At 40.9% G+C, this 54,166-nt stretch carries 83 protein-coding genes and 8 tRNA genes (1 of these 91 cut by a window edge); 71 read left to right on the top strand and 20 right to left on the bottom strand.

Annotation, left to right across the window (positions count from 1 at the left end; translation table 11 throughout):
* The 71 genes from FC43_RS03280 to FC43_RS02930 form a co-directional block, all read left to right on the top strand.
* A protein-coding gene (locus FC43_RS03280) for a hypothetical protein (RefSeq protein WP_056954082.1) crosses the window boundary here: on the top strand, positions 1-178 show its 3' portion. 65 nt of this gene lie to the left of the window's left edge; the window shows 178 of its 243 coding nt (coding positions 66-243); its start codon lies beyond the left edge, outside the window; its stop codon occupies positions 176-178.
* Between the two features lie 104 nt (positions 179-282).
* The gene (locus FC43_RS03275; RefSeq protein WP_056954081.1) at positions 283-528 is read left to right on the top strand and encodes a hypothetical protein; all 246 of its coding nucleotides are present in this window, start codon (positions 283-285) and stop codon (positions 526-528) included.
* Positions 529-553: 25 nt separating this feature from the next.
* Positions 554-973: a hypothetical protein gene (locus FC43_RS03270; RefSeq protein ID WP_056954079.1), complete on the top strand. Its 420-nt coding sequence runs from the start codon at positions 554-556 to the stop codon at positions 971-973.
* Between the two features lie 115 nt (positions 974-1,088).
* Positions 1,089-1,376, top strand: a complete 288-nt coding sequence (locus FC43_RS03265) for a hypothetical protein (RefSeq protein WP_056954077.1) — start codon at positions 1,089-1,091, stop codon at positions 1,374-1,376.
* A gap of 12 nt (positions 1,377-1,388) precedes the next feature.
* Positions 1,389-1,607, top strand: a complete 219-nt coding sequence (locus FC43_RS03260; RefSeq protein ID WP_056954075.1) for a hypothetical protein — start codon at positions 1,389-1,391, stop codon at positions 1,605-1,607.
* A 97-nt stretch (positions 1,608-1,704) separates the two neighbouring features.
* Positions 1,705-2,079, top strand: coding sequence for a hypothetical protein (locus FC43_RS03255; protein WP_056954073.1), 375 nt, complete (start codon positions 1,705-1,707; stop codon positions 2,077-2,079).
* Positions 2,045-2,275 carry a hypothetical protein gene (locus FC43_RS03250; protein ID WP_156648255.1) on the top strand — a complete coding sequence of 77 codons (231 nt, stop codon included), beginning with the start codon at positions 2,045-2,047 and terminating at the stop codon, positions 2,273-2,275. Before FC43_RS03255 ends, FC43_RS03250 begins: the two co-directional genes overlap by 35 nt.
* 37 nt (positions 2,276-2,312) lie before the next feature.
* On the top strand, positions 2,313-2,957 hold the full coding sequence (locus FC43_RS03245; protein WP_056954069.1) for a hypothetical protein: 645 nt from the start codon (positions 2,313-2,315) through the stop codon (positions 2,955-2,957).
* Positions 2,958-2,963: 6 nt separating this feature from the next.
* Entirely contained in the window at positions 2,964-3,284 is a 321-nt protein-coding gene (locus FC43_RS03240; protein ID WP_056954067.1) for a hypothetical protein, read from the top strand.
* A gap of 14 nt (positions 3,285-3,298) precedes the next feature.
* Entirely contained in the window at positions 3,299-3,703 is a 405-nt protein-coding gene (locus tag FC43_RS03235; RefSeq protein ID WP_056954065.1) for a hypothetical protein, read from the top strand.
* Positions 3,704-3,709: 6 nt separating this feature from the next.
* Complete coding sequence (locus FC43_RS03230) at positions 3,710-3,922, top strand: hypothetical protein (RefSeq protein WP_056954063.1); 213 nt, start codon at positions 3,710-3,712, stop codon at positions 3,920-3,922.
* A gap of 75 nt (positions 3,923-3,997) precedes the next feature.
* A complete protein-coding gene (locus tag FC43_RS03225) occupies positions 3,998-4,291 on the top strand; it encodes a hypothetical protein (RefSeq protein ID WP_056954061.1) in 294 nt (97 codons plus the stop codon).
* A 300-nt stretch (positions 4,292-4,591) separates the two neighbouring features.
* Entirely contained in the window at positions 4,592-4,840 is a 249-nt protein-coding gene (locus FC43_RS03215) for a hypothetical protein (protein WP_056954058.1), read from the top strand.
* Positions 4,841-4,880: 40 nt separating this feature from the next.
* Positions 4,881-5,189, top strand: a complete 309-nt coding sequence (locus FC43_RS03210; RefSeq protein ID WP_056954056.1) for a hypothetical protein — start codon at positions 4,881-4,883, stop codon at positions 5,187-5,189.
* A gap of 22 nt (positions 5,190-5,211) precedes the next feature.
* Positions 5,212-6,042: a hypothetical protein gene (locus FC43_RS03205; RefSeq protein WP_056954054.1), complete on the top strand. Its 831-nt coding sequence runs from the start codon at positions 5,212-5,214 to the stop codon at positions 6,040-6,042.
* Positions 6,043-6,120: 78 nt separating this feature from the next.
* The gene (locus FC43_RS03200) at positions 6,121-6,462 is read left to right on the top strand and encodes a hypothetical protein (protein WP_056954052.1); all 342 of its coding nucleotides are present in this window, start codon (positions 6,121-6,123) and stop codon (positions 6,460-6,462) included.
* Complete coding sequence (locus FC43_RS03195) at positions 6,463-6,729, top strand: type II toxin-antitoxin system YafQ family toxin (protein ID WP_056954049.1); 267 nt, start codon at positions 6,463-6,465, stop codon at positions 6,727-6,729.
* A gap of 12 nt (positions 6,730-6,741) precedes the next feature.
* The gene (locus FC43_RS03190) at positions 6,742-7,341 is read left to right on the top strand and encodes a hypothetical protein (RefSeq protein WP_056954047.1); all 600 of its coding nucleotides are present in this window, start codon (positions 6,742-6,744) and stop codon (positions 7,339-7,341) included.
* A 602-nt stretch (positions 7,342-7,943) separates the two neighbouring features.
* Positions 7,944-8,624 carry a hypothetical protein gene (locus FC43_RS03185; protein WP_056954045.1) on the top strand — a complete coding sequence of 227 codons (681 nt, stop codon included), beginning with the start codon at positions 7,944-7,946 and terminating at the stop codon, positions 8,622-8,624.
* A gap of 111 nt (positions 8,625-8,735) precedes the next feature.
* Positions 8,736-9,764, top strand: a complete 1,029-nt coding sequence (locus FC43_RS03180) for a tyrosine-type recombinase/integrase (RefSeq protein WP_056954044.1) — start codon at positions 8,736-8,738, stop codon at positions 9,762-9,764.
* A 279-nt stretch (positions 9,765-10,043) separates the two neighbouring features.
* A complete protein-coding gene (locus tag FC43_RS03175; RefSeq protein ID WP_056954042.1) occupies positions 10,044-11,288 on the top strand; it encodes a site-specific integrase in 1,245 nt (414 codons plus the stop codon).
* Between the two features lie 404 nt (positions 11,289-11,692).
* A complete protein-coding gene (locus FC43_RS11300) occupies positions 11,693-12,289 on the top strand; it encodes a hypothetical protein (protein WP_056954038.1) in 597 nt (198 codons plus the stop codon).
* Entirely contained in the window at positions 12,279-12,872 is a 594-nt protein-coding gene (locus FC43_RS03160; RefSeq protein WP_056954037.1) for a hypothetical protein, read from the top strand. The genes FC43_RS11300 and FC43_RS03160 overlap by 11 nt, the downstream gene beginning before the upstream one ends.
* Positions 12,862-14,022: a hypothetical protein gene (locus FC43_RS03155; protein ID WP_056954035.1), complete on the top strand. Its 1,161-nt coding sequence runs from the start codon at positions 12,862-12,864 to the stop codon at positions 14,020-14,022. The genes FC43_RS03160 and FC43_RS03155 overlap by 11 nt, the downstream gene beginning before the upstream one ends.
* Before the next feature lie 17 nt (positions 14,023-14,039).
* A complete protein-coding gene (locus FC43_RS03150; protein ID WP_056954034.1) occupies positions 14,040-14,987 on the top strand; it encodes an AAA family ATPase in 948 nt (315 codons plus the stop codon).
* Positions 14,988-15,144: 157 nt separating this feature from the next.
* Positions 15,145-16,344: a hypothetical protein gene (locus tag FC43_RS03145; protein ID WP_235807574.1), complete on the top strand. Its 1,200-nt coding sequence runs from the start codon at positions 15,145-15,147 to the stop codon at positions 16,342-16,344.
* A 9-nt stretch (positions 16,345-16,353) separates the two neighbouring features.
* A complete protein-coding gene (locus FC43_RS03140; RefSeq protein ID WP_056954032.1) occupies positions 16,354-16,989 on the top strand; it encodes a hypothetical protein in 636 nt (211 codons plus the stop codon).
* 54 nt (positions 16,990-17,043) lie between these two features.
* Positions 17,044-17,277, top strand: a complete 234-nt coding sequence (locus tag FC43_RS03135; RefSeq protein ID WP_156648251.1) for a hypothetical protein — start codon at positions 17,044-17,046, stop codon at positions 17,275-17,277.
* A gap of 21 nt (positions 17,278-17,298) precedes the next feature.
* A complete protein-coding gene (locus tag FC43_RS03130) occupies positions 17,299-18,777 on the top strand; it encodes a DnaB-like helicase C-terminal domain-containing protein (protein ID WP_056954028.1) in 1,479 nt (492 codons plus the stop codon).
* 10 nt (positions 18,778-18,787) lie between these two features.
* A complete protein-coding gene (locus FC43_RS03125) occupies positions 18,788-19,282 on the top strand; it encodes a hypothetical protein (RefSeq protein ID WP_056954026.1) in 495 nt (164 codons plus the stop codon).
* On the top strand, positions 19,260-19,574 hold the full coding sequence (locus tag FC43_RS03120; RefSeq protein ID WP_056954024.1) for a hypothetical protein: 315 nt from the start codon (positions 19,260-19,262) through the stop codon (positions 19,572-19,574). Before FC43_RS03125 ends, FC43_RS03120 begins: the two co-directional genes overlap by 23 nt.
* Positions 19,574-21,823, top strand: coding sequence for an AAA family ATPase (locus tag FC43_RS03115; RefSeq protein WP_056954022.1), 2,250 nt, complete (start codon positions 19,574-19,576; stop codon positions 21,821-21,823). Before FC43_RS03120 ends, FC43_RS03115 begins: the two co-directional genes overlap by 1 nt.
* Complete coding sequence (locus FC43_RS03110) at positions 21,820-22,158, top strand: hypothetical protein (protein WP_056954020.1); 339 nt, start codon at positions 21,820-21,822, stop codon at positions 22,156-22,158. Before FC43_RS03115 ends, FC43_RS03110 begins: the two co-directional genes overlap by 4 nt.
* Before the next feature lie 48 nt (positions 22,159-22,206).
* The gene (locus tag FC43_RS11020) at positions 22,207-22,380 is read left to right on the top strand and encodes a hypothetical protein (RefSeq protein ID WP_156648249.1); all 174 of its coding nucleotides are present in this window, start codon (positions 22,207-22,209) and stop codon (positions 22,378-22,380) included.
* 237 nt (positions 22,381-22,617) lie between these two features.
* On the top strand, positions 22,618-23,379 hold the full coding sequence (gene pnuC / locus FC43_RS03105; RefSeq protein ID WP_056954018.1) for a nicotinamide riboside transporter PnuC: 762 nt from the start codon (positions 22,618-22,620) through the stop codon (positions 23,377-23,379).
* A 66-nt stretch (positions 23,380-23,445) separates the two neighbouring features.
* Positions 23,446-23,751: a hypothetical protein gene (locus tag FC43_RS03100; RefSeq protein ID WP_056954017.1), complete on the top strand. Its 306-nt coding sequence runs from the start codon at positions 23,446-23,448 to the stop codon at positions 23,749-23,751.
* Between the two features lie 61 nt (positions 23,752-23,812).
* Positions 23,813-24,064, top strand: coding sequence for a hypothetical protein (locus FC43_RS03095; protein ID WP_056954015.1), 252 nt, complete (start codon positions 23,813-23,815; stop codon positions 24,062-24,064).
* A 2-nt stretch (positions 24,065-24,066) separates the two neighbouring features.
* Positions 24,067-24,309: a hypothetical protein gene (locus FC43_RS03090; protein ID WP_056954013.1), complete on the top strand. Its 243-nt coding sequence runs from the start codon at positions 24,067-24,069 to the stop codon at positions 24,307-24,309.
* Between the two features lie 15 nt (positions 24,310-24,324).
* The gene (nrdH, locus tag FC43_RS03085) at positions 24,325-24,558 is read left to right on the top strand and encodes a glutaredoxin-like protein NrdH (RefSeq protein WP_082611443.1); all 234 of its coding nucleotides are present in this window, start codon (positions 24,325-24,327) and stop codon (positions 24,556-24,558) included.
* Between the two features lie 250 nt (positions 24,559-24,808).
* A tRNA-Arg gene (locus FC43_RS03080) sits at positions 24,809-24,882 on the top strand.
* Positions 24,883-25,453: 571 nt separating this feature from the next.
* Positions 25,454-25,527 (top strand) — tRNA-Asn (locus FC43_RS03075).
* A gap of 61 nt (positions 25,528-25,588) precedes the next feature.
* Positions 25,589-25,661: transfer RNA gene (locus tag FC43_RS03070), tRNA-Lys, on the top strand.
* 671 nt (positions 25,662-26,332) lie between these two features.
* Positions 26,333-26,394 (top strand) — tRNA-OTHER (locus tag FC43_RS03065).
* Between the two features lie 102 nt (positions 26,395-26,496).
* Positions 26,497-26,567: transfer RNA gene (locus FC43_RS03060), tRNA-Gly, on the top strand.
* 198 nt (positions 26,568-26,765) lie between these two features.
* A tRNA-Leu gene (locus FC43_RS03055) sits at positions 26,766-26,848 on the top strand.
* Positions 26,849-27,070: 222 nt separating this feature from the next.
* Positions 27,071-27,144: transfer RNA gene (locus tag FC43_RS03050), tRNA-Trp, on the top strand.
* Between the two features lie 223 nt (positions 27,145-27,367).
* Positions 27,368-27,440, top strand: a tRNA-Ile gene (locus FC43_RS03045).
* Between the two features lie 27 nt (positions 27,441-27,467).
* Positions 27,468-28,115: an NUMOD4 motif-containing HNH endonuclease gene (locus tag FC43_RS03040; RefSeq protein WP_056954010.1), complete on the top strand. Its 648-nt coding sequence runs from the start codon at positions 27,468-27,470 to the stop codon at positions 28,113-28,115.
* A 204-nt stretch (positions 28,116-28,319) separates the two neighbouring features.
* Positions 28,320-28,994 carry a hypothetical protein gene (locus FC43_RS03035; protein WP_056954008.1) on the top strand — a complete coding sequence of 225 codons (675 nt, stop codon included), beginning with the start codon at positions 28,320-28,322 and terminating at the stop codon, positions 28,992-28,994.
* Positions 28,988-29,416, top strand: coding sequence for a hypothetical protein (locus FC43_RS03030; RefSeq protein WP_056954006.1), 429 nt, complete (start codon positions 28,988-28,990; stop codon positions 29,414-29,416). Before FC43_RS03035 ends, FC43_RS03030 begins: the two co-directional genes overlap by 7 nt.
* Positions 29,394-29,990, top strand: a complete 597-nt coding sequence (locus FC43_RS03025; RefSeq protein ID WP_156648247.1) for a hypothetical protein — start codon at positions 29,394-29,396, stop codon at positions 29,988-29,990. The genes FC43_RS03030 and FC43_RS03025 overlap by 23 nt, the downstream gene beginning before the upstream one ends.
* 24 nt (positions 29,991-30,014) lie before the next feature.
* Complete coding sequence (locus FC43_RS03020) at positions 30,015-30,539, top strand: hypothetical protein (protein ID WP_056954002.1); 525 nt, start codon at positions 30,015-30,017, stop codon at positions 30,537-30,539.
* Positions 30,540-30,653: 114 nt separating this feature from the next.
* Positions 30,654-31,373: a deoxynucleoside kinase gene (locus FC43_RS03015; RefSeq protein ID WP_056954000.1), complete on the top strand. Its 720-nt coding sequence runs from the start codon at positions 30,654-30,656 to the stop codon at positions 31,371-31,373.
* Positions 31,363-31,638, top strand: coding sequence for a hypothetical protein (locus tag FC43_RS03010; protein ID WP_056953997.1), 276 nt, complete (start codon positions 31,363-31,365; stop codon positions 31,636-31,638). Before FC43_RS03015 ends, FC43_RS03010 begins: the two co-directional genes overlap by 11 nt.
* The gene (locus tag FC43_RS11015) at positions 31,626-31,784 is read left to right on the top strand and encodes a hypothetical protein (RefSeq protein WP_156648245.1); all 159 of its coding nucleotides are present in this window, start codon (positions 31,626-31,628) and stop codon (positions 31,782-31,784) included. The genes FC43_RS03010 and FC43_RS11015 overlap by 13 nt, the downstream gene beginning before the upstream one ends.
* Positions 31,785-31,796: 12 nt before the next feature.
* Positions 31,797-31,994 carry a hypothetical protein gene (locus FC43_RS03005; protein ID WP_056953995.1) on the top strand — a complete coding sequence of 66 codons (198 nt, stop codon included), beginning with the start codon at positions 31,797-31,799 and terminating at the stop codon, positions 31,992-31,994.
* A gap of 312 nt (positions 31,995-32,306) precedes the next feature.
* Positions 32,307-32,777: a nucleoside 2-deoxyribosyltransferase gene (locus FC43_RS03000; protein WP_056953993.1), complete on the top strand. Its 471-nt coding sequence runs from the start codon at positions 32,307-32,309 to the stop codon at positions 32,775-32,777.
* 206 nt (positions 32,778-32,983) lie between these two features.
* A complete protein-coding gene (locus tag FC43_RS11010) occupies positions 32,984-33,157 on the top strand; it encodes a hypothetical protein (RefSeq protein WP_156648243.1) in 174 nt (57 codons plus the stop codon).
* 50 nt (positions 33,158-33,207) lie between these two features.
* Complete coding sequence (locus FC43_RS02995; RefSeq protein ID WP_056953991.1) at positions 33,208-33,522, top strand: hypothetical protein; 315 nt, start codon at positions 33,208-33,210, stop codon at positions 33,520-33,522.
* 5 nt (positions 33,523-33,527) lie between these two features.
* Positions 33,528-33,776, top strand: a complete 249-nt coding sequence (locus FC43_RS02990) for a hypothetical protein (protein ID WP_056953989.1) — start codon at positions 33,528-33,530, stop codon at positions 33,774-33,776.
* A gap of 115 nt (positions 33,777-33,891) precedes the next feature.
* On the top strand, positions 33,892-34,056 hold the full coding sequence (locus FC43_RS11005; protein ID WP_156648241.1) for a hypothetical protein: 165 nt from the start codon (positions 33,892-33,894) through the stop codon (positions 34,054-34,056).
* Positions 34,056-34,319: a hypothetical protein gene (locus tag FC43_RS02985; protein ID WP_056953987.1), complete on the top strand. Its 264-nt coding sequence runs from the start codon at positions 34,056-34,058 to the stop codon at positions 34,317-34,319. The genes FC43_RS11005 and FC43_RS02985 overlap by 1 nt, the downstream gene beginning before the upstream one ends.
* Positions 34,320-34,321: 2 nt before the next feature.
* Positions 34,322-34,927, top strand: a complete 606-nt coding sequence (locus FC43_RS02980) for a hypothetical protein (RefSeq protein ID WP_056953985.1) — start codon at positions 34,322-34,324, stop codon at positions 34,925-34,927.
* A complete protein-coding gene (locus FC43_RS02975; protein WP_056953984.1) occupies positions 34,911-35,396 on the top strand; it encodes a hypothetical protein in 486 nt (161 codons plus the stop codon). Before FC43_RS02980 ends, FC43_RS02975 begins: the two co-directional genes overlap by 17 nt.
* Before the next feature lie 870 nt (positions 35,397-36,266).
* Positions 36,267-37,007, top strand: a complete 741-nt coding sequence (locus FC43_RS02965; RefSeq protein ID WP_056953978.1) for a hypothetical protein — start codon at positions 36,267-36,269, stop codon at positions 37,005-37,007.
* A gap of 305 nt (positions 37,008-37,312) precedes the next feature.
* The gene (locus FC43_RS02955; protein ID WP_156648239.1) at positions 37,313-37,615 is read left to right on the top strand and encodes a crAss001_48 related protein; all 303 of its coding nucleotides are present in this window, start codon (positions 37,313-37,315) and stop codon (positions 37,613-37,615) included.
* 66 nt (positions 37,616-37,681) lie between these two features.
* Positions 37,682-38,107, top strand: a complete 426-nt coding sequence (locus FC43_RS02950) for a hypothetical protein (RefSeq protein ID WP_056953969.1) — start codon at positions 37,682-37,684, stop codon at positions 38,105-38,107.
* Complete coding sequence (locus tag FC43_RS02945) at positions 38,100-38,768, top strand: hypothetical protein (protein WP_056953968.1); 669 nt, start codon at positions 38,100-38,102, stop codon at positions 38,766-38,768. Before FC43_RS02950 ends, FC43_RS02945 begins: the two co-directional genes overlap by 8 nt.
* Positions 38,761-39,342 carry a hypothetical protein gene (locus FC43_RS02940; RefSeq protein WP_056953966.1) on the top strand — a complete coding sequence of 194 codons (582 nt, stop codon included), beginning with the start codon at positions 38,761-38,763 and terminating at the stop codon, positions 39,340-39,342. Before FC43_RS02945 ends, FC43_RS02940 begins: the two co-directional genes overlap by 8 nt.
* A 17-nt stretch (positions 39,343-39,359) precedes the next feature.
* Positions 39,360-39,935, top strand: a complete 576-nt coding sequence (locus tag FC43_RS11295; RefSeq protein WP_191979092.1) for a hypothetical protein — start codon at positions 39,360-39,362, stop codon at positions 39,933-39,935.
* Positions 39,910-40,944 carry a DHH family phosphoesterase gene (locus FC43_RS02930; protein ID WP_056953964.1) on the top strand — a complete coding sequence of 345 codons (1,035 nt, stop codon included), beginning with the start codon at positions 39,910-39,912 and terminating at the stop codon, positions 40,942-40,944. The genes FC43_RS11295 and FC43_RS02930 overlap by 26 nt, the downstream gene beginning before the upstream one ends.
* A 398-nt stretch (positions 40,945-41,342) precedes the next feature.
* Here FC43_RS02930 and FC43_RS02925 read toward each other — a convergent pair whose 3' ends face one another.
* The 20 genes from FC43_RS02925 to FC43_RS11345 form a co-directional block, all read right to left on the bottom strand.
* Positions 41,343-42,446 (bottom strand): helix-turn-helix domain-containing protein, encoded by a 1,104-nt coding sequence (locus FC43_RS02925; RefSeq protein ID WP_056953962.1) that lies wholly within the window; start codon positions 42,444-42,446, stop codon positions 41,343-41,345.
* A gap of 1,302 nt (positions 42,447-43,748) precedes the next feature.
* The gene (locus FC43_RS02920) at positions 43,749-44,627 is read right to left on the bottom strand and encodes a hypothetical protein (RefSeq protein ID WP_056953960.1); all 879 of its coding nucleotides are present in this window, start codon (positions 44,625-44,627) and stop codon (positions 43,749-43,751) included.
* Positions 44,624-44,938, bottom strand: a complete 315-nt coding sequence (locus FC43_RS02915) for a hypothetical protein (protein WP_056953958.1) — start codon at positions 44,936-44,938, stop codon at positions 44,624-44,626. The genes FC43_RS02920 and FC43_RS02915 overlap by 4 nt, the downstream gene beginning before the upstream one ends.
* Positions 44,925-45,146: an AbrB/MazE/SpoVT family DNA-binding domain-containing protein gene (locus tag FC43_RS02910; RefSeq protein WP_056953956.1), complete on the bottom strand. Its 222-nt coding sequence runs from the start codon at positions 45,144-45,146 to the stop codon at positions 44,925-44,927. The genes FC43_RS02915 and FC43_RS02910 overlap by 14 nt, the downstream gene beginning before the upstream one ends.
* A 1,338-nt stretch (positions 45,147-46,484) precedes the next feature.
* The gene (locus tag FC43_RS02895) at positions 46,485-47,645 is read right to left on the bottom strand and encodes an RNA-guided endonuclease TnpB family protein (RefSeq protein WP_056953949.1); all 1,161 of its coding nucleotides are present in this window, start codon (positions 47,643-47,645) and stop codon (positions 46,485-46,487) included.
* Between the two features lie 239 nt (positions 47,646-47,884).
* On the bottom strand, positions 47,885-48,064 hold the full coding sequence (locus FC43_RS02890; RefSeq protein ID WP_056953947.1) for a hypothetical protein: 180 nt from the start codon (positions 48,062-48,064) through the stop codon (positions 47,885-47,887).
* Between the two features lie 153 nt (positions 48,065-48,217).
* Complete coding sequence (locus tag FC43_RS02885) at positions 48,218-48,802, bottom strand: thymidine kinase (RefSeq protein ID WP_056953945.1); 585 nt, start codon at positions 48,800-48,802, stop codon at positions 48,218-48,220.
* Between the two features lie 43 nt (positions 48,803-48,845).
* On the bottom strand, positions 48,846-49,730 hold the full coding sequence (locus FC43_RS02880; RefSeq protein ID WP_056953943.1) for a DNA cytosine methyltransferase: 885 nt from the start codon (positions 49,728-49,730) through the stop codon (positions 48,846-48,848).
* Between the two features lie 35 nt (positions 49,731-49,765).
* Positions 49,766-50,200: a hypothetical protein gene (locus FC43_RS02875; protein WP_056953941.1), complete on the bottom strand. Its 435-nt coding sequence runs from the start codon at positions 50,198-50,200 to the stop codon at positions 49,766-49,768.
* 32 nt (positions 50,201-50,232) lie between these two features.
* Entirely contained in the window at positions 50,233-50,400 is a 168-nt protein-coding gene (locus tag FC43_RS11000) for a hypothetical protein (protein WP_156648237.1), read from the bottom strand.
* Positions 50,401-50,600: 200 nt separating this feature from the next.
* Entirely contained in the window at positions 50,601-50,864 is a 264-nt protein-coding gene (locus tag FC43_RS02870; protein ID WP_156648235.1) for a hypothetical protein, read from the bottom strand.
* 200 nt (positions 50,865-51,064) lie between these two features.
* Entirely contained in the window at positions 51,065-51,205 is a 141-nt protein-coding gene (locus tag FC43_RS11230; RefSeq protein WP_164478919.1) for a hypothetical protein, read from the bottom strand.
* 22 nt (positions 51,206-51,227) lie between these two features.
* On the bottom strand, positions 51,228-51,740 hold the full coding sequence (locus FC43_RS02865) for a hypothetical protein (protein WP_056953936.1): 513 nt from the start codon (positions 51,738-51,740) through the stop codon (positions 51,228-51,230).
* On the bottom strand, positions 51,730-52,053 hold the full coding sequence (locus FC43_RS02860) for a hypothetical protein (RefSeq protein ID WP_156648233.1): 324 nt from the start codon (positions 52,051-52,053) through the stop codon (positions 51,730-51,732). Before FC43_RS02860 ends, FC43_RS02865 begins: the two co-directional genes overlap by 11 nt.
* Positions 52,020-52,229: a hypothetical protein gene (locus tag FC43_RS02855; RefSeq protein ID WP_156648232.1), complete on the bottom strand. Its 210-nt coding sequence runs from the start codon at positions 52,227-52,229 to the stop codon at positions 52,020-52,022. The genes FC43_RS02860 and FC43_RS02855 overlap by 34 nt, the downstream gene beginning before the upstream one ends.
* 74 nt (positions 52,230-52,303) lie before the next feature.
* Entirely contained in the window at positions 52,304-52,600 is a 297-nt protein-coding gene (locus FC43_RS02850; protein ID WP_056953927.1) for a hypothetical protein, read from the bottom strand.
* Entirely contained in the window at positions 52,584-52,931 is a 348-nt protein-coding gene (locus FC43_RS02845; protein ID WP_056953926.1) for a hypothetical protein, read from the bottom strand. Before FC43_RS02845 ends, FC43_RS02850 begins: the two co-directional genes overlap by 17 nt.
* 366 nt (positions 52,932-53,297) lie before the next feature.
* Positions 53,298-53,624 carry a hypothetical protein gene (locus tag FC43_RS02840; RefSeq protein WP_056953924.1) on the bottom strand — a complete coding sequence of 109 codons (327 nt, stop codon included), beginning with the start codon at positions 53,622-53,624 and terminating at the stop codon, positions 53,298-53,300.
* A complete protein-coding gene (locus FC43_RS02835) occupies positions 53,624-53,929 on the bottom strand; it encodes a hypothetical protein (RefSeq protein WP_056953921.1) in 306 nt (101 codons plus the stop codon). The genes FC43_RS02840 and FC43_RS02835 overlap by 1 nt, the downstream gene beginning before the upstream one ends.
* Positions 53,922-54,166: hypothetical protein (locus tag FC43_RS11345; protein WP_056953919.1), on the bottom strand; the 245-nt coding region annotated here is incomplete at its 5' end. The genes FC43_RS02835 and FC43_RS11345, both read right to left, overlap by 8 nt.

The following is a 54,166-nucleotide window of genomic DNA, read 5'->3' as shown; positions in this document are numbered from 1 at the left end:
GCAAATGTGGAACGATTTAATCAACGCATTACAATCAATGAAACTTGCGAGCCAAGTTGAAACAGTTGAATTTTATAAGCTCAACGAAGGCCAATTAGGATTTGACGGTGAAGTTTCTCAACTATTGGAATATGTAAAAGACGAGGGCATTATCACAAGTTGGCATAAAGAAGGGTAACAACCCTTAATGAAAGAAATTAAATTTGAAATTAAGCTATTAGGCGAACTTGATGAATTAGACAACAGTCGGTATTAAAAAATAATTTTTAGGGGGTAACAATCATGTTTGAAGAATTAGAAAAACAATTCGGTGAGCACGTTGTTTACAACGGCAAAAGCTACTGGCTAACACAGGAAGTCTATTTAGACGGTGAAATTGATAAGACCCCATACTATCAAGCCGCGGGGATTGATGAACACGGCCGTGAGTGCACAATCATTTGGGCGATTGATCAAGAATATTTTGGAAATGGCGATCAGGGCGACGATTGCGACTGGGAAAATCCGGTCGAAGTAATAGAACTATAGAAAGAATTTTTAGGGGGCAATAATTATGGCTAAGAAAAGAATGTTACCTACTTACGATTTAGGCGAAATGAAATTAAAGAATGTTGAAAAAATTTTTGCGGCTTCACATGGTGAATGCTATGAAGTCGAAGGGTCGCTAATTTCTCATTATTTAATTGATTTTGAAGGTTTCCGCGTTGGGCGTGTTCGCCGCAAATGGTTGGTAGTTGTCGAAGAATTTGCAAGTGATCAATCTAGTATCTTGCACGGTTTTCTTACTAATGACCAGAAAATTGCTGATGAATTTTATGATGAATGGGAATTAGACCAATCGCGGAAAGACAAAGAAATTTCTGATAAAGAATATTTTGACAAGTCAAAAGGTTTTGCTGGTCGCTGGGTCCCGACCGTTGCCGAAATTCAGCAAAAGGAAATTGAAAAATTCTTTGCACAATTTCAACGTTAGGGGGTTAAAACATGGGTCATAGAATTTTGCGGGAAGTAGAATTTTTCATCTTGTTTTGTATCGCTTTAGGTTTTATCGCAACGGCGTTAGTAGTAATTGGACGGGGGTTCTAATCGTGAAAAAGAATTTATTTGCCGGGCTTGTAAGTATTGCGTTGCTGGTATCTATCGGCGGCAATATCTACCAGCAAAAAGAAATTAAAGACCAGTCAACCAGCATTAGGAAACTGAAAGCCAATCAAACTATCAAAGATGGCCACGTAATGCATTTAGACAAGTTAGACGTGGAAAGCTACAAAGACCGGGGTGGGGAATGGCAATTAATCGTGTCAACTCATAACGGCCAAGAATTATTATCACAGCAAGGCGAGCATGCCAGCGCCACAGAATTATATTTCAAATAGGGGGGTAGCACCATGGAAAAAGAATTGAAGCTAGTCGAACAAGGTAGTGGATTATCTTACACGGTCAAACTTACACAAAACAATCAACAGAAAGAATTATTCTTTCAGTCGCGTGAAGATTTAGTTGGGCTTGCTGGTATTAATCCAAGTGAAGATTACAACGCTGACGACGCGGCAATTGAAGAAAATTTGATGGATATTTTCGACGCTTTATGGAATGTAGCCGAATAGAAAAAATAATGAGTTAGGGTTTAGTAGCCGCTTAATTGCGGCCCTACATATCGACTAAACCCGATATGCAAAAATAATTTTTATAGGGGTGTTTGAAATGACTGAAAACATTAACGTAATCGAAGTAATTAACGAAAAGAGTAACGGCCGTGGGCTACTGTATAACGAAGTTGGCGAATTTGATACACGGGAAGAATTAATTGGACTGTTGAAAGATATCGGGCTTGAATTTATCGGACTGGAATTAAATGGCAATGAATTAAACGAATTAATTAATGAAGAATATTATGTAGTTGACGGTCAAGAAACGGACGCCTTGATTATTGATAAGGGTAGAAAAAAGAAATTTTTATTAGGTGAATATGAAGCAATATGGACGCTGTTTGGTGATTATTGCAAGCACTTAATCAAAGATACCAGTACAAATAATTTTCTGTTTGGCTTTGAAGCGTTTTGGTTGGCCGCGTATTGATGGGGCGATCGACTTAGAAAGTGGTACTGTTGGGCGTTACTACGCCGATACACACGAATATAAGGCGGTACACAAATTACAGGACGATGATATTGCCAAACTTACGGAATCTTTAGACGATTACATTGATATGGAAGGTGGGGAAGATTACGCCGAAAATTTAATTGATGAAACAGCAGAAATTAAGCGTATCTAATTAGCAACTAGAAAGAAATTTAATGGGGGTAAAAATTATGAATCCATATAAAGAATTTATCAATTGGAACGAACGCAAGCGGCTAATCATTGACTATGATCAAAACCCGGAAAGTCCGCGAACCTCATTTTCTAATCTTATGAAGTTCTATACGTTTGAAAGTCGCCGTTACTCGCCGGACGAACACGATTTTAACGGCGTGGTGCAAGGGTTGGCGACCTTGCTTGGTGAAAAGGTATACACCATTCACGATGAAGAAAATTCAACAGATAGTTTTTTTGAACGGGTAGTCAAATTGGCGCTTGAAAAAGAAATTTATTTGACACCAATTTCATGCCTAGATCATTCGGTACTGAAATATTTTGCCGGTGTAGATTATGGTTGGGACACCGGCTGTGTTGGGTATATGTATGCCACGAAAAAGGACGTTCAAAACTGGTTTGGGAATGGCAAGAATTGGCAAGAAAATGCCGCCAATGCCGTTGAAGGGGAACTAAAAACTTATAATCAATTCGTTAATGGAGAAATTTATATGTATTACTTATACGACGAAAACGATTGTATTGAAGATCAGCTTTGTGATATTTACGCCGATAGCGAAAAAGAATTATTTGAAGTGTTTAGGGATTGCGCGGGAATTTCACTAAATGATGAAAATTGGAAAGAAATTCAACGGGGGTAAAGAATTATGAAGTACCAACCAAAAGTTAATTTACTTAATAAAGATGATGGCTTAGAAAAAGAATTTTTCTACCTTGGCCCAAATGCTTGCAACTACCATATTTATGTAGGGGTTGTTCAAGATGAAAAACAACTTTTTCCTAACGATAAGTTAATTCAGTTTCTAGTAAGACATCCAGATACACATAAGACTGTATATTGGCCATGTTACTACTTGTCAACATTACAAGAATGCAACCGTGGCCTTTGCCTTGACGGTGGCAATGAACAATGGAATTTAGAAAAGAATATGGTGGACGAAGTTAAAAGCTACTTTGGGAATTTCTAAAGGGGTAATGAATTATGAAGACTAAAGAAAATTTAATCCGTCAACAAAAAGAATTAATAGAACTTGTCCCAGCGTTTGAAACAGTTAACGCTAAACGAAATGAATTGGTTGAATCTGGTTCCTATGGTGGTGGCGCGTTAAACAAAGCAAGAAATGAATTGTTAGATTATATGGAAATTATTGCCGGTCGCTACATTTTGCAAAGTATTGGCGCCGACTATGGATTGAAGCAAGTTAAGAAATTACTGAAAGAATTTGAAGAGGGAAATTATCACTTTGCGATTGAAGCCGTGATTGGCGTTGATCACTCTTTGATTGACCCAGAAAGAAAATTAATCAGTCGCCCAGAAATTAGTGAACTGTACACGTTAGAACACTACCAAGAATTTGCAAAGCAAGTAATGAATGTAAAGGGGTAAAGAATCATGAAGAAAATTCATTATGAAGATGGATTGTTGGGCGACCTAGATAATAAATCGTTGTCAGTGCTGGTCAACAAAAAGAAATTAATCAAGTACACGCAAAAAGTGTTACACGTTAGCGACTGGCGAAAGTTGTGGTTTGAAGAATACGATTGGAATCATGTTGACGAAATGGCGGCCCAACTTGGTGACAAGGTTAAGTCTGTAGAATTGTAAAATATGTATTTCATAAAGAAATTTACCCTTAAGAAACATTGATATGACAGCATTTGTGAAAGTGAGGAAATCGAAATGAGTATTTATACGATGAAAGATTGGAATAAAGATGGCGAATTAACTCCACAGTTATTTCAAGAAGTTGAACATGAAATCTATTCTGATATGTACTGTGTTTTGCCACCATATCCATTAGAGGAAGTGACAAAAGAAATTTTAGAGAGCCAATTAGGTATTAAATTTATTCAAACATTTTGTGTTGGTGAAGAATACGACCAAGATGATGACGGAAATTATTTATATCAGTCATTCGGAAAAACAGCAGATGGAAAATGTTTTTACTTAGGTTTACGTCGTTCAGAATATTAGAAATTTTCATAACAAAAACACTATTAGAAATAAATTTACTATTAAGAGGTAATTATTATGTACATGGAATTTGCAACAGGTGTTGAGGGTAGCACAGCTTACTTATGTTATTTCAACAAGAAACGGTTAATCAAAATCTTGCATAGCTGGGGAATTAACGATTTTCGAGGTTTTCTAAAGAATTACATTTGGGACGACACCGACGCTATGATGTGCGAATTCGAGGACCGAGGTTGGTCTTATAAGAAAGTAGCATGTGAATTTTAGTCAGAAAAAGAAATTTTTGAGGAGTTGAATAATATGGAAATTTTAACAGTGAAAAAAGGCTTAGGTAGTAAAGTGAATACTGAATTCGAAAAACATTATGCGACACTTGATCAAGCCCAGGAAGCCATGAAAAATGAGTATTTAAAGGATAAGGCGAAAATTGAAAAGCTCGCTGCTCAAGGCTTCAACTTTGACAATTGGCTACGTAAATTGAGTAATCGTAAGTGGATTGTACAAGATGGTAGTTTATGGTTGCGGACTTATGAAATTCAAAGCGTATAAAACAGATAATTTAGAAAATAATTTTTAGGGGGAAGAAAAAATGGAAATGTACACGAAACCATACGAATGGGATAAGGCTGTTATCGGAATCGAAAAGGACGGGCGAATTATTAAAATTGAAACCCACTGGCGGCCATGGGACGAATTAGACCTATTTGCCGAAGGTAAAGAATTTAAGATTGAACGCCACGCGCTTATTGAAATGACTGAAATTGGATATGAATTTTATAATAAGAAACACGGGTGGTCAAAAGAAAAATACCTAAGCTATTGTCGAAATAATGTGACTCTTTCCTATCTAAGGGAACTAGAAATAATCGCCAACAAGTTTGTGAACGATAACTTTTAAAATAATTTTAGGGGGAAGAAAAATGAATGAACAAACTTATTTCCAAGAACAAGAAAAAGAATTTTTGATTCGATTGATGGATTACGCCGCTGGTCGAAATAACTGGGGAACACCACACCCGGCCGGGACGCCAATTGAAACTTACATTGATGATATGTACATGATCAAGGAATTAAACCCATTTAGAGAATACCTAATGAACTCATTAGAGCCGGGAGAAGAAATTAATAGCGAGTATGAACCTAGTAGCTATTTTGACAAGCTGTTAGAAAACGACCTAGGGAAAAATATTTTGGCTCTTTGGAATGCTGGTGAACGTGACGCAGCCGTTAAGGAATACCGGAAAAACATTGACCCATTTGTATTACCAAAAGAATTAAATGATCAACAGGAAAAACTAGTAGGGCGTGAATATATTGGTAACGAGTTCGCCGCCAAGGTAATGAGTAAGAAAGAATTACTTGATAATTTGAAGCATGATATCGACTTGTTTGATTTTGCCAAAGTGGTGGGCGATGCTGATGAATTTGATTGGGGACAATTAAAGACTGGCGCAAATAGTCTTGAAGACGCGTGGGAAGTTAAAGAACACTTAATCTATCATATCCAAACAGAACAGGTTTTAGTGACTGACGGCGTGAGTGACCCATACGCCCACCCCGTCATCAACCCACTATCACAAGAAGTAATTGACTACTTAGTAGAAAATAATTTTTATGACGATGACGAACCAGCTTTAGTTGACTGGTTGAAAGAATTACGTAAACAAGTAGTTGTTAAGGATTTAAAGCACAGTGTTGGTATGGAAACAGAATTTAATCATTCAGCATGGAAAAACATTAAACTCAACTAAGTTGGTAGCTTGCCAGGTTCGACCCCTGGTTGAGTTATTCCCTTATGGGAAAAAGAAATTATTGGAGGAATGTTTTGTATGTATGTATCAGAAAGTGAAGCGAAAAAATTTGCGATTAATTGCTTTTATGGTGTGTTGGATAAGTTTAGAATTAATGGTGGTATTGTAGAAAAATATAATACTTATTACGGTAGGGTTGAAAGCCCCAACGGCAACGTGTGTGAGAATATGATCTTTTCAATCGAATCAGCTCATACTGAATTTCGTGCTAGTGACCAGCCTAAAAAAGAAATTATCTACTCAGTGATTATGGACGTTTACAACGTGGTAAGTAACTTGGTTTTTTATGACGAAGACCGGGAATTATCTTACAGGTTAACCGGTGAACTGATGGAATTTGCGAATGAGGTGGTGGGCTAGGTGATTATCAAGACGAAAAATTATTTGCGTAAAGAGAAGCGCTTTAGAAAGAAAAATTATCCCTTGCACGAAACCGAAAAAGTAATTCGTCGCCTTATTGAAAATGATCGTCAGGTGTTGAGAAAACAACACCGTGACCATAAGTTACACGTTGGCGGCCGCGAATTACACGTTACTGGCCCAAGGGATAATTGGTTAATTAGATATAGTCGAAAAGAAAATAAATTGTTGTTAATAGATATGTTGACACATGATAATTTACAATAAGGAGGATGCGTCATGAATGAATTAAAAATCGAACACAAAGATGGTCGGGCTTACATTACAACGCCATATCACCCGGGGTTCGTTTGGAAAATAAAATTTATTAAAGGTAATTGGTGGGAAGCTGATACTCGTCAATGGTCTATCCCGGATAATGAAGGGGCAATTCAGGCAGCGCGAGAAGCCATGAAAGAATTTTTTGGGCATGACGATCAGTCAGTTGCCGAAACAGTTAATGTAGAAGTAACTTTTAATGAGTATTTCATACAAGGCCCAGCCGTAATGGTTCTTGGGAAAGCAATTTTCCGGACACGTGGCAAAGAAAGCAGAATAATTACTGGTGATGGCGTTTATCTGTTAAAGGGCGGTGTGGTCAATGAGAGTAGCAACAAATACCCCACTGTGGGAGTAAAAGTTGGTACAATCGTAAGAATTAATGACGTGCTGCCAAGTGAGATAGAAAAGTACAAAGAACAAACTGATAAACCATACACCGTTGAGGTATTGAATTTAGATGATGATAAAAAGAAAGTAAAGCTAGAAAACGAAAAAGAAAAATTGTTATCGCGGATCGAAGAAATTGATCGTGAACTTGCAAAATTAGGGGGTAAATAATCATGCCCAAAGAAATTCTAACCACGCCAGAAATCAACCACCAAGAAGTATCTATTGAATATGACTATGGCAAAACAAATTATTATCATAAAGTGATGGGCAAAAATATTTATTGAATTAAAGGGAAAAAAATAAATGGTTCTAAGACTGATCTAAAAGCGCAAACAAAAGTAATTTTGACCAGGCCGAAAGGTTTGGTATTATGTAAGTGGAACCGAGTAAAACGCTAGGTCATTATTAGGCCCGAGATCTCCAAGTCTGAACAGAAGCGCCTACGGTGCATTAATGTAGAGATACGGATCGGGGTGGTAATAATGAAAGGTGGAATTAAAGTTGCTGTTCGCGGCGGCCCTAGGGACACTGTTGAACATTTCTGCTTGCCTTGCGGTAATAATCGTGATATTGCGTCAGCTTATTGCGATGCGCCGGCTCATTTGTCGGCTGTTTATCCGAGACAAAAAGAAAAACCGCCATAATAGGCGGTGAACACCAAGTAAATAATCCTTAGCGCGGGGAGTCGCAACCTTCCCCACTCGGTTTCACCTACATAATACCAAACTTATAGTAGGCTCGCAAGAAAGAAAATTTCGGAGGAATTTAGAATGCCAAAAGCAAAACGGAGTGTTGAGGAAATCAAGCAAGACTTAAAGCAAGAAATTATTCGCCTTGGCATTCAAGATAACCCAAGTAGAACTGTGTACCAAAAAGAATATCAACGTGGGGTAGCACCTAGCCCAAACGGAGCATTGAAGGTCACTGGTATGAAGTGGCAAGAATTAATGCATGAGTTGGGGTTTGACTATGACGGGAAGAAGAATATTTCAAATAACGCTAAAAGAGAATCCGCTAAACTAAGCATGAGACGTGAAAAGGGGTTGCGCCTTACTAATCCAGATAATCTCAGATATGTGGTTGATGAGGCGTTAAAACTAATCAATGAGAAAAAAATTAATGACGCTGTCACTTTTGAGAAAATGGTTAATTTAAACTTAGACACTACCTATCAAACCCTATCCAAGCACGGTTACTCTTTTGAAAAATTTAAAGAACTTTATGCCCAAAAATATGGCTATAAAATTAGAAGTGGCAAATGGGGAGATAAGAGCAATATTGAACTTTTTAACATGGCCGCAAAATACATGAAGAAAAATAATCTAACCAACTTACGACAATATGATACATCAATAGATAGAGATGCTATGCCATCATCACGTGTTTTAACAAGGCGGTTAGGGTTAACATACCCTGAACTATCTCAACAGTTAAAAAGTGTGTTATCATAGACCGCTTTTTATTTTTACTATCCAAAAATAGTTGACACAGAATAGTTAATTAGGTATGATGTAAAAAAGAAAAAAATATTGACACGGTAACAAAAACGGAGGCAATGAAAAATGAAAACTATGAAAAATGTACACGCAGCATGGATTCAGTCGTTTAGTTCAAAGAATACAAAAAAGAAATATTATGCCTCGGTTGAGACGTTTTTTGATGAAGTTTTTGGCTTGACACCCGAAGAATTAACGGAAGAAAATTTTGAACAACTCAGCTACTCATTAGTGATTAGTAAGTTCGTCCAACCCTTAAAAGAAAAGGGGGTAAAGGAATCAACGATTAGGGCGCACCTGGCAGCCGTTCGCTCATTTATGAATGCCGTTGAACGAGAAGAAATTTTCCCGGACGTGAACTTTGACAAGATTATTAAGCTGTCGTTGACGATTAAGAGTCTGAAGGCAAAAGATACTAAGGCAACTGAACCAATTTCCGAAAGCGAATTAAAGGAATTAGAAGCCTGGGTAAAGAATCATTACGATGATGAACGTGGCCTTGGCTATGCTTGGCTGGTTGACTTAATGTTTAAGACGGCTATTCGGGTTGAAGCGGCAGTTAATATCAAGTGGTGTGATTTTGTGGTCACTGTATCGCCATATGGGGGCGAATGGAGCGCTTTAAGTGTGATTGACAAGGGTAAGAAGTTAAACACTAAATACCTTCCTATCGAATACTACAACGAATTAAAAGAGGTATTTTATAAAGACAATGACCAAGGAGAAGTTTTCGAGGGATTGACATCCAGCGTACTTCGTCGGCTCATGAAAGAATTTAGTGACGAAACAGGGAAGAATTTAACTCCGCACTCAATTAAAGCTGGGGCGGCCACTACGCTGTATGCACGGACACACGATATGATGATGGTGCGGGATTTCTGTGATCACACGTCAATCTCAGTTACCGAACGATACATTCATATGACTAAGGACCCTAATAAGCAAGGGACGGCAATGCTGGCAATTGACTGTAAGCCACAAGACTTAGATAAAATGACCAAGGAAGAATTATTAGCCTACATTCATTCGGCGCCGGAAGTTGAGCGCACTGTGTGGTTCGCCGCCAAGAAGATGAATAGCAATAAGATTTCCTAGCTTGACAAAAATAGACAATTGATATTTAAAAATCAACTGTCAATATTAGTATATAATTTTTAGACTAATTAGTTAAACGCTGATTAATTAAATGACCGGCGGTTTCCATACCGCTATACATAAAACAATTAATCACAATAATTCAACTTAAGTGGTTAAAGCATGACAATGAATAGACAAAGGGGGTGATTTCTGTGATATAATATCACCAAGGACTAATGACCGAAGAAAGTATCAAGATTTCATTTTTGTTGTTCGGTTGCTAGTGAGGTGAGATAGATGGTGTCAGAGAATAGTTTTTACCAGTTAAATGTTTACCAAGAACACTATGTTTTGATGGAATTTGGTATTCAGAATCATCTATACAAAGATGACAATGAAGCTGGCATGAAATGGGTGAGTGATAAGGAAAATCGTGCCTGGTATGGGGGCAAAAAATTTAAATCTTTGCTCAAAGATATTATTTCCGAAGACGATTTAAAAGTCGCTTTAATCGAAAACAGGGAAGACGGAAAGCAAAAAGTCTTTTGGGAACGGAGCAAATATAAATATCGTAACAATGTTAAAGCGCTAGTAGCGGCAGAAATGTTTAACAGAGGTGGCAATAAAGCTAGATCACAAGCCGCAATGTACCGCGGGGCGATGCTTAATGTTGAATCGCTTGAGGAAGAATATAATAAGCCATATTGGGAGTTCTCACTTCAAGAATCATATGACTTTATCAAATTGCTAGAATCTAACAACGCCACCCCTTCAACCCGAAAAAATAAAATATATATAATCAATAAAAGCCGCCCAATATTAGAAGAATTTGGTTTCGAGGGTGACAGTAAAAACAAGAATTGGGGAAATTATCTAGGCGTCAAAGTTCAATCAACGCGCCAGGGTGTAAAAAAGGAATCCTCTTACATTACGTATACAGAATTACTTGATAAGATTGTCGCCTACAAGAACTATCAGGCATACAATCTTGTTAGTTATCAGTTTTCAATTATTGCTCTGCTGGTATTTCTAGGATTGCGAATTGACGGGACTTACAACGAAGCGGGGAATTTGAAAATAGAAGATATTCATCAAGACTATATAGAAGTAAAAGGTAAGCAGGCTAGAAAAATTCCGCTAACCCCAGGTGAATATCAATTAATTTCTGCGGGATTTGATGGTCGAGAAAGTGGGCATTACTTTATGTCGGCCCGTGAATATGACGCTGACCATGCTTTAGGTTATCGTACATTGTATCGCCGGATAGAAGTAATAAATAGCAATCTCAACCCAGAAGAAAAGGGAAATCAGTTGGGCAAAGAAATTACCTACTTTGGTTTGCGACAGGCCGGGCAAATAGCTTTGGCAAACAGATTAGCTCTCTACCATTATGGTCGCCTTGTTAACACCACAAGTCGGCAGCGTACAAAGATTGCCGATATGGTATTGAAACAGTTTGGTATCTATGACAAAAAGTCGTTGAATAGTAGGAGAAATAGATTTTACGGGTTGTGGGCGCAAGGTTTACAATCGGAGGATTAGTAGCCATGAGATTGGTGAGATTTGTTAATAACGGTGCTCAAAAGATCAGACGGCTTTTACTGGTTTTATTTTGCCCCAAAAGAAGTCTCGAGGCTTCTCTTAACGAAGTCAAAAAATGGACTATGGAAGACGATAGGGCTAATATCCGGAATGACTACAAACGTATCGGTGACGATTTGCGAAAGGTAATCAAAGACCGTCAATAAAGTAATTAAGACGCTCGGAACTTGAGCGCCTTAATTTTTTGAAAAAGTTTCTTGACATGTATAGACAAAATACAGAAAATCGTGTATTATAAATAGTGTCGAAATGGCGATTATCTATTGGTATAGCTTGACACATATAGACAAAACAATCTATATCGAATAGACCATGACCCAAAATAATACACAGGAGGAATGAGCTTGGATATAGCCATTATGGGAAGTAGCGGCGGCGCCGGAAAAGATACCGTTGCTAACTTGATTAGATCTGTCTCAAAAAGAAATTTTGAGATTATGTCGCTCGGGGATCCAATACATAACACGGCTGACGAATTGCTCGGCCGAAAGGCAGAACGGAAGTATCTGCAAGAATACGGCGAAGCAGTTCGTCGAATCTTTGGCCAAGACGTCTGGATGAAATATTTAGATCGCAAGACCAAAGAGCATAGTGATAAATATGGGATTATTATTCCCGATATTCGTAAGCTGATTGAGTTCTCTCATTATTGTGTTGAAGGGAACTTTAAGGCGATTTACGTATACAACGATGCTGAAACAGCACGGAAGCGACTCACTCAACGTGATGGTGGGTACGATGAAAAATCAATGCAACAAGGCATTGAAACACAATTGCAATTCATCGAAGAAATGATCAAAGCTGAATCGGTAATCAATGACCGCCGATACATTGACGAAATCGAAGTTGGTGGCGTAACGGTTAGTGTTATCGATAATTCTCACCAGTTGAGCGATACTCGCGAACAGGTAGAAAGATGGTGGGAAAACTTTGGAGAATAATTTTACGCACGTATTAACCATTCAAATTGGTTTGGACTTTACTAAGATTTTGTCCCCGGAAAATGTTCCTGGTGTGATGGCATACCTGGGCATTGATAACGAAGCTGAATTGCTACAAGGTATTTCGTCTGATAAGTACAACAAGGCAATGAGAGCTTTGAAGGACGCTGGATTTGAAGTTATTGGCGGTAATTTTGAACAGGTCAACAATGGCCCACAACCAGAAATGCCAACAGAAACCAGCGACCAAGAAGAAATTAATCCGGAAGTTGCGGAACAAATGTATAAATCGCAATTACGAGGAAATCTAGTTAAGCTGTTGACTAACCAAGGGAACGACCTTGGTGAATCGTTAGAAGGAATTACTCTTAACGAAAAATACGCCGAAATTATCCCAAACAAGGATGACCTTTTCGGCGTAAAAAATATCGATTCATTAGAACTAGAGTTTTCTGAAATGGAAGATGATGAAGTGGCAGTTCTTAGTTACCTGGAAGATGGCGAACTAAAGTACAAGAAGCTTCACAACTCTGACTTTGAGCAAAGCGAACGAATGGAGGAATCATCACAGAATGCAAAATAATTTAGAAACTGAATTACGCAGTGGCGTTTCAAGATTTAGTGCCTATGGCAAGGTGTCCATTAGCGCCGATACTTTCCCAACTGATGCCGTTAAGGCTGCTTCCGGATACACGTACAAGCGTGTTTCCTTCCCGGTCTCAGTTGGTGATAACAATACGATCTACGTGCAAATGATGGGTGGGTACTCACCGAAGAAGCCTGTAATTTACGCACGAAACACCGACAACGACCCAATTGAAGTTAACTGGGATTTGCGTACGAACGAAAATATCTTGGAAAACATTGCTGATCGGTCATTCGTCAAGGTTCGCCTGGAAAAGGACGCTGATGGCAAGTTAATTGAAAAGAAATTCTTGAGTGAATTTGACGCCATCACTTACATGGCAGATCACCTCAAGGACGGGCAACAAGTTTACATAGGTGGTGACGTGGAATACCGCCACTACAATGGCCAGATCCAACGGAGTTTTAACATGACAACCGTTGCTTTAGACGAAAACGAAGATCGCAAACCTTCTGCTCAACTGAGTCAAACATACCTGATTGACAACACCTCGGTTGATAGTGATTGGGAAGACCAATTAGAAGAAAAGAAGCAATTGGTTGTTAATGCTTACGTCCCACAATACGTTGGGAAGCATGAAGGAAAGCAAATTAAGAAGACGTTGGCTTTCCCACAACAATTTGTATTGAAGGCAACCGATGAAAACATGGACAAGCGTAAGGCTATCGTTAAGCGGTTCCTGCTTACTGACGAAGACGTTGTCCGTGAATTGTCCTTGTTATGTGACCTGGTTGATGGTTACGAAGAATCTACCGGTAACGTTGAACTTTCTGACGACTTGAAGGAATTAATCAAGCTTGGTTTTATGACCGAAGAAGCGGCAGAAAAGCAAATGACGATTGGTGGCAATCGGGTACGTGAAACTGTATTGGTCCGCCCTATGTTGCGCCGGAATAACGGTCAACCGGAATTGATGATGGAAGACAAGTATGCACCAGAAGCATTGGTATTCTTGCAAGCCATCATGGACGACGAAGAAGTTGATGATCCGTTTCCACCAGAAGATGAAACAGCAAAATCAACTGAATCTAAAGACGAAAACGTAACTACTAGTTTTGAAGACGACATTAACGCAATGTTCAGCTAAAAGAAAAGGGGTATTAAATGTCATTTCCATATCGTAAACCTGGCGCACGCAAAAAGGGTTTGAAGATTTTAATTAGTGGTGCTTCCGGCACTGGTAAGACCGTGATGGCCTTAAGTTTTCCAAAGTCCTTAGTTTTGGACAGTGAAGATGGGGTTGGTTGGTACGAAGGTACTGACGAAGGAAAGAATATCGTTGGTGTTGTTGATACCCAATCGTACAACACTCTGGACAAAGTGTTGACCGATATGATTAAGGGTCGAGTAGATGACGAATTTGAGACTCTGGTTATCGACTCAGAAACCAAGGTCTACGAAAACCTAAAGGAAGCGTTGCTTAAGGTTGAAGAAAATCGTGCTTTGAGAAACAAGCGCAACGTATTAGACGCTAATCTATCACAACGGTCATGGGGGCAAATTGGTAACAAGGCCAAGGCATTGCAAAACCTAAAGATTCAATTAGCTTCCAAGGGTATTAACGTTGTGTCCGTTGCTCAGAACAAGGACATCATGGAAGACTTGGGGAATGGTACTCGGGTTAAGGTTGGCGATGGGGCCGACATGCAAAAGAAGTCCGAATACGACTATGACGTTGTTCTTCAACTAGTTGTCGAAAACGGTAAGCACTACGCAATCGTTAAGAAAGACCGTACTAAGACTTACAAGCCTGATGATAAGATTGAAAACCCAAGTTACGAAAATTGGGCAAAGGCAATTGCAAGTAAGCAAAATCAAGGGGCAACGTTAGAAAAAGACTTTATCGCTTCCACCAAGGAATCAGAAATGGCATACCAACAAGAGGTTGATGGGAAGTTGTCATTTGAAGAACGGGTCAAGAACTACTACATGGACTTGGCAGCCGATGAACGAGAAGAGTTTATGGCAGAAGTCGAAAAGGCTACCGGCAAGAAGACTTTCAAGGGTATGGACACCGCAACCCAAAAGAAAGTTCTCGAATTGATGGCTTAACATAAAACATAATTATTAAATTAATGTAGGGTCTATATGCCTGCATTAGTATATAGATCTACATATATACATACTACATTAAAATAATATTGAGTTGGAGGTTAGTATAATCGAGGCGAGATTATCATACCTTAATCGACGTGGCGAAAAGGTCTACGTGTCAGAAGAACACCTAGAAACCGCGGTAGAGATTAAGAAGGAATTACAAAAGACATCCCCAACTCACCGTTGCTCATGGACTAAGCACCGTCAAATGATGCAAGAAGCTGGTTTTGACGATAGCGATACTAACGAAAATTACCGGGGGTTAGTTAAACGGTACCAGGCGGCAATCGGTGAGTTGCCAACGGTGGAAGAACAAAGAAACTTGGTTGCCAATTCTAAGTTGGAAGCTATCCGCGGTGAGATTGGCCGCTTGAATAGTCTGAAGTTAGAAAACCAGGAAGAAGCACGGAAGTTGCGCAAGATGATTCGTGAGACCAACAAGGATATGGTTTTAATCGAAGAAATTGCTAATGCTATTCGTGACACGGCATTCATTGAAGCCGACAACCGGGTTATCTTACCCGACATGGACAACGAAGAAGATAACGATATGGTGGTTTGCCTGTCTGACATTCATTACGGTGCCCATGTTGATATTCCGGAAAACTACTACTCAACGGAAGTGGTAGAAGATTTGATGGTTAATTACTTAAACAAGGTGATTAACCTGATCAAGAAGCATAACGTTGCTAAGGTCGAAATCGTCAACCTAGGGGATTTGATTGAACATGCTTATATGCGCAATCAAAACCTATATGATTCCGAAGAAACGTTATCGGAACAAATTGTACACGTGACGAAGTTGATCATTATGTTTATCCAGGGCATTCGCGACCATGTTGAGTTGGTTAGTTACCGTGGTATCGCTGGTAATCATGATCGTATGCAAGGTGATAAGAATAGTAATTTAAACGCCGACCACGCCGTAAATATCAGCAACTACATTATTCAAATGTGGATTGAATTATCTGGTTCTGACGTTGATTACATTCCAACTGATGGGTACTTTACCGACTTAGAAGACCGTGGATTTAACTTTGCATTTGTCCACGGCGATCGAAACAACTTGAAGAAGCTATCAACCCTGGCGGAACTAGGCGAACAGCATAATAAGCATTACGATGCCGTGATTGGTGGCCACGTACACCATTTTAATATGACGGAAGTAAGCAACAACCGATTCCAGGTAACGTTTGGCTCGATCAAAGGCATGGATGATTACTCGGTACGGCTTGGGCGGAAGTCTAGTCGGTCGCAAGGCGTTGTATTAATCAGCGACACAGGATTTGAAATTCAAAAGGTAACTCTTTAGGAGGGAAAAGTGGAACGACAAGCATTTTTGAAATGTGCATATTGTGGGAAGTCATTGACGGTTGAGGAAGCAGTCACGGCTTCAATTGATCAGCGAAGTAGAAAAGACCCCACGTTTTATGAGCGTCAATTCCACTTTGACTGTTTAAAGAAATACCGTGACGAACGTCATGATGAGCAACTGGTTAAAGAAGAAAGAAGTGACTGGGACGCTTGTTACCAATACTTCAAGACTAAGCTAATGGGTATTGACGAATCACGGCCAATGGACAAATATGCGGCCATCTGTTTAAGAGGATTGCGGGTTGGTTTAAAGAATCCATACGGGGCCAAGACGATGACGATTAAAGCTGGTTATTCCTACCGCACGATTTTGATCACTATGAAATATTGCTCAGTTCAGATTCAACGGGCAGTAATGAATAAGGACTTCGGGGAAGGAAACTACGGCTTCAAGCGTAAAGTCAATTACATTATGGCTATCTTGTTTAACCACATTAATGACGTCCAAGCCCGACTTGATAAGGTTGATCGGCAGAACAAGAGAGTAGAAAAACGAGTAGAAGAAAGGAAGCCAGAAGTCGTTACCACGGCTCAGACTTACAAGCGGAAAGGGACTGGTAAGCGACGAGTGGTACTAGATTAAATGAGAAGAATTGAATTAATTGATAGAGGTATCGAACAAAACAAGGAATTGCTATTGGCTTGTTTTGGGTACCAAGGAATTACGCGATCGGATTCTAAGGTGGCAATTATTGAATCTATCTTAGATGAATTTGAAGGTGAATATGAACAGCTAGTGAGTGATTTCTTCGATGAATTAGAAGAATACTACTTGCGTGACAGCGTGTTCCAGTTATTCACGGTAGACGAAATTAACAAGATGATCGCCGAAGAAAAGGCATATATGATCATCAGTCACAAAGGTATGTAATAGGGGGTTCCACTGGTAGATATGGTGAAGGCGCAGGTAAAGAAGCAAGATCAACCAGAATTTAAGCAAAAGATTCTGAATGAAAAATCGAATATTGAAGGTCAATTCATCTTTAGTATCTATAAAAACACGAACTACTTTTATGATTATGAACTAAAGATTGGCGACTTTTCGAGCTTTACCTGGGCATTCTACTACCAGATGATCAAGGAACTAGTCCAGTTAAAAGATCTAACAGTGGTCGACGCCGTATCGGTTGGGGCTTATGTAGATACCAAGGGTGATAAGTTCAAAGAAACCTACAACAAATATGGCGGTTATGAAACAATTCGCCGTGGTATGAAGATTGTCGAAGAAGGCAACATTGAATCGTACTACATGGAATTGCAACGCTACAATGTAGTGATTAAACTTGTCGACCTAGGGTTGCCAATGGAAAAACATTGGGATACCTATTCAAAGCTCAGCATTTCCGACCTTAACGAGGTTTTGGAAGGGCAGATTGCCGAAGCGTTTGCCGATACTCAAATGGGCGACGATAAGGTTGAAGATCTGTTTCTGGATATGGACGGCATGTTGAAGGAAGCTGACGAAGGTGAAGCGGCCGGGCTACCGCTAGAAAGCCCGCTCATGAATGAAACCCAACATGGTCTAGCCCTGGGTAACATTACCATGATGGCCGCCAACTCCGGGGTTGGTAAGACGTTCTTAACAACGTTACTTCACATTCAATCGTCCATCCGCAATCAAGAGCCTGTTCTGATTATCGCAAACGAAGAAGAGCGGACAAGATATGCTCAAGCATTGATTACAGCTTATATCAATACCCATCACAAAGACGTAAGATTTAATAAGTCCAGATTTATTGATGGGAACTTTACTAAAGAAGAATGGAAATATCTAAGAGAAGCCGCTCAACATTTCAAAGATACGGTAAACAGTGGATTGGTCCGTTTCGTTAACATGAGTGATTTCTCGATGGCGAAGACAATCCGATTAGTTAAGAAGTATGCACGATTGTATGACGTTAAGTATTTCATTCTAGACACGTTAAAGATGGATAACGATACGGGGTCAAGAGTTAATGACAGCTCATGGCTACTGATGCAACAAAATATGGTTAAGCTGTACAACACTATTAAGGCTTCGAGCCTTAACGTACATATCTGGGTAACAGCTCAAATGACCAAAACAAATCGCCGCTCACGGTATTTAGATCAATCCATGATTGGTATGTCTAAGAACATTACTGACGTGGTTTCCTCATTAATGCTAACGCGGTTGCTTACGGCTTCCGAGAAATCGGCAGACAAAGGCATTAAAGTTTACGATTCACATAGACATAGGGTTATTTTAGACGAAGACAAAGATTATATGGTTGTTTTCTGGGACAAGAACCGTCAAGGGGACACCAGTTGGCAAATCGTTTTAGAAGTCGATCGTGGGCTGAACTTGATTCGCGATATTGGTATTACGCAAATCGACAATGATCTTGAATAGGGGGAATGTTATGGCATTATCAAACGAATTCTATCATCACCTATACAACTTAGTAGATCGCGGTGGTGAAACCTGGTATATAACGGTCAAAGATGATGACCCGGATTTAATTTGGTGCAACAAATATGCCAAAACATTCATGCACGAAAAGAAGGCGGAACTTACCGACGATGAGTTTAAGGCAACCGTAAGATACCACTTGCACCGCGGATTAGTTCCTAAATACAAGATCAGTCAAGCCATGCATATAAAATACCAGTTGTTTGTTCAACGGATTAAACGGCTTGGTTTGGACAAAGAGATTGACGAATATAACGGTCTATCATATGCCGTTGTAAGGGTGCATGATGACGGAACGGCATATGCCGCCAAGAATATTAGTGTATTGAAGCATAACAATATGCACCGCGGCCATATTGAAACCCTGGTCGAATACATGACCAAGCACCCAGATAGTTTTGACGTTAGGGAGGTACTTAAACATGAGTTTATCAGAGTGGCGTAAGCCCGATACAACATTTACTTTAAAGCGAGATTTTAACATGACGGGGTTCTTGATCGCCGCTAAGCCCGACGAAGCATTTGAAATGGTTAAAGATGGCGACGATCTGATGTACAAACGGACAGACACGACGTCTAACATTGTCTTGAAGAGTGAACTGATTCTACCAGAAGATGATGTGAAGCGGCTGATTGAAGCTGGACGGACGGTGTTGGTATACAACCCGCGCACGTTGCGGTTAGATGCCTACAACGGCGATGAAATGGCACTACTGAATGCGGTGGTGGCTCACTAATGGAAGATGTATTAGAGTTTAAAGGTCGCGTTGTCAATTATCGTTATCGGAATGAGGAAAATGGCTTCGCAATCGCTACGATGGAAGTTCAAGAGGTACTTGAAGGAAACCCAAAGTACACCCAATATGGTGACCTGGTATTCAAAGGTAATTTTGACCTGATGGTTAATACCACTTACATAATCAAGGGTAAGTTCGCCGAAGACCCCAAGTTTGGTCCGCAATACGTTTTTATGTTTAGCAAGCGGGAAAAGCCGATTGAAGATATGGGCGTGACGGATTTTAAGAAGTTGCTAGAAGAGTTAATGCCACATGTTGGGGAGCTGATTAACGACGCTTACGATGACCCACGGCAAATCTTTGAAGACAACGATATGGAAAAGTTAATTCAGATTAAAGGTGTCGGCCCTAAGAATGCAAGTAAGATCTTGGCCCGCGTTGAATCGCAAAAAGACTTTGGCCCGGCTTATGTAGCTTTTGGCAAATGGGGCTTTACAATGAGCACCACCCGGAAGATTGTACGGGCCAAGAAGTCGGTCGAAGCCGCGATCAAGACACTTAACAAGAATCCATATGATCTGATGGATATTGGTGGGATTGGCTTCAAGACTATCGACGCCAAGGCGCTAAAGATGGGGTTTGCAGCCAACGATCCTCGGCGGGTTCATGCCTTTATTAAGGATTACTTTGATAATCTGGAAATGAGCGGTAGTTCCTGGATTACTCCCGATGATTTAACTAAGTATCTACACAAAGAGATTTTTGACTGCGACGTAATCGAGACCATGACTTGGATTAAGGATAGTGAGGACTTCGTTGTTTTCAAGCGTGATGGTGAAACACGAATCGCGCCAAAGTATCTATATAACGCTGAACAGACGGTGGCAGATGACCTGGTTCGTATTCTTAACGGGAAAGCGACCCTTGAATTGAAGGATATTGACGACTCAATCAAGCGCACGGAAGAAGCCCAAGGGTTTGAATACTCACCCAAGCAATTAGAGGGGATTAAGACCATGCTTGATTCCAAGGTTGTCCTGCTACGTGGGGTTGCTGGTTCCGGGAAGTCATCAACCATTAACGCCGTAGTTAAGGTGTTCAAGCATAATCACCTATCAATTGCGTCATGTGCCCTATCTGGTAAGGCGGCCGACAATCTTAGTCAAATTACTGGTATGCGAGGGTCGACTATCCACCGGCTTCTTAAAGCGACGCCAGAGGGTATGGGTTACCACAAGAAGAACCAATTGCCGTTTGATGTGGTTATCCTGGACGAAGTTTCCATGGTTGATATTAAGTTGTTTGAGTCTTTAGTCGAAGCATTGCCAGACCACGCAAGATTCATCATGATCGGTGATAGCGCCCAACTTGATTCTATTGGGGTTGGGGTCATGCGTGATATTGTGAATGCCAATGTGGTACCAGTGGTTACCTTAAACGAAATTCACCGGCAGGCTAAGGAATCAGCGATTGTTACTCACTCATTGACGTATCGGGTTGGTAAGTTACCAAACGTTAGCCCAAAGGACTCATGGAAGATGGTTGGGGGCAAGCGTGACCTGGGATATGTATTTGAGGAAGACGAGAGCCGCTTGTTCGATGCCACCTACAAGGTATTCAAGAGTTTGTTGCAGGACAATCCAATCAGTGACGTACAGATCATTACGCCAACTACTTCAAATTGTTTAAAGATTAATCGGGTTGCCCAACAGATTGCCAATCCAGATGATGGGGTCAAGGAATCATATGAAGTCTACCCTGGCAAAGAGTATGGCTATGTATTGCGGGAAGGGGACAAAGTTCTCAACACCGCGAATGACTACAAGACCGTATCAGCCAAGAATGAGTCAACAATCTTACCAATCTTCAACGGAAACACTGGGACGATTGAAAAGATTAATGTTGAAAAGAATAACGATGGCAAGATTTCTGACGTTGAAATGATCATTAATTTTGACGGGGTTGGACGCGTATTAGTTCGTAAGGCAACAGTTAAGAATATCCAATTGGGATACGCCATGACAGTTCATAAGTCGCAAGGGTCTACCATCCCCAACGTGATTGTAATGTTACCTTACCAATACATGTTGAACAGTCGGGAATTGCTTTACACGGCAATGACTCGGAGTAGTAATAAGTGCTTCATTTTAACGTCTATGCGTACGTTAAAGGCAACGGTTAATAAGACCAGCGAAACAGTTCATCATAGCAACCTAGCGTCAATGTTAAAGGAGGTGAGCGCGGAATGATGAGAAACTACAAGGGTCAACGGGTATTCGTTGTTAATCGGTACAAGTTTGGCGGAGTTTCCTATGTTGATTTAAAAAATGAAGGTACTGGTGAATTATTTGAGAGTGTACCGGTATCTGAACTTAATAATGATAAGAAAACAGAGAAAGTTACTAAAGAATCTGTTGGTAAAACTGTCATTTTTCAAAACGGTGATTCTAAGACCGAATTGGAAGAAGGTAGCGACGAATACAAGAAGTTCATTAAGGACAATAAGTTAAACCCTAAGTTTGTAGCAAATTGCCTAAAGGGGATTACTAAGACCCATAAGGGGTTCAAGATCAGCTACAAGTAAGATAAGGTTTCCCGCGTGTGTTCTGGGAGGATGCGGAAGGGAAACGAAATGTCATACAAAGTATCATATGTATCAGATATATCAGAAGTATCAACAAGCGAAATTCTGGAAATGCTTAACTACTTGCAATTCGTTGGTATTAGTAAATGGTGCGGTGATCTGTACCAGGAATACAAAGCGGAATTAGCAAGTCGCATTCCGGAAATGGCTGTGTTGTACTAATCGCCGTGAATGATTCGACCTGGGTTTGATTCCTGGGCACGGCTTTAATTTGAGAAAGAGGAGGATTAGCCAAACATGGGAATGATGATGTTTCCTAGTGTTCGTGGCCCCGCTTAGGTTAAATAGTATTTATTTACTTTAACTTATACAAAGGGAGAGAAACTCCCGGATAAGCGGCTCAACAGGGAAATGCTTGTTGGGTGAAAGCTACTAACACGAAAGAAGGAATTATTTAGAATGGAAAATAACGTAGATCGTTTTGAAGGTACTTACTGGCAATGGTTGAAGGAAGAACTGACGGGGTGGGATCGTTTCCCATGGGCCTTGTTTGGATTTGGTGTCGGCTTCCAATTAGCAATTCTTTTACTTAACCCAATTAATTGGGTGTCGATTGTATCATTCATTGGTATTTTCTTTGGTATGTGGTGTACCGTTGCCATGGGTGCCGGTGGTTACAACTCAAAGGGTGAACGGGTAAGCTCTCATGCAATCAATGGTTTACTGGGTGCTATCTCGGTTGTTGCTTATGTAATTATTAACCTGAACGCTGGTCACTGGTGGAGTGTGATTGACCAATTATGCTTCTTCTTCCTGATTGACGTTGAATTGATGCTGACTTGGCGCACTTGGGGCCAAGGCAAGAACAACGTAATCAAGGCGTTGACTAAGACTGGTTGGGTGATTGTGGTTGCCACTATCTTGGTTGCATGGTTTGGTTTGTACCACTTGGGTATTGCTTTACATGATACTAATCCTGTTTGGGACGCCTTGGCATTAGCTATTGGTGGGACGGCAAGTTGGTTATGCTTCCGCCGTTACAGCACTACTTACACGCTTTGGTTTGTTTCTGACGTTGTAAACATTATTCTGTGGTTCACTGCTCTTAAGGACGGGTACTCACAAGCGTCTCTGCCAATGCTGGCGATGACTTGCTTCTATTTCGCTACATGCTTAATGGGATTAAAGAACTGGCGCCCAACCAAGAAGGTAGAAGCCTAAACAACACAAATTACAGTAGAGGGTTCTCCCTCTTTAATACATATCAATTTAATGGAGGATTAAACAATGCAATTTGTTAATAACGAAACAGGTAAGACGGTAGCAACTTTGCCAGACATTACCAAGGCTGATGAAAAGGCTCGGGAAAAGGTTAAGAAAGAACAGAAACTAGTTGCCAAGGAATGGGGCGCTAAGATCAAGAAGAAAATGGCGGAAGATGAATCTGCTATTGAAAAAGCCAAACGGGAATTGGCTAAGTTGGAATGGTACGACAGCTCGTTTAAGCGCATTTTAAGTATGAGCGATCATATTAAGGAAGCTACCTTTGTACAACGTCATGGTAAGTGGTGGTTATTTGAAAAGGTGCGTTAAATAACAATTAATACAGAAGGCGGCCTAGGCGGTCGTCTTTTTAAATAAAGGTGGTGATTGTATGTACACGACTAGAGAGCTGTTTAGTAAGCTACGGCGATTGTTTGAACAAATAGACGTGGTTAATAAGTTGGACGTTGCTGTGGTAGCCTTCTTCAACGACAACCCGGGGATTACTATTAAGTATAGCCAGAAGCGATACAGACAAATGGCCCGGGTTATTGAGAAGGGGATTGATTTAATGCCATACGACCAGATTCCACGTATTATGGTACGGTATGGATTCAGCAGCAATATTGAATGGGAGGAATAGATATGAGTAAGCTAGAAGCATCCTTGCTTTATCTGTCCGTTGTTATTATGGCACCATTTACATTGGTGCGATTAATCTTATTTGTGATCGAGCACCTTGTACAATTGGCTGGTTTAATTATTGCCACGCCTTTGTTCTTACTTTGTGTAGCGTTTAGTCCGGTTGCGCATTGGTCAGATGTAACCCGTTTGTACAAAAGAATCTGGCGGCATTTGCTTGATATTGAAGGAGTATTCTATATTTAAGAAAGGATAGATAGATTGGTAACTGTATATACGAAACCGAATTGCCCACAATGCATGATGACTAAGAAGGTCATGGAACAGGTGGGAGTTAAATACAAAACGATTGATGTAATGGCTGATGATAAGGCGCGTGAAATGCTCATGACGCTCGGATATAGACGATTGCCGGTAGTTAATGCCGGTGATGACAACTGGTGGATGGGCTTCCAGCCTAGTAAAATCAAGGCTTTAGCGAGTTCCGAAAAATAAATTCAAAAAAATGCTTGTCACGTATAGACAAAACAGTCTATATCGTGTAATATAATATGTGTCGAAAGGATATGAGTTCTTCGACAGGCGAATAACTAACGAATCTCGAAACTAAAAATAATAAAAGCAAGGTGCTTGCGTTAGAATCACACACTCGAGATGAACTTAGTTAATCGCATATGAAAATTGATGATTAAGCTGCCGGTTGATGGTCATCGTTGTCGACCTTGCATGGCCGGTGGTTGAATCTGTTTCGATAGCTCAACTGGATAGAGCATTGGTCTTCTAAACCAAAGGTTGTGGGTTCGACTCCCGCTCGAAACATTAGGCTCGGTGCGAGCCTAGGTAATATAGCGTGCGTTCAGTAATCTTCGGATTCCAACTGTTGTAAGTCGCGTGTTCCCAAAATCCTCACATGATATAACGTGGGAAGTACCTATCCTGTCACGTGGTCTTGAAATGAAAAAGACCATGGACGTAGCCAAAAGATTAAAGAATGAGAAGAAAGCAACTAATAAGATGGCTAGTTAAAAGCGCCCCTGGTTGGCGCAGCGAGGATCGTTCCCTCGCCAGGGGATTCAGTATTACGCCTATTGACATAGATAGACATAATGCCGAAATTCGTTAATTGACTTCAGTGCTTCCAAACCGAACCCAAGCACTATAAATATGGGATGGCAAGGTTAACTCGATTAGATCACGCTTCGCTAGGCGGACGCGCACCTAGGCGGCGAAGTCAATCCAGAGAATGGTGGCACTGTGATGCCGTTATTGGTGTCATTTATGACCATCACCTGTGGAAGATGATCGCAACTAAGGGTCTGTACCACTTTTGGAAAGCCTAGGAGTGGCGCCAAGAGTGGTCCGTGAAGATAAAACCAGATACTTTGGTTGTGCTGAATTAGCTCAGTTGGTTAGAGCACCTGACTGTTAATCAGGGTGTCACAGGTTCGAGTCCTGTATTCAGCGTTAGGGGTTTAAACCTCTAAAATAAAAAAAATAAAAGAGTCTATTGTCCCCTCTTTTATATGATTCGGTAGCTCAGTTAGTAGAGCATCTGACTTTTAATCAGAGGGTCGTGGGTTCAATCCCCACCCGGGTCATGGCCGGTTTCTTAAAGGTGTTCCGGGCCCAGAAAACATAAAAAAACGCCTAACAATTAACTAAAAAATGCCCCGCCGCTCTCGGCATGGCAACGCCCAACTAGCAGGGTGGCCCATGTGATTGGCGCCAGCAGAATATCGGTAAAGTAGCTAGTTAAGTCCGATAACCTTGGGTGATTAGTTGCCTTGATAGCAATCGCGAGTGCTTGATGGGATTAAAATTACCTATCACTGGTCAGGTTTTGCGATTTACGACCAGTTCCTACCCCATAGCAATTAGGTGCAATAGCAGGTTCAAACCCTGCTTGGGGTATATTCGTTTCAATCATCAGGTTGTTGGTTCGAGTCCAACCTCCAGCACGTGATTGATCGTCACATTATGTGCTAGAGTAGCTCAATCATACACAATGAAGGTGTACGGCAGAGTGGATGATAACGAAGAAGACGTGTCTCCGTCTATAAATGGAAACGTGGCATCTAAGGTTACACCACCGTTAATATGTAGCCGGAGGGTAGCTCCCTCGCCAGTGCTGGTCGACAGCCGCCAGTCTTAAAAAATAGGGTAACGGGTACCTTCTAAACGTAATGAAGTTGGATTCCCCGGTAAAATATGTGAAGGTAACTTTTATGATATATCTTGGATTCTCTCTGGAGCGCAACGAAGGGGAGAAGGGGCGGTAGCTCAGTGGAAGAGTAGTGCACAATGTCGTGGGTTCGATTCCCACCCGTCCCATAGGAAGATGAAAGTCTTCCGAGCCTTATGTGTACTGTCTTGTTCGAGCGAGTGGTTAAAGAAGGCTCACTGTTACGAATTTGTTACCAGTGGCAATGATATGCGAATGTAATTCAATGGTAGAATGCCAGCCTTCCAAGCTGGTCATGCGGGTTCGATTCCCGTCGTTCGCTTAATCGGTAGAACCCCGATTTAAATAAAAGGTTTAAAAAGCCAAAATAAACGAAAATAAATATCTTTTTCGTTTAGATTTTCGACACCGTGCAAGATCGACCGTTCCTCTCGTAGAGAGTTCAAGATTTCATCCTCGGTCTTGACGATTGATCGAACACCAAACATTATTGCAAGGTTGATTGGTTTTCCTGTAATACGCGGATATGGCGGAATTGGCAGACGCGCTAGATTTAGATTCTAGTGTCCTTGTGACGTGAAGGTTCGAATCCTTTTATCCGCATTGCCACCTTTGAACTAGAGGTGGCATGAGTGTCCACCGTGCGGGCATCATCTCCTTTCTATAATTTATTTGCGTACGGGTATCTGGTGATTGATCTTGGGTTCGATTCCCTTGACTCGTATTCCCGGTATAGCACAACCGGGAAGGTGATACTAAATATTGATTTTGCGTAGTATCACCAGCACATCTAAAATCGTTTTCCGCTTGTAAAAGAGCGGTTTTACGAACATAGTTCAATTGGCAGAGAACGGCGGTCTCCAAAACCGTTGATCTAGGTTCGAGTCCTAGTGTTCGTGTAGGGCAGGTTAGAATCACCCTTCCGCCTGTCCGAAAAAGGTTAAACCTTCTCAAAGATGGCTTTGAGTTTTGATCAGGATTTATTCCTTTGTTGTGATTCGCATCTCCTCACTTTGTATAGCATTCAAAACACATTGCGAATCATAAAGCCAAACTATTGCAAAGACTCACCTCTTTGCCTGTTAAGAGTGTTACCGCAGACAAGAGACACTCTTAACTAATACTCCGGTAGCTCAGTTGGCAGAGCAATCAATTTATAATTGATGGGTCAGTGGTCCGAGTCCACTTCGGAGTATCAATTCTAATAGAAAGGAGTGATAGTGTGGAGGAATGGCGACCAGTTAAAGGTTGGGAGTCTTCTTATGAAGTGTCTAATATGGGCAATGTTAGGTCATTAGATCGTGTTGTTATTGATAAAAATGGGGTACGTAGATCCGTATATGGAAGAATGCTTACCAAGAGCAAACATACCAACGGGTATTACTTTGTGAACCTATGTCGGGAGAATTCGACACTTATGCGTGACGTCCATAGATTGGTAGCAGAAGCGTTCTTACAACATGATGACTACAAAAATGTTGTTCACCACAAAGATCATAATAGAACTAATAATTGTGTCGAAAATCTACAATGGGTAACCAATTACGAAAATATGGTTGAGAGCGCCATTTATCATTCGTCCACACATGATTATAAAGACAGCCATAATTTATTAGGAACTCACAAGTGTTTAGATTGTGGGAAGTTAGTTCGTTATAAAAGCGTCCGTTGCAAGCCGTGTGCGGCTAAGTATATACAACGAAACTATAAAAGTCATAAATTGACTAGTGACGAAGTAAAGGACGCACTGATCACGAACCGCGGTAACTTCACACAAGCAGCTAAGGCATTCGGAATGTCTGACAATGCACTAAGAAAATGGTGCAAAAAGTATGGTCTGCCAACTCGCTCCAAGGATTGGCGACATTAATATTCTTCTCGTGAAAGGTTGGGCGACCGATAAAGGTTTCACACCTCCAGTTAATGATTAACTAACCAGAATTTCTAATTACTGTTTAACTTTTTAAGCCGGTTAATTTTACACGCCTTTCCAATAGATAAATTTATGAAACATACACGAAAGTCGCCCCGGGGTTCGATTCCCCGCACGAGAATTGAAAGGAGATAAATTATCATGGAACAGATTAGTTTTTACACAGGGAACGATATTCGCGCCTTGCTGTATGAGCAGGGCATTACAACCTATTTTGCTAACAAGGCAATTTCATTGACCGCCGGTCATCTCAGCAAGCGTGATTACTTTAAGATTGGTCGGAAGGCTTGCTATTCGGAAGATGCCTACAAGAGCATTCAGGCAAAGGCAATTGAATTGCAAGAGTATCATGATAAGAACGTAGCTACGCCGGAAAAGACGAAGGGGCTTTACACAGCACGTGATATTGACCCTAAGAACCCACAACGGGCTTTGTCGTTTTTGAATAGCCGCGGATTTGATCCTGTTAAGCAATTGGTTCGTCCAGATACTAATCGTTGGATTAATTACTATGGCAAGGATGCTTATCAATGCTACGTTACTAACCATACGGAAGACGAACGTGGCAAGATGGTTACAGACGAACTGAATCGTGATATTGCTGAATTAACTAAGCAAAACCATGTGTTAAGAACTATGTTGGAAGCCAAGGATATTCAAATTCAAGGCAAGGATAAGACAATTGACCACTTAAAAGGTCGTATCGATGATTTGGAAAGCCAAATTAATCGGCTTACTGATGAATTAGATGGTGTGGTTGGTCATCGGCATAGTGGCAAGTTAGTTAAATTCCGAAAGGTGGCAAATGAATGGTAAGCAGACAAATGGCTATCAGCCAAAGCTTTAAAAATCTATCAGAAAAATTCTCATTAGTTAAATCTCATGACGTAAAATTTGGAACCGCAAAAACTATTTTGTCGAGCGTTGGTTTTACGCCAGAACGACAGGCTTTCTGGAAATATGAGATTACCCGCGATAATCAAGATCTTGTAAGCCAATATGATACTGATGGTCATGGTTCTATGAAGTATAATGCGTTGTACCTCTTATATCGTGTCTTATATTGCGAAAGAGAATACGGCGACAAATTCATGTTGGTCCATGATGGCCGATGGAGCGATAACTTTAAATCAGCTTCACAGATAAACAAAATGTTGACTCACCCATATAAAGATGTGGGGGGGGGCAATAAATTTACTAAAAAAACATGGGTGCTTGCCAGCTGCGGTAATTATTGACGTAACCTCTTCTTCAAAATGGCCGATGAACCTTTACAATACGGAAGAATCAATTAATGTCTTAAAAGAAGAGGGCATGTCTGTGGGACTATTGTTAGACCATGATCAACGCTATGTTCCGGGCAGCGGTTTGTTTACGATTGATAATTTTGATCCTAATCCAATAGCGGAAAAGTGGCTTTCGTCTAAGAAACCAGTCGTGGAAATGAATGGTGTTAAGTATTATTCAAGATCAGTATTCAACTCGTGGAACACAAAGCGAAAAATAACTCCGCTAAGAGGGATGCCGGATTTGATTACTACAATGCATGAAAGAAATCTGTTTCTTGATCTCCTTAGTGTCCGGGAACAAGAGCTTGATAATGCTTTAATTCAATGTGGTAAGTATGTGCAGAAGTATAAGGAACAAGGTAAACAAATCGAAAATAAAGTAGAGAAGCAATATAGAGATAAGTTTATGAAGCTACAACTAGATTTAAATAAGTCACAAAGCGCTGTACGCAAACATAAGCAAACAATTGAGGAACTATCTACTGAATTAGAAACGATTAAAGGTCTGCTTGGTCTTGGATAGATTTGTTGTGGAGAGGTGTTAATAATGCAAACTAATTATCCTGAAAAGTTAGTAACCATCAAGTGGATTAGTGGTTGGAAAGATGAAGATGGCATTCATCGCTTTCTTTACCCAAAATTATATACCTTTCGCACTACGTCAGAGTATGAACCGGGCCGCGTACTTAACATTGATGTTAGCCCAAAGTCATACCATCGCGCTGTTGTAGTAGCCATGAGTGATATGACCGAAGATGGCAAACACCACAAGTTTTTGAAGGCTAAACGGTCTAAGAAGTTCCCTTTCTGGGATTTTGACTACAACATGTTGTTGACGTATGACCCCGATTTGATGGTTGCTCAAGGTTTTATCGAAGACACTATGATGATGAACAACTGGGATTTGGTGATCGAACGAGTTGACGACAACAAGAAAACTCATTGGAAACACTTCGCATACAAGATTACCAATGCTGAAACGGGTGACGATATTGAGACCATTCAAAGCCCACGCAAACCAAGCCAGAAGGAAGCTGACAAGTGGTTTGCTCAGTATCTACTAACACACTAACACATAAACAAAACAGTTAACAAAACTAGCGTCGTTTAGTTGAACGGCTTGCGGCGCTTTTATTATACATAAAACACGCTTTAAAGCACTATTTGAAGGGAATGATTATATTAAATGATCTATGTAATCGGAAGCATTTCAGCAGGCAAATCGACATTTTCTAAGATGTTGGCTGATGATCTAGGAAGTGATTTTTACCTAGAAGATATCGAAAACGGGCTAATCAAAAACATGCTCAAGGAGTTTTACAGTGCCGGTAAGGAAAGCCGATCACGTGTAGCCGCCATGTTGCAAGTTGGATTCTTGACCGTGCGTTACCGGCAACTGAAAGAAGCTATGGTAAAGCGCAATGCAGTCATGGATTCTAACCTGATATCCGATGGCATCATGGCCAACCTCATTCATGATCGCGGCGAAATGGACAACGCCTCATTTAATATTTACATGACTTTAAATCAAGAAATGCAAGGGAATGTAAATGGTATGCCATGGAATGGCTTCCCGGATTTGATTGTTTACCTTGATATTGACCCAGAACACGAAATTGAATCTATTCAATCACGTGGGCGGGAAATGGAGGATATTCGTAAAGATCCGGAATTGGTTAATTACTACCATTCAGTAAATAAGGCGTACAAAGATTGGTATGAAGGTTTTCACCAAGCAACCGTTCTAAAGATTGACCGTGAGACGTACGACTTTGTGGCAAATGATAATGATCGGAATGCCGTACTAGATATGGTCGAACAGAAGTTGGTGGAACTAGGGTGCTTGACCCAAAACGAGTTTAACGCTATCCGTGCTAAGCGCGAAGGTGTTAAGAATGTATTCTAGCCTAATCCTAGTAATCTACACAATCATTCTGGTAATCATTACCGTGGTGTTTACCTGCGGGGCCGCTTGGGTTATCAAGCAAGTCAATTCCTTGTTTGCCGAGGTTGTAACTGAGCACCGTAATTTTGAGAGCCGGTGGGACGATATGGTCAAGTATTACGAGGATATGGCTAAATCAATTCGCCGGGAAAACCCGGGCGACCCTAATGAAGAAACCCCGGGCGATCGGTTTGCAAAAGGGTGGCGACCACGATGGAAGCACTAGTCAATATCATTCTAGTGTGCGCGGTCATCTGGTTCGCTACGCAGGTAGTCATCCCCGTGATCTTATATAGCGGGCTGTTGATCTACCTTGTAGCCCAATGGTTACTGGAAAAGTATCGAAAACATAAGTATTACAAGAAACATTAAGAGGTGTTAACAATGACGTTTAGTGAAGCAATCAAGGCACATAACGAACGACTTTTGGTTAGTGATGGGCGTACGGTTTACCGGGTATTGGATGTTGACCCGATGAATGAAATGGTCGTTGCAAAGTCACTAGAAAACAGTTTTGTCCGTAAAGGAACGGCCGATGCATTGTATTTCTCAAACATTGTTGGCACCAAGGTTTCTGCCTAGGGGAGGTTAAGTCATGTTGTACGCAACTTTATATATGTTATCGCTGTTTATCTTGCCAATGGTGGCCATCGCTCTAGTAGGTGGCGGCTTAATATGGTTGGTAGATAAGTACATGTGTTAGAGAGTGAGTGATTGTTATGTACGATGCGGAATTATGTTTGAATTGCGATCAATGTGATGGGTTAATTGCCCCGGGTGATGAGTATATCAATTATGGTCCCGGCAAGGGCAAGTATTGTAGTCAAGATTGCTTGGTTGATAGTCTATTGGACTATGGCGAAGCAACACGTGAAGTATGGGAGTTGTAATTAAATGAGTAAGACAATTTATTTTGGTTCTGGTTGGTTCAATGAAGACCAGCTGGCCGCCTATAATGATGCATACATGGCACTGGAACAAAACCCAACGGTGGATATGTACAATAGCTACATTCCTCGGGAACACCAATACCATGACTTGGAAGTAGCAGATCACCCGGAATTATTACATGACCGTGAATGGTCTACGGGTACTTTCCGGGGCGACATTAACGGGATTAAGACGAGTGATGTAACGGTGGCCATCTACTTACCGTTTGACGAAGATCCGGGTCTAGCCATGGAAATTGGGTACGCCCATGCCATTGGGAAGCACGTATTAATGGTCATCCCCGACGAACACTATGGTGAAGATATTAACCTCATGACTTGGGGTGGGGCAGACAATGTTATCAAGATGTCCCAATTATCCAACTACAACTTTAACCGACCAACCTTCGACTTTTACGAAGGCGGCGTGTACTAATGAGTGCGGCGGTTTTATTGCTGTTGATGATGGTTTTGGTTGCGACAAGTGATCATGGCTAAAGTGCACAACTACCCAATTGACGTCTGGTATAAACACTATCATGACGATCTAGTAAACAAATTGGTCGAGGTTATTGAGAAGGGTTGGACGTTCCGATTCAACGTGGTTGATCGGAAGCTGGCCCTTATGGTGGAGGAATCCAAATGAGCAAGGTAAGACGTAAAAATTCGATTGTCCATGTCGTTGAATGGACGATTGAAGATGATTATGGTTCTCTGGCGCTTAAGAAGGCATTTAAGTGTGAAGACGAAGCAATTGCCTTCGCTAAGAAGCACCGTGATGAATCAGCTCAAATCCATACTTTAGTAATTAATTAACTACATGGCCGGACTTTCCCGGCATTACATATATATGGAGGTGAAAACAATTGGCTAAATACAATGAGTATGTACCACTAACACGTATGTATATGAAAGATGGGGCTGAATATGTGGTGGCCGCTAGATATGAACGGTTGCGTGACTTGATTAGAGATAAGCTCACACTGTTATCTCTGAACGATTTTTTTGAAATGCCAATGGCGGTATATGACGGGTTGGCAGAAAAGTCTAGCACGTACACCTATCATGATTTAAAGGCTGTTACTGTCAACGTTAATGAAATTGAAATGATTTACGAAGATGATCGGCACCTTCTAAAAGTCGATGGACCAAAGGACTCATGGGTTGAGAATTGGGGGTAACAGTAATGGAAAAACCATTAAGTGTAATTGATATGGGTGATGTGGGGCTTTATGCCACACCGGTAGACCTTGACTCGTTAGCGTTCAATGCCAATGATGATAAGTTTCTATATATCCCATTACTCAACATTGCGTATAAAGATGGTCTTCGGTTGCGGCGTGAAGATTTTGAGGAGATGGCGATCAATACCCACAAAATCATTACGATTGAAAAGGCTGACCCAAGACAAGCTGTACTTATTACGGAGGATTAACCATGAAGGAATATCCAGCAACGATTATTGAACTTGAAAATGGCGACTTTTAGCTACGCCAGTATCCTATGACAAAATTTCAGATAAGTTAATCAAGAAGAAGAAACATGGCTTTATGCAATTGTACGCAAGCTATTTCCACCCAGAAAGCACCACTACCATTATCTTGGAAACGAGTCAGATGCGCAAAAAGACTATCAATGCACGGAAAATCGTAGCAATTGAAGAGTCCAAGCCAAACCACGTTACGATTGTTGACGATACGGAGGATGATGACTAATGGCTACTGAACGAGGATTATATTATTTCACCACACCAGTTAAACACTATGGCGATGTTCGTACTTATCAGATTGTTGTTCCGGGCTACAACATTGTCGAAGATGTGAGTGGTACTTCCCAAGAATTGCCACGTGAATTGGAATCAGCATGGTCGGCTATCCATGCCAAGGTTGCGGCCCAGCACGATGATCACAAGGCTCAAGTGATTAACCAACTCATCAACGAACATTTCACACGCGCTTATGAAAAGTGGGGTGCTTAATATTGAAGTATACTGATGGTTATTGTCCAGACTCTCAAGTCTATAAAACTCGGACTGGCGACCGTACAGGGCACGATATTCCCAAGGTTGAACACGCTCGGCAATGGTACCGAATCACGTTAGCCGATAGCGAGGGATATTGGGAAGCCTATGATTTAGCGTCAGACCAAACCTTATTTGGTTTTATCGATGGCAAGACGGCCTATGGTGAACGAATTATGATTCCACAAGACAAAATCACGTCAATCAGATCAATTGTTGATGTAATGGAAACTGCCGAACTGGAAGGTGCCTTGAAAGATGCTCAAGAAGACCCATCCACTAGAGCAGCCTATGTAGAAGGCGGACAATTGATTAAGGATAATTTGCGGTGGACGGTGCGTAATATCTACGATGGGGAAGCGCACGTAAAGTCCGACCCGGTTTGGGTGCTAAACCTACAAGGAGCGGGAAACCTTCGCATGATTGATGAAAATACCGCGGAGTTAATTACCGAAAATCGTGCCTATGAATTACAAGTAGGTACTAATATTATCTACGACCCAGACACAAACGAAATTAGCGAAGTGCTAGGAAAGGTTAATTTTAAGAATGAAGAAGACGTATAAAACGAATTTTGAAATTGAAGCTGAACAATTCGATGGTTCAGAAGAAATGGCTAAAGAATACGAAATGATGATGTCGCCAGCGGGCGTGTACTATGTTAATGCTTTTGATGGTGCTAAGGCGATCCGGGAAGGGGATTGGCTGATCAGCAACGGCGAAGATATTGCTATTGTTGATGACGATTACTTTGAAGAACACTATGAATTGGTTGAAGATGATGAACTAGCCGATGGGCTTGCCAAGGTGATTGAAGCATTTAAGGCTGAAGGACGTAAAGCGGAACAGTTCGACGTTACAACCTATATTGCAAAACTAGCGCTGGACGTGCAAGGTATTAACAAGAAGCTGGACGAAATTAAGGATGCGCAACTTAAACAAGAACAGATCCGTCATCACGAAAAGATGGCGCAATCATCCGCCTACGATCAATTTGTTGATGAGTTGACGGAAGCATTAAAGAACCTGCTGTAATGGGTGCTGATTTAGTACGGATTTACCATGACCCAATCACTACATTTCAAGATGAGTATTGGTTAATCGATGGGTTCTGGGTCGAAATTGTTAGGTTCTACGACCTACGATATTCTACCTTTCCGTCCGAATGGTCAGCGGTATTCGTGGTTTTTGATGAAGTTGCTGACAACACGTATCACTATTCAAATTGCAGGGGCTGCTATTGCCACCAAAATGGAGAGGTGATCATTGATGGGGCGGACGACTTTAGTAAAGATCTAATCGAGGAGATTATTTCGGTGTTCGCCCCACCATTTGAAGAAGTGAAGGTGACGTATGCATGAGCTTTCAGTTCGATATTGAAGCCGCTAAGAAGCTCCCAAAATTATCGCCAGAAGACTCTAGGGAGTTGGCGGCGCGCTATAAAAAGGATGATCAACTGTAAGCCTTGTTGTCTAGACTAAGTTTTTAGAAACTACGTTATTTTGGTGATCATACCCGGTAATGGTACCCTAGTTGCCGGCTCTATGGGGGAGGGGGGGGGGCACTGTAAACAGGCATCAGGTTAAGGTGCTCGTCAACCTCGTTAATAAGCCTTAATAACATTGTCGAAGGGGTAACCACATGGACCTAATCACTCTGTTAGGCCCGTGATAAGGTCGTTGCTACCTTATGAAAAAGAAAAGGAGTGTTTCATGCAAAATCACGTATTTGTGCTGAACCAACACGGTCATTCGCTGGCAAAAATAATCTCTAACGAACGAAAGACCAACCATGCTAATTCTTGATGATCAATATTATTGAACATCAATAACAAAAGACCAATCTAGCATCTCAAACATTATTTTTCATACTTATAAAATTTTCAAAAAAAAGACGGTGACCTAATTGTTTAAATTATCAAAAAATAATATCAGTACCATTTTAACCATTATTACAGCAATCTTTATTATTGTCACCGCCATTTTAGTGATGCTTTACTTTATCCCTGCAAAATCAGTAGTCACTAACATTCAACCAATTAATGTTCAAAAGTCACAACCCGTTAAAATTACCAGCTTTGACATTGATTTATCTTACCAAGGTAATCAAGATGACTTTGAGTACCTGCTAGACAACCAATCAGAACCAGCTGATGAAATTTTCAGTATTGATAACGTTACTTTTAATGAAGATGACCAAAATATTGACGTTTCACACGACTACTTCAACGACGATGATGAAAATCAAGCACTTAATAATCTATTGCACAATCCATATTATGTTGGTCAAAATTATTACAGCAACAATGATCATCCCGCCGTAAAAGTCACCACCCATAATAATAACTTATTTGGTCAACAACTAAAGCCTCAAACCAAACAACACAACGTTTGGCCAAAAGATCTTCATGTTGGTCAACGCATTCATCAAGATACTTTTACAACCGACAATCACACTAAACTCAATAACTACGACAACACCAGTTACTTTACCCAGCCAACCAACAAGCAAAATACAATTTTACATGTTGAAGGTCATTATAAACTTGGGAAATACAACCATTCCTGGACTGGTGATTACCACATTAATGTTAATCCACAAACTCACAAATTAACCTGGAAACAAGGCGATATCACTAACGATTAAGCAACTCAAAGAAAGGATGTTGAAATGATAGATCGAATAGAGGAGGTGATAAATATCGACAAATGGCAAGTCGTTAAGAGCAACATTTTAGAATCCGGCCGGGCATTGATCTTAGCAGAGTTGGTTCCATTGGCATATACCATCTTTGTATTTCTGCTAATGGACTTCCACGTCTTTGCAATGATTATGTTTGGGGTCGCTTTAGTCATCATGGCTATTATCTTTGTGGTCTACCTCGGGGCATGTGTAGTTAATATCCATCACGACCTTAGCGGCAAAGAGACTGACAAACCCAGAATGGAAACATGAATATTAAAGACTTAAAAATCACTGAACAAAGTATAAAAGAGTTTTGGGGTGAAATGGAGGCGAAATACAGCATGAAGGAAGAGGATTACAATTACCTAATTTCAAGTTTGCAGGCAGAAGTAATGGCTTTAAATGATAAGATCATCCGCCTACAAGACGCTTTGATCAGCAACAAGAGAATCACGGGTGTGCAACGTGGTATTTTGGTAGAACAACAAATGCCAGCCATGAAGGAATACGCTCAGGCATTATCCTTGCGCATTGAAGACTTGCAACAACGCAAGAACAACCTAGCCTAGTGGCATATTAAGTTGGGTGCGATTCCCAACTAGGTTTTTAGTTAGATTTTGGAGGTGTGGACCTATATGGAGACTTATTATTACATTGGTGGCGATGACGTGGCGGGAATCCTACCAAAGAAATTAAAACGTTACGACAGCCTAAAAGAAGCAACACAGGATTTAAAACAACTCATACATGGTAATGCTATTACCCGTGTAAAGGAGAAGAAATGGTCCCAAGAGGACGGCCTACCTGTTGTTGCAATCTACTATGAAATGGGCGACGGGGTCTTCTACCGTGACTATGAATATTGGATTCGTAAGCGAACGGTACAACCTGTATATGTTGTAATGGAAAAGGATTCAAGTTCGGGCAATCAAGAGATTGTTGCCATGTTTTATAGCAAAGAATTGGCGCAGAGTTGTTTAGATGACCTTCCATTGATTAATGGTCGCAACGTCACAAAACGATACTGGGTCGAGAAGCACGGGGTGGAGATCTATGATTAGCCAATATATAGTTTACACAGACCGCTGGAGCGATGATGAATTTAATGACTACAACCCAGTAGCATATTACGACCATTTAAACGATGCAGTCGAATATGTTAAGAAAGAAGTTCGGAAGATCACCCCGCGACTTATTAAATGGTCTGACGATAAAACGAGATGTAAGGTGTATTACGAAGATGCTGGAGAACGGCTGCTAGATTACTCTTACTATATTGACAAAGCGTATGATGATAATATGGTCTGGATGCTTCGTCACTGGAACCTTTCCTCAGGGGTTGGTGGCAATTTAGAGGATACGTTACTTGGTATATATCCATATAACGTGGAATTCCGTCGAATTCGTGACGATGTTAATAAGTACGCAAGCAATATTATCGATAGTCTTCGTCGTCAGAATGATGTTAAGTTGGCCGGGCTAATAGAGTACACCCAAGATGAAACAGGGGGAATGGTGCCGGATGATTGTCCAAAGCCATATGTTTCCTACAATATAAGGGTCACATATAAGGACGGTGCTCAAGTCATTCCGTGTGGTTTTGATGTGGTCTCTTACGAGATGAATCGATACGACGACTATCTAGAAAATCGTATCTACCATAATTATTTAGTAGGCAAGCAATATCTGGAAAGACCAAAAAGGGAAGTGCGCAATGATTAAAGAATATCAGAAAACCAATGTCATTAAGGCCGAAAAGCTTACTAAAGAGAATATATGGGATCTGAAAGACAAATACGGGCTTGAAAATCGTTATGATGTTAATCCTAACTCTTCCGCACCTGTCTTTCTATGGGAAACCGATAGATATAATCCAGTTTATTTCGGCGATTGGATCGCTACCGGTACTGATGGCAAACACTGGCTAATTAAAGCTGATGATTTTAAAGAGTATTATAAAGAAGTGATGGCAAAATCCACGACGGATTTTGATAAACTACTATACGAGCTACAATATAAATGTCGGGAAATAAGTCCCAACCTTATCGTGGAGTGGAACTATATACACGAAGATAAAATTCACACTTCGGTAATGATTAGTTTGGAAACTGATAATGAGCCACGTCTGTTAGCACATTGCCTTGTTGATAAGAATATTTCAAACCAGCCACAAATTCGCGTTATGTATCGTGAATATGGGGATAGTGCCATTGCACGCTATATTGTTTGCTCCCTGAATGCCTTGGCCAGCTTTGCCGACGAATGGCAAAAACTGGAGGAGAGGTATAACCATTGATGATGAGGTGACAGATAATGATTAAAGAGTATCGCGGAACCAACACTATTATGGCCGAACAATTTACCGATAAAAATGAACAGGTGAAACGGTATCGCCTTTATCACCGGGCTTTTATTGAGGATGGGGAGTCATGGGTAATTGCCACACCTGAGGGGCCTATGCCAGTTCATTACGGTGATTGGATTGCTACTGGCGCCAATGGCGAACATTGGGTGATTGTAGATGAGATCTTTAAAAAGAACTATGAAGAACTACCGGGACAACCACAATCGGATTTTGAACAATTAGTTGCTGGCCTGAAACGTCGCACGAAGCATGTGGCCGGATCAAACATTCATATCAAAGTGAATACCACCGACCGAGGTCAACGCGAGGTTCTTGTGTGTTGGCCGGATGATAAGTGTATAGCAAAGTGTAAGAACTATATCAATGACCCAACGGAAGTTACTGTCACGGTGTTTGAACAAATACCAACGATCCCTTTTTTAGCGCGCCTAATGGCTGATGCGATTATTGCACTATCTGACTTCGCCGATAAGTGGAAAAAACTGGAGGAATTGAATAATGGAAACGTATATGAAAATGTTTAAAGAACCGACCTCTCGTCTGTATGTAAATCATAATGCTTTATTGGATCTAGTAAGTATGAACGATAAGGTCATTATCTTCCGCCATATCAATCCAGACCCAGACGCTCTGGGGTCTCAAAATGCATTAGCCATTATCTTACGTCAAATATTCCCAAACAAGATTATTGAGTGTGCAGGAAACACGCCGGACAATTTAAAATGGATGGACAATCTACGGAAGGAGGCATATAAACATTATCCGACACGCCGGAAACGTGCGAGCGATCAACTCATTGACGATTCGCGAACCATTGGTATCGTGCTAGATACGGCCAATTTAGATCGTATTGACGGTGATTATGAAGGCCTTCATGAAATGCACAAACTGTTTAAAATTGATCATCACCCAGTTAAACATGGCTACAATCTTGATTATTGCAATGTATTTATTGAAACCAATGCTTCTAGTACGTCAGAAATGATTGCTCGAATGTTTGACGACGTTGTGAAAGAATCCGAAGATCGCGAGTTGTTAGCATTATTGTATGCTGGAATCGCCGGCGATACTGGACGATTTATGTATGATAACACAACAAACATTACCTTTGATACTGTTGGTCGTTTGTTGGGCCGCTTTTCCTCGGGCTCTCGTCATTATGTAAACATGAAGTTGGGTAGCATTAACGAGTATCAGGCTAATTTGATGGGTTATGCATACGATCGTCGCTACTATCTAAACGATAATGTGGTTAGTTTGGTTGTCCCATACAGTCAAATCCGTGGTGGCCACGAAGCCGATGCTTATGTAACGATCGGAGCATTACAACGACTAGAAAAGCCCGAGATTGCTGTGGTCGCCGTTGAAAATGAAGATGGGTCCTACCGTATTCACTTACGGTCTAAGTTCAAACCAATCAATGAATTGGCAGCCAAATACAATGGCGGTGGGCACCCGTTAGCAGCCGGGGCAAAAGCCAAAGATCGTGACGAAGTTGCTAAGTTGTTCCATGAATTAGCCGAAGAATGGTGATACAATACTAGTAATGTGTACTCAGGATTAAGCCCCAGAATAGGGGCTTTTTCTTTTTGACTCATATGTGTGTCATTAAAACAAAAATTTTACTGACACATGTAAATTTGAGTGGCCGCTCCCCTACATAATAAAAAAGAGCTAGTCGTAATGACTAGCCCGGCCCATCATATGGGGATTATTGCTCACGTAAAAACGATATAAGGATCACCCCGGTTACCACCGGGAATACTGATAGTAGGATCCGTTTGACGGCAATAATCCTATACAATGAGTAAGTCGAGGTCCCAAAAACTGACCGGTATTCCGGGAGGAGTCAAACCGGTATGATAAAGTTGAGTTAGGTTTAGTAGCAGCTTCGCTTAGACCTCTTGTTATCGTATCTATCATACCGCATTTCATATCTCTTTGCCAAGTTTATGGTTGTTAAAGCTGACCTGTACAATCTTACCAGTGAACATATTAAGTGGCACTCCCAAAGCGTTTGCCCAGATCTCGTTTGGATAACTACAACCATATTCCGCCATAATTTGTTGTGCCATTTTCGGCGCAGGCAAGCCAAGGTGTTTCCGCATGAGGTCAAATGCGTCGTGTAAAGCAGTGGGCAGAATACCTTGCTTACTATCGACGATAGTTTGATACTGGTTTAACTTGTCAAATAGGCGGCGATACTGATTATCGTTAATCATCCCCACCCCTCTTGCATACTTTAAAGTGTAGATCGGGAGTAGCCCCCACCTATCCTTAATAGCAATATAGCTAGTTAAATCCGTAAGGTCGATATTTGCCAATTCATAGCCGGGTAGTAACAAGGCATAGGCAAAACGATCAGCCATCTTAACCATTTCACGGTGTTCTTGGGCGCTATCTCCAATGGCACCGTTGAATAAAACATATCTCCCTAGAGCGCGGGCCAAATTAAGTTGGGACTGGTAATAGTCATTTAGACTTGTGATTACAACGTAGTATTGGATGCCATCTAGTGTGGCGTAGCCGTCAATTGTCTCTGTTGCATTGGGTATATTAACTACTATAATTCCATGTGATTCTAACAATGCAACCATATTATCAATTGGTGCGCCACCTATACCCCAGAGGTTGCGTAGTTGGGCCGCGGAATCTTCTGGTGTACTATCACTTAAATCGGTGGACGATAATTGTGGAAAGTCAATGTATTGTTCAAAGTAATGGCGTAAGATAACAGCTGCGTGTTTATAGGTATCATACACACCATTTTGAGTTTGGCTTATGCCGAACCAGCTACGGTAGAAGTTACCCTCATCAAGGTAATTCAATTTCGCTTTTTCAGTAAAGAAGTTGGTGGGGAATTGCAACTCTCCCACAAGACTCATCAATGTTTTAAGGCTAATATTTGATCTATTGCTCTCATACCTAGATATCGATTGTTTAGATATATTGACCTTTTCGCTCAATTGACCTTTTGTCAGTCCTCGAAATAATCGCGCTTCCCGTACTCGTTCCCCATTAATCGTTAATGCCAATTACTAATCCTCCTACATAAATTACTTGTCTATCTTTATATTTTAGTGATATAGTATATATGTAAACGGAAGTGCTGGATCCACTTCCGAAAACCTACAAGGTGTTTACGTTGGGTGTGGACTAGCTGATCAGGCTAGTCTTTTTTATTGCCCTTTAACCAAGTAGTAAGCAACCGCAGAACGTTTACTACAACATTGGCAAGCAATAAGATGTCGTGAATATTCACGGCGGTCCCAACGCATACCTTAGTAGATTTTTGGCGACTAGATATTTCATCATGATCACCAAATTAATACCGCTACAATTTAGAAACAACGTAAACACTACAAGGTTTTATTTAGCGAAGGGTGTAGCTCCGTCCCTCCACTATACATATGATACCACAAAACACCCTTGAATTACCGGCATTCAGGTGCTCATATTGCCCCTCAGACGCATATTTAAAGTGTGTAACGTACACTCGTTAATCTACTTACAGCTGATGGCGAATTAAAATGAGACTTTTACCAAGCAATTTTTATATGGTATAATTGCAACCGAATACAAAATAATAAAATTGAGTATTCGCCATTACAATACGTTTTTATTTCGCACATCAAAACCCTAGGCAAACCAACACGGCTTAGGGTTTTTGTGTTTGAGATTGTCTATGTATATGCTATACTTAAGATACAAAGAACCCCACGGGCCGAACTGCCAAGAAACAGCCCGCGGGTGATGATTTATCTAAAAGGTCTTAAAGATTTGGCGGATTGCTATCGGGATTAGCTCCAACCACTCCCGGGCAATTCGCTTTTTCTTTTGCCCTTTCTCCATCTCTACAAGACGACTTTCCAGATCAGTTACCCGATCTTCGAGCTTTTTCAGCTTACGTTTCCGCTTTGACTTCGACAAGATAATCACCCCCTTTCCGTGGGGTTGATTTAATTATAAGGCTCATAAAACCCCTAGGTCAACCAACGTCAGCCTAGGGGTTTTATGTATCTTTCCAATAATTCTGTAAAAGTAATAATTTCAATCCGCGTCGGGTTCTGTCCCGGCGAAAATAAATGCGCGCCGCATCCTTGGTGTTATTTCAATCCGCACCGAGGTATTGCCCTCGGTGATAATATAGCTTAGGTCGATAACAATAATGGATGATGCTTCAATCCGCACCCGTTTATACGGGTGATAATAAAATGTTAATCGCACTAGCGAGGAAAAATTTCAATCCACGCGGGATTTAGAGGTCCCGCGAACCTCATTACAATTCATCCATGCTCTTATTATAGAACGTTAGCGCTTACAAATCAAGCTAAAAGTTAGTCCTCTTTATCATCCAAATTCTTTGACGGTAGATCAATATCCTTATGTTTCTTAATTGCATTTTCCGGTACATCAATAGCATATTCAGCTTTGGTCCGTTGTTGCCATGGTTTCCAGCCCTTATAAAACGGAGACATATCAATTGTAGTGGTTTTAACTGGGGCGTTCTCGGTTGCTTCCTTGGCTTGCTTTAGCAGATATTTAACCCGGAAGTTAAACGTCTTTGCATCACGGTGTTTAACACCATTGAATACACGGGTAATACGCCGCTTCGCATCTAGACCATCATACCGGTGTGGCATATAGATTACGTTAGCAAATTCGCCTAATTCACGCGTACCAATCACCTTAACCGGTGTGTACTTATTGTAGTGTGGGTGAATGTCATCCCCAACAAAATCACTACTTAATGGCCGTTCGCCATTTTCAAAGTACCCAATTGTTCCAGACTCAAGATCGATGGCTACCGCACAGTTCTCATTGTATTCTTCTTTAGTGCGTTCCTCATAAGCAATAAGGTAATTATCTGTTTCTAAATCGTGAATGTAGCGACCACTTTCTTCCCCATCAATGCTTTCGACTACATTAACGGCCCATACCACAGCAATCAAATCATTGCCATCAACTTGAATTTCTTTAACACAACGCCACTCTCCGGGGCACCAAGTGAGAGCAACCGAGCGCCCACTAAGAATGTCCGCGCGTTCATCGGCGGTCGTATGAGCATTGTAACGGTTCAAGAGTATTTCCAATTCAAGATCGGTCATGTCTGGGTTGAGTTCCCCAATCTTTTGCCGCTCAATGCTGGCATATTTAGTCAGATATTTGTAGATCTTGTTTAACTTCTTTTCGGCTGCTGGGTGTTTACTTGTCATGATAATGACGCCTTCCTTTCCATGATTGCCTTGTACAGGCCAACATAATCTTCCGGGGTAAGTTTGCCAATTGGCTGCCTACCCAGATCTGCGATTGCAACAACATAGATCGTAGATATGTCAACATACATATCTTGCCCTTCCAGAGACCAATCGTACGAACTTTTTAGTTTGTAGTCTTCTTGGGGATTGTCGGAGGGGATTGTTTTTATGAGTAAGGTACCAGCTTTGGTTGGTGATTCGTGAGTCACCACAATGCCAAAACCACCAAAGGACAACTCGGCGACGTAAAAAGCACTATTCGCCATCATTGTCACCATCCTTATCAATTACTGGTACATCTTTCAATAATTCGTCCCAACTTGGTAGGTCGGGCATCTTTTCCATCAGAATAGTTTGCCCGTATTTTTCATCAATTCCAATCATCAATTCACTACCTTGTTTGATGCCGAGTTGATTCCTAATTTCTGCGGGGATAGTAATCTGACCATTACGAGTAACTTTGACCATGTAGTTCATTTTTGCAACCTCCTTATTAGTAATTACTAGTCTAGTAATTACTAATTCCTTATGACTATATAATAGATTATCATTCCTAATTCGTCAACTACTTTCTAGTTATTAGTAACTAGTAATTACTAACATAGTAAATAGTTGGAAGTGTTATTCTTTTGAAATAACACTTCCCCATTCCCGGTATTGTTGGCGTAGTTTTCTCGCCAGATTTGAGAAGTGTTATTTTTAAGTTTAATTGTAGTAATAACACCTACTTTTGCGCGCTGATTTACTTGTTTGAGCATATAAGTTTAGGCTTTGGTGGTATTTAGTTTAGGTAGTATATACATAATAGTTAACCTAGACAAACAAAAAAGACACCCGATAACGAGTGCCTTAGTTAGGTTGATATGGATTTGATCATTAGGTAATGAGTGGTGTACAATAACTTTGTCAAGACATTGGCGACGCCTATCTCTTTTCTAGGAAGAAGGTGGTGCCAATGGAAAGTTCTATACAGCTCATGGACAACCTTCTTTACTCTTGTGGAGAAAGGCATCGTTCCATGAAAAATACGAAATGGTGGGTGGCGTTAAGCCCGGTAGGGTTCACCGCGCTCGCTCAAAGCCTTCACAATTTGCCATTAATAGTTCAACTGCTTATCTTGGCATTGTGTGGCGTCGGTATGGTCTACCTAATGATAAAACATTAGGGTATAGAAAAACCGTCCTTCGTAAGTTGTGGCGACTTTCGGACGGCGGCTATTGAGCAATTGATTTTGTGAGATAAGCGTCGTCAATCTCTTGGCGTTAGGTCTGGGTGTTGGTAGCGCCCGGGCCTTTTTCTTATCTACGAGTCTATTATATTACCCACCCTCTTGATTGTCCACATTATTAAACACTATTAAACACTATTAGACATTATTGAACAACATTCAACGCTATTCAACAATGTTCAACACAACAATAACAATCCATAAGGCAATATCAATCAACTGGATCCAATCTTTAGTCCCCAATAGAATAATCATTGACAAGATAATTACAGTTACACCAATCGTAATAAGAGCGCTGCTAATACGCTTGTTATACGATTTCAACTGCAAGAAAAGTAACAAAAAACCAAAAAACGCTAAGATAAATTTGACTAACATTAGCATAGTGTATATCGTCATTTAAATTTCCCCAAAACTACCACGGAAGCAAGGTTCCGAATTGGTGATAATAAGCGACCTCAAACTTATGAACTACACACCGACTAAAGTCGGTAGTTTCTGGGAACACGAAGTAGTATTTAGGATTGTTCGTCTGGTATTCCAGATACCTAACTTACAGAACTCCGCTATCTTACCAAGGCTAGTCCCTAGCCAATTAGCTTTAATCCCCGCTTTAAGATATTGACTGCCGCATTAATATCACGGTCGTGGTGAGTACCACATTGAGGACACGTCCACTCGCGGATTTCTAATGCCTTGGGTCCATCATTGTGACCACAGGTTGAACAAATGCGCGAAGTATTATTTGGACTAACGACCATTAATCGCTTGCCGTACCATTGACACTTATATTCCAACATAGTGCGGAACTGGTACCAACTGGCATTAGTAATCGACTTAGCTAAGTGGTGATTCTTTTGAAGGTTCTTGGTTTTCAAATCTTCAATCACGATCACATCATATTGCCTAACTAAGTTCGTCGTTAGCTTCTGCAAATAGTCCTTACGTTGATTGGCAATCCGTTGTTGATAACGAGCCTTCATTACTCTAGCCCGTTGCCAATTCTGGTAATCGTCAAGTTCTAGTTTGACGGTTTTGTGATTATGATTCCACTGTCGAACAGCTACATTGGCTCGGTGACAACGCTTAGAGTACCGACTTTGCCACTTGGTAGCTTGTTTTTCTAACCATTTGGCGTTAAAAGTTCCGTACTTAATTCCATCAGAACTGATGACTAAATCAGCAATTCCAACATCTAAACCAACCGTTTTTTCAGTTCTAGGCAACTGATTAACCTCAGCTTCAACCTGTAATGATAGGTAATAACGGCCCGTCGGGTCATGGCTGACCGTATAACGTTTAATTTTAACGTTCTGAAGCTGACTAGTTTTACTAGTTTTGATATAACCAAGCTTGGGCAATTTCAGATACCGTTTAGCCGCAACAAAGAGTTTTGATTTTCCGGTATACGACTGGTGATAACTCCGCCGACTTTTGAAACGCGGATAGCCCCCTTGGTGTTTGAACAGCATCTTAAATGCCTGATCTAAATTATGATTAACTACTTGTAGACTTGTTGAATCACTTTCCCTTAAAAAGGGATATTCTTGTTTCAAAGCTTTTAACAAAGCGTCCATTTGATAGCCATTCACAAAATGACTACTTGGATTGTTTTGATAACGGCTTCTCGCCATTGCCAACATTTGATTCCAAACGAAGCGGTCATTACCAAACATTTGCCATAGTTGTGCTTGTTGGTGCTTATTTGGGTACAAGCGTATCTTAATTCCTTTAATAATTTTACTCATTAACTGCTCACCTCTTTTCTTAGAAAAATTATATCATTAGCTGGCATCCATCCCATGACTAAAGTCACGGGCTTTCTGCCTAACAAATTAAGTAAATGCTTGCAAACAGTATATCAAATATCATTTCAACTAAGGTGGGTTCATCGTCGTTCATCATTGTGTTCCTCCCGCAAATGGCCCCGAAACTTAGCGACACGACGAATCCGAGTAAAAGCCATTTAAGAATGCCAACTAAAATACTAACCATCAATAAATACCGCCATTAGGAAAAAACAAACCGCCAAAATGCCGAAGAAGATTAACGTGACTCTGAAAAATTCCCACGTCCATGAACTGAAAAACCACGCCATAATATTCAAAAATGCCCATTGAAATGGCACAGAAATCGCATTTATAAATAAGAACTCTTCACCGTCCATTTATTCACCTCCATCAATTGTCTGCTAGATAGATCATTAGAAGGAACATTGGGAAACTAAACAGAACGGCAATCAAGCCCTCCCAATGACCGGCAAAAACCCCAATCATAGTCGTTGCAACAAATAGATATATCCAAAGGTAACCCATTATCACTACTCCTCCCAATTAACATGGTGGTATGAACATACGGCGTGGTACTCACTATCACCAATTTGTACTTGGTCACCTTCGTACACGGCTTTACCATCAACAGTACGTAAATTCATGGTTGCCTTACGGTCACACTTCTCACATACTGTCTTGATTTCTTCGATCTTGTCAGCCAATTCTAGCAGCCGCTTAGAACCATCAAACAAGTGGCCCGTGAAGTCAGTCTTTAATCCATAGCAGATAACCGGGGTATCACAGTGTACAACCACCGACCATAGTTGTTCAATTTGATCTGGGGTAAGGAATTCGGCTTCATCGACCAGTACACAATCACAATCAAGTTTGCCTTTGTCGTAATACTTGTGGTCGGTGATAATATCCAAAACATTATCTTCTGACTTGATCGCGATGGCTTCTGATTTGATTCCTAGCCGCGTTTTTACGATACCTACCCCAGCTCGGTCATCTAACGCGCTAGTGAGAAGCAATACGCGACCACCCTTTTCTTCATAATTGTGTTTAACTGCCAGTAATTGTAATGATTTGCCGGAATTCATGGTTCCATATCGGAAAAATAGTTGAGCCATATTACACCTCTTTATTATTAAAGGGGCACATGGCCCCCATTCTTTATTTTAGATTTTTAGTAATCATTGCGACCACCGGCACCGTTACGGCATTACCGGCTTGCTTGTATAGCTGGGTGTCGCTAAGTCCAGCCGCTTTTACACGATCAAATTGGTCGTCAGTAAAGCCTTGTAGTCGCCAACATTCTCGTGGGGTTAATCGCCGAATGGCGGGTTGCCCGTTCTTTTCGACCAAGATATGTGGTACACGTCCACCGCCTTGGGCCGTATTAAGTGTCGGACTAACTCCCGTAACTGAGATAACGTTATTAGATCGATAATTGCTACGTTGAGCAACTACTTTGATCGTTTGGCCTGGTCTAAGATTTGCTTCGTCTTCGCCGAATCCAGATAGTACCGATCTTCCACCCTCGATTCGTCCTCTAAGACTGCCGACAACATATACGCGTTCCCGGTGTTGAGGGACAAAGTTGGCAGAGTTGAAAACTCGCCATTCGACATTGTACCCTGCTTGGTCCATTTCAGCGATAACTCGTTGGAAATCGCGGCCCCCATTTGATGAAAGCAGGTTTTTAACATTTTCCAAGATGAGATATGTAGGTTTCGCTTCCCAATCGCGGTCATTAAGGAGTCTGATAACTTCAAAGAACATACTGGATTGCTCACCTTGTAGCCCTTGACGGTTTCCAGCAATGCTAATGTTGGTGCAGGGACTTCCAAAAGTCCAGATGTCTGCGTAGGGAAAGTCGTTGCCGTTTGGGATTGATTTAATGTCATGTGCTGTGTATAGTCCTTTCGTATCGTATAGTGCTTCATATGATTGGCGGGCGAATTTATCCCATTCTACCCAACCAACACATTCATGTCCGTTTTGTTCTAAGCCGGAGTGGAAACCACCAATACCGGCGAATAAGTCAATAAATTTCATAAATAGCCCCTTTCCATGGCTGTAATAACCTGCTTTTACAAGTTTATTTCGTGCAACACCTTTTTAGCTTTAATTACTAATTCATTATCATTCAATGGCTTGTCAGAAAATACGGGAGGATAACAACTATAATATGCTGGACGAATCGAATCATCTAACATGTCAATAAAATTATTAGTTGCTTTTCCATATGTTGTCTTATCAAACACATTATCGAATCGAAAATAGCAAACCTCAATTAGCCCAAGACCTACACATGTAAATAAATAAATCAAAAAGCATATTGGAATGGCGATAGCAGCGAAATACCATGTAACGCTCGTCTTGTTTAATAAGTCGGAGTAATACCGACCATCACCGTTATCAAGCTGCGATGAAACGTAGATTTTGCTCTTACCTACAATGCCATACTGTTTAGTTGTAACGTACAGGTACTTTTTGTTCTTATATTCAATATTTTTTCTGAGCATTTAATTCCCTCTATATAATAGGTAGAAACTAGTTACTTTATGTCTACTCTGGTCGTGCCATAAGACAGTCCAGTGATTACAAACGCCCAAAATAACGACCATTTCGGAATCAAATCAAAGTATTCGGTTAATAGATAGGCTACTCCCATCCATGCCGAAACGATTACTGTACCTTTGATAATCCATTTGAGTTCAGTCATAGTAGCACCTCGTTAAGATAGATCTTCGCATATGGCGCTAATGAGTCCGCCAAGCAAATACGCAATCGGTGTAATACAACCAGACGCTACTAGTGCGCCCCCGGAACTGGCCCCGAAGCCATATTTGAGTATTAATAACAAGATGATCCATAGCACCAGTATCCCGGTCGAAATCAGTATTACTCTTACCCCTGTTGACACTAGTCTGCTACCTCGTTTCCCAATTCATCTACCTTAATTGACTGGATTCGTAAGTCATTTAAAACATGGTGGCACGCCATGGCCACATCAGACCAGCGCGCTTCTTCTACATCAGTCTTTGCATTATCCATCTTGAGTGTTGCTAACCGCATTAATGCCAGAAAGTCAATGGTATTAATCGTCGCCTCCCGTTCAGAATCACATAAATGGTGATATGACCGCCATACGAACTCAATCCCGAATACTAATAAGATCAACCACATGGTTACATCATCATACTTATCTGGCACAAGGTATAGTATGAGACCAATAATCAGTGCGATGGCGGCGATAACATCAATATAAAGTAATGTTAGGATTACCGACCAAATCATTGGATGATCAGCAATTAAGGATGGCTCTTCCTTGTTAACTGATTTTGTTTGTTTCTTCCGGTTAAAGTAAATCTCTACTCATTCCCTTCTTAGAATCCTAATTCCGTAGCAACCTTAAGCAATTCAATCGTCTTGGCATTGCCCAGCCGCACTTCTTTGCCTTCGTTGGTTAAGATGGTCTTAACGCCCTTGCTACATAAGAATGACTTAATTTCAGACTTTAAACCCATTAACTATTACCTCTTTTCTTCTTTAGTTCTTGTTTAGCTTTTTCTTTTCCTTCTTAGTGTCAATCAAGCACTGATGCCATGCTAGGTTTGGCATTTCCTTCATTGCCATGACCACCTCTTGTTCCGACCATAATGACTTGGTATCTTCATCTCTTGCAAAGTCAAGTCCTAAAGTATAAAGATCGCCATAATCACCATAATTGATCAAATTAAGATCATCGCCAAGGTGTACTTGATACCGGGGTTCTCGCGTTTTTGCCCCGTATTCACGTTCTTCAATTGGTGTCGTAGCAAATTCAGTCACGATTCTTGCGAATTCAGCCCGCTTGTCAGCATCATCAGTCATCCACATACGATCGGGTTCCATTGAAAAACTAGCTGGTTCATATTTTTTAATTACCGCAAAGGCATCACTTTCATCTTCTTCCCATGCAATAAATAAGACAAAATCCATCCCGTAATAATCATCACTGGACCGAACCTTTAACCCTAGGTCTAAATCCTTAATAGCTTTCTTAAATTCTTTATACTTCATCGTTATCCTCCATTACAAACCCAACTACGGGGTCTTTTTGTTCTTGCTGTTCTAATTCTTCCTTAGCCGCTTCTCGATACATACGCTCGCGATTAGTGACAATAATTGCATAGATAATGGCGTTTACAATGGCCTGAATGCCTAACCCAACAATCATTGATAAGTAATGGTGGGCGTGGAATCCAAGCACGAAACATGCCAACATCCCCAAATTGTATAAACCGATAAAAGCTACACAAATAGCGGCACCAAGGTTTAATGTCAATTCATTTTTGATTGTTAATAGCCTCCGTCTTCCATGGCCTGATACCATTCATCTTGTTCATCTACGATATCTTGCCATTCTTCATGGGCCATTTCGGCACCACTGAAGCCGTCGTCATATCGTTTGTTGGCGTGATTAACCAATGGCATGATAATCTCGTCATAGACTAGCTTTAGCTGATCGTCCGTCAATAGTGGGCCAAGCTGTTTAAATGCACTGAGCAACTTCTGAGTCTCATCATATGGGAGAATGATCTTGTCAAGCTGATCTGATAATTGATCTTTCAATTTCACGTCCATCACCTCAATGTGCCAACTACTTGCGGTACCGGGCAATTCATAATTTCTGCTGGTACCACTAATGTAATTTGTTCTAAATGGTTAAACCATTTCACATCATCGCAATGATTTTCGAATTCTTTTGGAGTAAACTCCGTTTCCCAAGCTAATTTGCGTGCTTGCGCGTCATCGTATGCCCAAACAGCATACTCGTTATAGCCGTCAATATTGACGTCATATAAGGTCATTGTCTTGCCATTATCGTCCTTGGTTTTCAGACAATCATCACTAATTAGTTTCTTAGTAGCGTGGCCCATAATATGGCACCTCCCAAAGCTGCTGGTTAGCAAGCATGAAGCGACTATATACCTTTAAAACATCCGCAAACAATTCAGCTTCGTCAAGGTAGGTAATCCCCATTTCAAACCATACAAGATCCGGTTTTGCGCGCTTCCACCCTTCTAGATCCGTAGCAATCCATTGACGATTCTTGTAGTACACAATGGGCCTTAACTGACCATCGGATTCCCCCTGAGAATCAAGACCAACTGTTAAATTACTATCGATTAATCTTAATTTCTTTTTGAGATCAGCAATTTTAGCTTGAATCGCATTTAAGCGCTGCTGTTTGTCTTTATTTGTTTCCATTACTCATCATCACCTTTAAATAATTGCGGTATCTCACATTACCGCTCCTCTGCGTTAGTGAATAGCCAGTATGGTACCCAACAGGAGGACGAAATCTAATGACTCGATAAGTTGTTTTTCCGGCATCGTATAGGCGGTTTTGTGACTTTATCCTCTGTTCACGCTTTACTAAATAAGCGTGTCGTTTAGCTCTCTTTGTACTCATCTTCAACCTCACTGTACCAATCTATGTAATACGGGTTCTTGGTTTCGTAATATTCTCCCTCGTCCTCAAACCATCGCTCTTTAAGGCAATGCTCTGAGCAATACCAACGATGATCGTAGGCGTAAATGATAGGGTAACCACTTAAATCTTCCCCACACCGGTCACAATATTGCCTGTTCGGGTTCTCGCGGCCCGGCGATTTGCTTGTAGTCAATTCGACCTTTATCATCAATCACCTCCGTATAAGTACGTTGATTAATTGCCTTTTTGATTGCACGACATAAATTCAATCCATCAACATCTAAGTACATGGCAACATCTTCTAAGGCAAATAATCGTTGATTGTAATTGTCGTTATAGCCGCCCAAATCATTGATATAGGCATTCTCGGCAATACATACCTTCTGGTACATATCTAATACTTGCTTCAAAACATCTTGTTGGGCATCAAAATAGCCACGTTCATATTCAATAGTTTCCGGATCCATTACGCCACCTCACTCAATTTGCGCCCACACATCGGGCAATAGTAAATCCGAGTCGCAAATTCAACCCCAAAGTTAAAATCTTCACCGTCTTGGAAATGGGTACAGATCGCTGGATTGTCATCACAATCAACATCAATGCGATGGTAGCAATCGCCAGACCCGAAATACTTACCATACCGGCAATATGGACAACCCGGGTCGCGGGCAACATTAATCTTGGGGTTAATCACCTTAGTCATGTTGTCAATCACCATCGACCAATCATGAATGGTTTTTTCATTCGTTACTGTTGCTATATTAATCACCTACCTTTGCTAATCCCGGGAAGCTCCAATCAATCCACATGGTATGCGTATCATCATGGTAGGTAACCGCGTATCCTAGCCCACGTAACCAATCAATTAATGGTAGGCATTGTCGCCAACTTTGAAGCCCATCAACAATTTCTAAATGTGATTCACCTAGATCGGCCTTACGCATGATATTAACCATGGTTCTGTGCTTTTCATCTTGGTAGATACGCTTGTTGTTTTCTCGGCTTG

Origin of the sequence: Limosilactobacillus ingluviei DSM 15946 (assembly GCF_001435775.1) — a bacterium.
Classification (GTDB): domain Bacteria; phylum Bacillota; class Bacilli; order Lactobacillales; family Lactobacillaceae; genus Limosilactobacillus; species Limosilactobacillus ingluviei.
Note: the sequence above shows the minus strand (reverse complement) of the source record. Positions and strands in the feature narration are given on the sequence as shown.

Bases quoted from the DNA above. Each gene is read 5' to 3' on its own strand.
- FC43_RS03275 (WP_056954081.1), top strand. From the start codon at position 283: ATGTTTGAAGAATTAGAAAAACAATTCGGTGAGCACGTTGTTTACAAC.
- FC43_RS03270 (WP_056954079.1), top strand. From the start codon at position 554: ATGGCTAAGAAAAGAATGTTACCTACTTACGATTTAGGCGAAATGAAA.
- FC43_RS03260 (WP_056954075.1), top strand. From the start codon at position 1,389: ATGGAAAAAGAATTGAAGCTAGTCGAACAAGGTAGTGGATTATCTTAC.
- FC43_RS03255 (WP_056954073.1), top strand. From the start codon at position 1,705: ATGACTGAAAACATTAACGTAATCGAAGTAATTAACGAAAAGAGTAAC.
- FC43_RS03245 (WP_056954069.1), top strand. From the start codon at position 2,313: ATGAATCCATATAAAGAATTTATCAATTGGAACGAACGCAAGCGGCTA.
- FC43_RS03240 (WP_056954067.1), top strand. From the start codon at position 2,964: ATGAAGTACCAACCAAAAGTTAATTTACTTAATAAAGATGATGGCTTA.
- FC43_RS03235 (WP_056954065.1), top strand. From the start codon at position 3,299: ATGAAGACTAAAGAAAATTTAATCCGTCAACAAAAAGAATTAATAGAA.
- FC43_RS03230 (WP_056954063.1), top strand. From the start codon at position 3,710: ATGAAGAAAATTCATTATGAAGATGGATTGTTGGGCGACCTAGATAAT.
- FC43_RS03225 (WP_056954061.1), top strand. From the start codon at position 3,998: ATGAGTATTTATACGATGAAAGATTGGAATAAAGATGGCGAATTAACT.
- FC43_RS03215 (WP_056954058.1), top strand. From the start codon at position 4,592: ATGGAAATTTTAACAGTGAAAAAAGGCTTAGGTAGTAAAGTGAATACT.
- FC43_RS03210 (WP_056954056.1), top strand. From the start codon at position 4,881: ATGGAAATGTACACGAAACCATACGAATGGGATAAGGCTGTTATCGGA.
- FC43_RS03205 (WP_056954054.1), top strand. From the start codon at position 5,212: ATGAATGAACAAACTTATTTCCAAGAACAAGAAAAAGAATTTTTGATT.
- FC43_RS03200 (WP_056954052.1), top strand. From the start codon at position 6,121: ATGTATGTATCAGAAAGTGAAGCGAAAAAATTTGCGATTAATTGCTTT.
- FC43_RS03190 (WP_056954047.1), top strand. From the start codon at position 6,742: ATGAATGAATTAAAAATCGAACACAAAGATGGTCGGGCTTACATTACA.
- FC43_RS03185 (WP_056954045.1), top strand. From the start codon at position 7,944: ATGCCAAAAGCAAAACGGAGTGTTGAGGAAATCAAGCAAGACTTAAAG.
- FC43_RS03180 (WP_056954044.1), top strand. From the start codon at position 8,736: ATGAAAACTATGAAAAATGTACACGCAGCATGGATTCAGTCGTTTAGT.
- FC43_RS03175 (WP_056954042.1), top strand. From the start codon at position 10,044: ATGGTGTCAGAGAATAGTTTTTACCAGTTAAATGTTTACCAAGAACAC.
- FC43_RS03155 (WP_056954035.1), top strand. From the start codon at position 12,862: ATGCAAAATAATTTAGAAACTGAATTACGCAGTGGCGTTTCAAGATTT.
- FC43_RS03150 (WP_056954034.1), top strand. From the start codon at position 14,040: ATGTCATTTCCATATCGTAAACCTGGCGCACGCAAAAAGGGTTTGAAG.
- FC43_RS03130 (WP_056954028.1), top strand. From the start codon at position 17,299: ATGGTGAAGGCGCAGGTAAAGAAGCAAGATCAACCAGAATTTAAGCAA.
- FC43_RS03125 (WP_056954026.1), top strand. From the start codon at position 18,788: ATGGCATTATCAAACGAATTCTATCATCACCTATACAACTTAGTAGAT.
- FC43_RS03120 (WP_056954024.1), top strand. From the start codon at position 19,260: ATGAGTTTATCAGAGTGGCGTAAGCCCGATACAACATTTACTTTAAAG.
- FC43_RS03115 (WP_056954022.1), top strand. From the start codon at position 19,574: ATGGAAGATGTATTAGAGTTTAAAGGTCGCGTTGTCAATTATCGTTAT.
- FC43_RS03110 (WP_056954020.1), top strand. From the start codon at position 21,820: ATGATGAGAAACTACAAGGGTCAACGGGTATTCGTTGTTAATCGGTAC.
- FC43_RS11020 (WP_156648249.1), top strand. From the start codon at position 22,207: ATGTCATACAAAGTATCATATGTATCAGATATATCAGAAGTATCAACA.
- pnuC (WP_056954018.1), top strand. From the start codon at position 22,618: ATGGAAAATAACGTAGATCGTTTTGAAGGTACTTACTGGCAATGGTTG.
- FC43_RS03100 (WP_056954017.1), top strand. From the start codon at position 23,446: ATGCAATTTGTTAATAACGAAACAGGTAAGACGGTAGCAACTTTGCCA.
- FC43_RS03095 (WP_056954015.1), top strand. From the start codon at position 23,813: ATGTACACGACTAGAGAGCTGTTTAGTAAGCTACGGCGATTGTTTGAA.
- FC43_RS03090 (WP_056954013.1), top strand. From the start codon at position 24,067: ATGAGTAAGCTAGAAGCATCCTTGCTTTATCTGTCCGTTGTTATTATG.
- FC43_RS03035 (WP_056954008.1), top strand. From the start codon at position 28,320: ATGGAACAGATTAGTTTTTACACAGGGAACGATATTCGCGCCTTGCTG.
- FC43_RS03030 (WP_056954006.1), top strand. From the start codon at position 28,988: ATGGTAAGCAGACAAATGGCTATCAGCCAAAGCTTTAAAAATCTATCA.
- FC43_RS03020 (WP_056954002.1), top strand. From the start codon at position 30,015: ATGCAAACTAATTATCCTGAAAAGTTAGTAACCATCAAGTGGATTAGT.
- FC43_RS03015 (WP_056954000.1), top strand. From the start codon at position 30,654: ATGATCTATGTAATCGGAAGCATTTCAGCAGGCAAATCGACATTTTCT.
- FC43_RS03010 (WP_056953997.1), top strand. From the start codon at position 31,363: ATGTATTCTAGCCTAATCCTAGTAATCTACACAATCATTCTGGTAATC.
- FC43_RS11015 (WP_156648245.1), top strand. From the start codon at position 31,626: ATGGAAGCACTAGTCAATATCATTCTAGTGTGCGCGGTCATCTGGTTC.
- FC43_RS03005 (WP_056953995.1), top strand. From the start codon at position 31,797: ATGACGTTTAGTGAAGCAATCAAGGCACATAACGAACGACTTTTGGTT.
- FC43_RS03000 (WP_056953993.1), top strand. From the start codon at position 32,307: ATGAGTAAGACAATTTATTTTGGTTCTGGTTGGTTCAATGAAGACCAG.
- FC43_RS11010 (WP_156648243.1), top strand. From the start codon at position 32,984: ATGAGCAAGGTAAGACGTAAAAATTCGATTGTCCATGTCGTTGAATGG.
- FC43_RS02990 (WP_056953989.1), top strand. From the start codon at position 33,528: ATGGAAAAACCATTAAGTGTAATTGATATGGGTGATGTGGGGCTTTAT.
- FC43_RS11005 (WP_156648241.1), top strand. From the start codon at position 33,892: ATGCAATTGTACGCAAGCTATTTCCACCCAGAAAGCACCACTACCATT.
- FC43_RS02985 (WP_056953987.1), top strand. From the start codon at position 34,056: ATGGCTACTGAACGAGGATTATATTATTTCACCACACCAGTTAAACAC.
- FC43_RS02975 (WP_056953984.1), top strand. From the start codon at position 34,911: ATGAAGAAGACGTATAAAACGAATTTTGAAATTGAAGCTGAACAATTC.
- FC43_RS02955 (WP_156648239.1), top strand. From the start codon at position 37,313: ATGAATATTAAAGACTTAAAAATCACTGAACAAAGTATAAAAGAGTTT.
- FC43_RS02950 (WP_056953969.1), top strand. From the start codon at position 37,682: ATGGAGACTTATTATTACATTGGTGGCGATGACGTGGCGGGAATCCTA.
- FC43_RS02945 (WP_056953968.1), top strand. From the start codon at position 38,100: ATGATTAGCCAATATATAGTTTACACAGACCGCTGGAGCGATGATGAA.
- FC43_RS02940 (WP_056953966.1), top strand. From the start codon at position 38,761: ATGATTAAAGAATATCAGAAAACCAATGTCATTAAGGCCGAAAAGCTT.
- FC43_RS11295 (WP_191979092.1), top strand. From the start codon at position 39,360: ATGATTAAAGAGTATCGCGGAACCAACACTATTATGGCCGAACAATTT.
- FC43_RS02930 (WP_056953964.1), top strand. From the start codon at position 39,910: ATGGAAACGTATATGAAAATGTTTAAAGAACCGACCTCTCGTCTGTAT.
- FC43_RS02920 (WP_056953960.1), bottom strand. From the start codon at position 44,627: ATGACAAGTAAACACCCAGCAGCCGAAAAGAAGTTAAACAAGATCTAC.
- FC43_RS02915 (WP_056953958.1), bottom strand. From the start codon at position 44,938: ATGATGGCGAATAGTGCTTTTTACGTCGCCGAGTTGTCCTTTGGTGGT.
- FC43_RS02910 (WP_056953956.1), bottom strand. From the start codon at position 45,146: ATGAACTACATGGTCAAAGTTACTCGTAATGGTCAGATTACTATCCCC.
- FC43_RS02895 (WP_056953949.1), bottom strand. From the start codon at position 47,645: ATGAGTAAAATTATTAAAGGAATTAAGATACGCTTGTACCCAAATAAG.
- FC43_RS02890 (WP_056953947.1), bottom strand. From the start codon at position 48,064: ATGGACGGTGAAGAGTTCTTATTTATAAATGCGATTTCTGTGCCATTT.
- FC43_RS02885 (WP_056953945.1), bottom strand. From the start codon at position 48,802: ATGGCTCAACTATTTTTCCGATATGGAACCATGAATTCCGGCAAATCA.
- FC43_RS02880 (WP_056953943.1), bottom strand. From the start codon at position 49,730: ATGAAATTTATTGACTTATTCGCCGGTATTGGTGGTTTCCACTCCGGC.
- FC43_RS02875 (WP_056953941.1), bottom strand. From the start codon at position 50,200: ATGCTCAGAAAAAATATTGAATATAAGAACAAAAAGTACCTGTACGTT.
- FC43_RS11000 (WP_156648237.1), bottom strand. From the start codon at position 50,400: ATGACTGAACTCAAATGGATTATCAAAGGTACAGTAATCGTTTCGGCA.
- FC43_RS02870 (WP_156648235.1), bottom strand. From the start codon at position 50,864: ATGTGGTTGATCTTATTAGTATTCGGGATTGAGTTCGTATGGCGGTCA.
- FC43_RS11230 (WP_164478919.1), bottom strand. From the start codon at position 51,205: ATGGGTTTAAAGTCTGAAATTAAGTCATTCTTATGTAGCAAGGGCGTT.
- FC43_RS02865 (WP_056953936.1), bottom strand. From the start codon at position 51,740: ATGAAGTATAAAGAATTTAAGAAAGCTATTAAGGATTTAGACCTAGGG.
- FC43_RS02860 (WP_156648233.1), bottom strand. From the start codon at position 52,053: ATGGTATCAGGCCATGGAAGACGGAGGCTATTAACAATCAAAAATGAA.
- FC43_RS02850 (WP_056953927.1), bottom strand. From the start codon at position 52,600: ATGGGCCACGCTACTAAGAAACTAATTAGTGATGATTGTCTGAAAACC.
- FC43_RS02845 (WP_056953926.1), bottom strand. From the start codon at position 52,931: ATGGAAACAAATAAAGACAAACAGCAGCGCTTAAATGCGATTCAAGCT.
- FC43_RS02840 (WP_056953924.1), bottom strand. From the start codon at position 53,624: ATGGATCCGGAAACTATTGAATATGAACGTGGCTATTTTGATGCCCAA.